Source organism: Marinitoga sp. 1155, from assembly GCF_001021175.1.
Classification (GTDB): Bacteria; Thermotogota; Thermotogae; order Petrotogales; family Petrotogaceae; genus Marinitoga.
In genome coordinates, this window is sequence record NZ_AZAX01000007.1 from 1 (window position 1) to 52,097 (window position 52,097).

A 52,097-nucleotide genomic window follows, 5' to 3' on the forward strand; every position below is an offset into this window, starting at 1 on the left:
AAACGAAGTATGGTGCATTTGGATTATACAGTGCAGGATCTACCAAATATACCTTTCAACCGTCTGGAAATGGAACAAATAAATATTATGGATATACATATTATCCTGATGTTAATATTAATGGGAAAACAATACCTAATGAAGAGAATTATATAGGATATTATAATGGTGAAAACAATATAGCGTTTATGGCGACATATGAAAATAAAATTCAAAATATGAATATAAATGGAAGTTTTGAATATGTCATTTCTGGAAGTAAATCACCGGCAAATCCATGGGGAGAATATGCAACATGGACAGAAGGAGGTCAGGGAACAAAATTTTTAGATGATAAAATATTAGAGCATAAATATGATTTTAATTTAAAAGTTGATTATCCTTTTTATGGATTAAAAATATTTAATGGTATGAATTTGAGATATACAAAAAACAAGTTAGAACTTGTGGATACTAATGACAATTATGATATGAAAATGTTTAAACCATCAAATAAGGATGAATTTTATTATAACTTTAATATTGGGGCGGAATATAGATTTTAAGTATATAGGTGAAAATAATGAAAGACATTAGATGGATTCAAAGATTTAAAAATTTTAAAAAAGTTTTTAATCAATTAAGTAATGCAGTTAAGCTTTCAAAAGAAAGAGAGCTTTCTATATTGGAAAAGCAAGGATTAATTCAAAGTTTTGAATATACACATGAATTAGCCTGGAAAACATTGAAAGATTTTTTTGAGAATAAAGGAAACTTTAATATATATGGTTCAAGAGATGCGATAAGAGAAGCTTTTAAAAATGGGATTATAATTAATGGAGATATATGGATGAAAATGATATTAAGTAGAAATTTGACGAGCCATACTTATGACGAAAGTACAGCAGATGAAATAGTTGATTTAATTATTAATCTTTATTATGATGAATTTAAAAAATTAATTCAAAAATTAGAAAGTTTAAAAAGGAATGAGGATTAATGAAATTTGGAATAAAAGAAAAGCTCTGGAAAGATCTTATTAAAATATTTTCTAACAACAAAAAAATAAAAAAGGTTGTTTTATTTGGCTCAAGAGCAAAGGAAAATTTTAAAAATGGTTCGGATATAGATATAGCACTATATGGAGAAGATCTAAACATAAATGATATTATCTCAATTCAGGTTGAAATTGATAAACTTGAAATCCCATATGTAATAGATTTAATAATTTATAATAAAATTGATAGCAAAGAACTAAAAGAGCATATAGATAGAGTTGGTAAAATTTTATACAAAAGAGATTGATTAAATTTTCATAAGTAAAATATGGCCATGAACCACGGCCATATTTTATAATTATTCTTTATTTAATTTCGCAAAATACAGAAGTTCTGCTTCTATAAATCCATCTAGTTCTCCATCTAATACAGCATCAGCGTTTGATGTTTCGTAATTTGTTCTATGATCCTTAACCATTTTATAAGGATACAACACATAAGATCTTATTTGATTTCCCCATGATATATCCTTCATATCACCCATTAACTTTAATTTTTCTTCCATTTTCTTTTTCATTTCAAGTTCAAAAAGTCTGGCTTTTAAAATTTGCAAGGCTGTTGCTTTATTCTGATGTTGAGATCGCTCATTTTGACAGGCAACCACAATACCTGTAGGTAAATGAGTTATTCTAACAGCAGAGTCTGTTTTATTAACATGTTGTCCTCCTGCACCTCCAGCTCTATAGGTATCTATTTTTAAATCATCTGGTCTTATTTCTATATCAATATCTTCATCTAATTCTGGAGTTACTGAAACGGATGCAAAGGAAGTGTGTCTCCTATTTGCAGCATCAAAAGGAGAAACTCTAACTAATCTATGAACTCCTGATTCGTATTTTAATTTTCCATAAACAAAGGATCCATTTATCTTTATTGTAACACTTTTTATTCCGGCTTCATCACCAGGCAAATAATCTATTATCTCTATTTTATATGAATTCTTTTCTGCCCATCTTGTATACATTCTAAGTAACATATCTGCCCAATCATGTGATTCTGTCCCTCCTGCTCCTGGATGAATCGTTAAAAATACATTATTTGAGTCATATTTTCCAGATAATAACATTGCCAGTTCAAAACTTTTTACCTTTGTTTCTATTTCTTTAAGTATTTCAAGAGCCTGTTCATCCATTGAAGGGTCTTCCTCACTAAATTCTATAGCAACCTGAAGATCTTCAAATAAAGATTGGAGATTTTCAAATTCTTCTCTTTCATTCTTTAAGTGTTGTAATTCTCTCGATATTTTTTCTGCACGTCTTTGATCATTCCAGAAATCCGGATCTGTCATATTTTTTTCCAACTCATTTATTCTCGAATTTGTTTTATTTATATCAAAAAGATTCTGAAGATTTTTAAATTTCTCATGTAATTCATCAATTTTTACCTTAACTTCATAATCAAGCATTTTTTCACCTCTTTATTCTAATTCTCTTATGAGTTTTCTTTTTCTCTTTTCTTTTTTCTGCTCTATTTATTACACTTGTATCATTATGAACAAAATTCAATTGATGTATCTTCTTTTTTGTTTCCTCCTCTTCTTTTGATGTATCCACTTTTATTATTCTTAACAAGTAAGAAACAGTGTCATCATATATATTACTTATTAATTCTTCAAATAGAATATATGATTCCTTTTTAAATTCCATTGCCGGATCTTTTTGCCCATAGGCTCTTAAACTAACGGCCTCTTTTAAATGCTCTGTTGCTTCAAGATGTTTCCTCCATCTTTCATCAATTATTCTGAGCATTATAAATTTAGCTATTCTCTGGAACTCATCTCCAAAATCATTCTTTTTTGAACGATATTTATCCCATAATATTTTAAATACCTTATCCTTACATTCTTCAATACTGTCATATTCTACCTTTTCAACTACACCAAACATCTGCAATTTTTTCATTAATTCTTCTTTATCCACAAATTCCTCTTCATTTATGGAAGATTCAACAAGTCTATCGACAACATCCTCAAATATTTCCTTTAAATGTTCATCATAATCTTCCTGTCCTAATATCCAATCCCTATGAGAATATATTGATGATCTTTGATAATCCATAATAGAATCGAGTTCAAAAAGTCTTTTTCTTATAGAAAAATGTATTCCTTCTACTCTTTTCTGCGCATCTCTTATTATTTTACTCAGCAACGAATGTTCAATAGGTTGTCCATCTTCAATTTTTAAAGTATTCATTATATTTTTTAATTTATCGCCACCAAATAATCTTAATAAATCATCCTCAAAAGAAAGGAAAAATCTTGATTCGCCTGGATCTCCCTGCCTTCCAGAACGACCTATCAACTGATTGTCAATTCTCCTACTTTCATGTCTTTCAGTCCCTAATACATATAATCCACCTAATTCTACAACACCTTCACCTAATTTAATATCAGTTCCTCTACCTGCCATATTTGTGGCTATTGTTATCATACCTTTTTGTCCTGCTTGAGCAATAATTTCAGCTTCTTTTTCATGATATTTTGCATTTAATACATTATGAGGAATTCCTTCTTTTTTTAACATATGACTCAACAATTCACTTGTTTCTATAGAAGTTGTACCAACCAGCATTGGTTGCCCTTTTTTATGCCTATCCCTTATTTCTTTTACTACAGCATTCCACTTTTCCTTTTGTGTTTTATATATTAAATCATTTTTATCTTTTCTTATTACCGGCTTATTTGTTGGTATTACAACAACCTCACAATTGTAAATTTGTTTGAATTCATCTTCTTCAGTTTTTGCAGTACCTGTCATACCAGCTAATTTCTCATACATTCTAAAATAATTTTGAAATGTTATCGTTGCATATGTTAATGATTCTTCTTTGACTTTAACTCCTTCTTTGGCTTCAATTGCCTGATGCAATCCTTCAGAATATCTTCTTCCCTGCATCAATCTTCCAGTAAATTCATCAACTATTATAATCTCGCCATTTTGAATAATATAATCTTTATCTCTTTTAAAATAGTGTAAGGCTTTTAATGCATTTAATGTATGAAATAAGAAATGTATATTTTTAGGATCATATAAATTTTCTATTCCAAGCATCTTTTCCAATCTTGCTATACCATCATCAGTTAAAATTACAGCCTTACTTTTTTCATCCAGCGTAAAATCTTCATCTTTTCTTAATTTTCTTGCTATTGATGCAAATTTAGTATAAAGATGTGATGGAGTATCTGATGGTCCGGATATTATCAATGGTGTTCTTGCTTCGTCTATTAATATACTATCTGCTTCATCAACTATTACATAATGATGACCTCTTTGAACCTTATCTTTTAAATCATATACAAGGTTATCTCTTAAATAATCAAATCCAAATTCATTTGCTGTTCCATAAGTAACATCGCATTGATATGCTTTTTTTCTATCTTCGTTTTCCATTCCAGCTTGAATAAACCCGACACTTAAACCTAAAAATTTATATACTGGTCCCATCCATTGTGCATCCCTTTTTGCCAGATAATCATTATGTGTTGCAAGATGTACACCTTTTCCACTCAACGCATTTAAATATACCGGTAATGTCGCAACCAATGTTTTACCTTCACCTGTTTTCATTTCTGCTATATTACCTTCGTGTAATGCAATACCTCCCATTAATTGAACATCAAAATGCCTCATTTTTAAAACTCTTTTAGATGTTTCTCTTACTACAGCAAAGGCTTCTACCAATAAATCATCAACAGTTTCTCCATTTTTCAATCTTTCTTTAAATTCATCTGTTTTATTTTTTAATTCTTCATCCGTTAGTTTTTCCAGGGTATCTTCCAATAAATTGATTTTTTCTACAATCTTTTTATATTTATTCAAAACCCTTTTGTTTTTATCGAAAATCTTTGCTAATATACTCATATAAACACCTACCTTAATATTATTTTTTCTATAAATCTATTATTATCTGATGCATTAATTATTATAAATTCCCCCGGCACAGAATTTCCTATAAATTCTTCAAAAAACGCATTTATATTTGAATACCATATATACAAAATATTGTCCGGAATATCATTTGAATCGAAAATTCTTAAATTTGAAAACTTTTTTGAACTAACTATTAAATATTTCATCAAAGACGGAGCTATTGAAGATATTATCATACTATTTTTGTTTACATATAAATATACAGCAGAACCAATATTTTTATAATAAATAGAATAATAAAAATAGTTCCCAAGAGTTTTTCTTTCTATTCCCCATTTTTTCATTTTATCTTCTATTTTGTCAAGAAACACTTCTCCAGGAATAATTACAGAAATACCATCACCTTTTCTGGAAAAATATTCACTCAAATATATATTCCCCTCATATTTGATCGATTTTAAAATATACATTAATGAGTTACGAGAATATTCGTCTATAGGCGAAAATATCTTTGAAGTAATATTATAAACCTCCGATATCGCATTTAAATTCAGGTAAATTAATGAATCTCCAAAAATTTTATAATTTTTATCAAATCTTGATACGCTTATTATTTTTAATGAACTCTCTACATCAAAAATAATTTCTTTATTATAATAATTTATTTTTACATTTCCAGAAATATTATCAGAATATTTTGACATATATAATTTCTGGAATGGTTCAACTAAATAATTAAACTTCTGATTTTTAAATGATATATAAATATTATCTTTTATGTTCGATTTTATTAAATTAAAATCATCCAACAACTCAAATATCTTCTCTAAAGATATATAATCATTATAAAATATAGTATGTCCCCCTATAAAATAGACTTTTAAATTGAGCTCTTTTATTAAATATTCACCTGTCTGTTTAATATATTCTACCTCATAACTAAAAAGATTTTTTATCAAATTAATTAACTTTTCCCGATTATTGTAATCAGTTATTATATAACCATTAAACTTTTTAAGAAATTTTATTATATCCTGAACAGGATTTATCCAGAAAAAATCTTCAATATTGTATGATTTCTTTGAAATTATGAGAAAATTAGAAGAAATCAATTGATTTATATCTCCCTTTTCATCATTACCCAGATTTTTTGATAAATAATCATACAGTGATTCCTGACCAGCTCCTTCTTTTGAATATAAATATCTAAAAAATGATATATTGTTGAATAATTTATAATAAAATGCTTTAGGATTATTAAAATATATGTATAAATCAAAATTATCCAGTATCTTATAAGAATAAATTAATATCTGAATCAACAGGAAAAATATTAACAATATTTTTTTCATTAAATCACCTCATTTTCTGATATAATAAATTATATCAGAAAAAGTTTTTTAAAATATTTTTTTATTAAAAATATTTTTACAATTAAGGTGATAATATGGATAATACAACTATGGAAAAATTAAAAAAATATAAAAAGCATATTATGAATTCAAAATTTGACATAGGTTTTTTCTTTTTAATAGAAAATTTAAGCAAATTTATAGATTTAATAGATATTGATATATATATATCGGAAAACCCAGCATTTGTACCAGAAAACATATATAAAATAATCAATTTATCAGGAAAATTTAAAATGCTAAATTTAAGAAACATATTCATAACACACAGCCCTAAAAATCAAAAGGTTTGTTTCAGCTACAAAGACAAAAATATAATTTTTAATAATGATTTATTAATCAAAACAGAGAGCGATATCCTTCACTATATTATCCTAAATGCTTCGCAGTTCATATCACTTGAAATTATACATATTTTATTAAAAAGCAGTGCATTATCTTATATAATGTTAAACTCAAAAGAATTCTTAGAAGAAGCTACCAAAAAAGACACCGATATCAATAAATTAATTTATATATATTTAACTGTTATCACAATGAATTTTGGTGGTAATTTTAATAGAGCTATTTTATTTCAAAAAAAAGACGATACTTATGTGGTTTTAAGAGCACTTGGAAGCGCTGATGAAAAAGAAGCTCACCTAATTTGGGAACAACTGGAGAAAAACAATTATAGCTTTAAAGATATAATAAAAAATTTTAAACAAAAAGCATATTTTTCTTCATTGGAAAAAAGAATTAAAAATTTTAAATTAAGTAAATATACTATATTTAAATATAAATTATTTAAAGAATTTTTAGATTATGATACTGCAACAACTATACCTGCATCGGCGCTTCCAAAAAAATTAGTAAAAGAATTAGATATAATAGGAGAATGCGCCATTTGTTCTTTAAAGAGTGAAAATAAAGATTTTGGTTTTATATTGGTTGATAACAGATTTAATCACAAACCAATTTCAAATGAACAATTATATATTTTGGATTATTTTTCCAAACAAACTACTATATTATGGGAAAATAAATTATTTATTGACACTTTAAAATTTGAAGCACAACAAGATTTTTTAACCGGATTTTATAACAGGAGGAGTTTGGACAAATTTATAGAATCTTTAACTCTATCAGGAAAATCTAAGATTGGTATTGTAATTATAGATATAGATTTTTTTAAAGAAATAAATGATACACATGGACATGATAAAGGTGATGAAATCATTAAAACATTATCAGAAATAATTTTTAAAAATATAAGAAGCAAAGACAAAGCTTTCAGATTTGGAGGGGATGAATTTCTATTAATTTTAGATGATATTGATGAAATAAATCTTTTTAGAATTATCAGAAGAATAAATATCGAATTTAGAGAAAAAACAGGAGCTTCTTTTTCCAGTGGAGGAATTGTATGTAAAAATAGTCAAAAAATTTATAAATGCATTAAAATTGCTGACAAATTATTATATAATGTAAAAAGAACTTCAAAAGGTCAAATTAAAATCAAGTAGCTCAAAAGAGCTACTTGATTTTATTTTTTATAAGTATCTCTATAAGCTCTTCGAAAGACATTCCATATGAATATGCTGATTGAGGCAAATCACTTAATTTTGTAAGACCAGGTATAGTATTTACTTCAAGAATATAATAATTTTCACCTTTCACTATTGCATCAATCCTTGCAAAATCCTTTAATTTCATTAACCTGAATATTTTTTGAAAATCTTTTTTTATTTTTTTTTCCAATTCAAATGGTATTTTTGCAGGAATTTCAAATTCGGTCATACCTTCTGTATATTTAGCCTCATAATCGTAAAATTCTTTTTTTGGCTTTATTTCAAGTATTGGTAATACTATAACTTCTTTATTTTTTTCTATTATACTAACAGATATTTCTTTTCCTTTTATAAATTCCTGAATCAACATTTCTTTATATTCCTGTAATTCATGTTCAAGAAATTTTTTATATTCTTTATAATTGTGACAAACATGTATGCCCAAGCTGGATCCGCTTCTTCTTGGTTTTATAATCAAAGGAAAATCAAAAGGCGGTTTAATAAATTTCTTCGTTGATATATAAGCCGGAACAGAAAAATCCTTCTCAATAAATCGCATAAAAGATAATTTATCAAATGTATTTTCAGAAACTTTTGAATTGGAACCTATAAATTTAACCTTTAATTCCTCTAATATCTTTTGCAATGTTCCATCTTCGCCTTCATAACCATGAACCACATTAAATACAAGATCTATGTATTTATATTCTCTTAAAAATTTATCAAAATCATATTTTAAATCATATTTTGATACCATATATCCCAGATTTTTTAACGCTTTTTCAACATTTTTAGCGCTTAATATTGAAATTTCTCTTTCATTTGAATTACCGCCATATATTAATCCTATATTATAATTCATTCAACTCACTCTCTTTAAAAAATTTCTTTTCATCAGGACAATATAACATTTCCTCTTTGTTTTTTTTCTTATAAAACAAATGGCCATTACATGAAGGACATCTATAATCTGAAGGTTCGTCCCAGAACATTTCACCACATTCAGAACATTTGAAATATATTTTCCCCTTTTTACTCTTTAATTTATGAACTTTACTACCACATTTTGGACATTTGCCCCTGGCGGGCAATGGAGCTGTATATTTACAATCTGGATAATTTGAGCAGGCTATAAATTTACCAAAACGTCCACTTTTTATTATCAGGTCTCCACCACATTCAGGACATTTATCACCCGTTTTTTCTTCTTTTCCTTTTTCAGGAAGAATATTATCCTCGGATAAATATACATTATTATCAATAGTTACGCCCAATACACCTTTAGGAAGGCCTTTATTTTCACCACATTCTGGACATTTTAAAAATAAACCATATCTTCCAAATTGAAGTTCCATTTCCACATTACACTTAGAACATTTTATATTGGATTTATAATAAAAATCTAGAGATTTTTCTTTCATTTTCTGTTCTGTTGTATTTAAAAATTTTTCAAAATCCTTATAAAATTCGCTTAAAATACTTTTCCAGTTTGTTTCTCCAATTTCAATTTTATCTAATTTTTCTTCCATATGTGCTGTGAATTTAACATCAACAATATCAGGAAAATTTTTTTCAAGCAAATCTGAAACTATAAACCCAACAAGCGTGGGTATCAAATTACTTTTTTCCTTTACTACATATTTTCTATTTAACAGTGTCGTTATTATAGTAGCATAAGTTGAAGGTCTTCCTATTCCTTTTGATTCCATTTCTTTCACTAAAGATGCCTCTGTATACCTTGATGGGGGTTTTGTTTCATCTTTTTCTGTTTTCAATTCTATATTTTTTAATTCTCCGCTTTTAGGTAATTCGTATTCTTTTTCACCTGTAGAAGAAGACCAGAATTTTTCAAATCCATCGAATTTTCTTTTCCTTCCTATAACTTCAAAAGTATATTTTTTCGATGCATCCATAATAGTATATATCTTTTCTGTATATACCGATTGAGCTGATTGCGAAGCTATAAACCTATTCCATATTAGTGTATATAATTTTAAATTATCACCGGAAATTAACTTTTTCGCTTTTGCAGGATCTATATAAACATCTGTTGGTCTTATCGCTTCATGTGCATCTTGAATCTTTTTCTTTGATTTTTTCACCTTAAAATGCCCCGTATATTCTTTGCCATAATTCTCGTTTAAATAATTAAAAGCTTTTTTTTGTGCTTCTTCCGATATTCTAGTTGAATCTGTACGCATGTATGTAATAAATGCAAGTGGTCCATCAGCAGTTTCTATACCTTCATATAACTTCTGAGCTATTTGCATGGTTTTTTTCGAAGACCATCCAAATTTTGATATAGCACTTTGTTGTAACGTACTGGTTATAAATGGTTGCGGAGGATTTCTTTTTGCTTCTTTTTCTTCAACCTTTTCTATATAAAAGTTTGTTTCTTTTAGGTCTTTTAATATTTCATATTTTTTCTTCTCATTAATACTTTCTTTTTTATATTTTTTCCCATTTATCTTCACTAATGGTATATCCTGATCCATATATTTCAAAAAAATTTTATAAAACTCTTTTGGTTTAAATTTAAATATTGCCCTTTCTCTATCAACCAGAATTTTTAGTGCAGCAGATTGAACCCTTCCAGCACTTGTGTTATAATCTTTCAAAATCCTCCATAATATAGGACTTATTTTATACCCAACTATTCTATCAAGTATCCTTCTGGCCAATTGTGCACCGACCTTTTTATCATCTATCTTTTTTGGAGATTTTATTGCTTCCAATATAGTATCTTTTGTAATCTCAGAAAAAACTATTCTATTTTCTTCATCTTCATCTAATCCCAATAAATAACTTAAATGCCAGGCTATAGCTTCACCTTCTCTATCCATATCCGGTGCAAGATACACTTTTTTCCCTTTTGTTACTTTTTTCAACTCTGCTACAACCTTTTCCTTACCTGGCATCAATTCAAATTCTGGTTCGAAATCTTTTTCTATATCAACTCCAAATTTCTTTTGTGGAAGATCTCTTATATGTCCTTTTGAAGCTACAACCTTATAATCGGATCCAAGATATTTTTCTATGGTTTTTGCTTTCGCAGGAGATTCAACTATAACAACATTTTTTATCTTTTTTGGCATTATTTTTCCTCCATATTCGTAATTTTAATTTTTCTTCCCAGGTTTTTATGATATTCAGTCCAATGTTCATTATTAGACTCCTCAATATGACTTCTAACCTGCTCAATTTTTGAACTTAAATTATCTGCAAAATGCAAAATAAATGCTTCCAGTGTTTTTGGAACAATTGGACTACCCCATTCCAATTCTCCATGATGAGATGCTATCATATGAAGAATCTCATCAAGCATTTTCTTTGGAAATTTATTTATTTTCTTTGCATATTCAGAAACCATATTAATCCCTATTGCTATATGTCCTATTAATTCACCTTCATCTGTTTTTTCAATTCCTGTTGGGGTAATCTTATATTCTCTTGTTTTTCCTATATCATGCAATAGTGCTCCTGCTATAAGTATGTCTTTATTTACAATATTTTTGTAATTTTCTGCTATTGAATTACAGAGTTTAGCAACATCTATAGTATGTTCTAATAATCCATGCTTATATGCATGATGAACATTAACTGCTGCAGGCGCGTATGAAAAATCCTTTTCAAAATTCTTATCTTTAATAAAGATATAAGATAATAATTCTTTTATATGAATATTTTTTATATTATTTATAAAATTAATCAATTCATCCTTTAAATGTTGCACATTTTGAGTAGAAGTTTTTATGAATTTCTCCGAATTTATTTCAGAATCTTTTAAAATATATATACTATAATTTTTCTCCAGATTTAGCTGAAGCCTATTTTCAAAAACTACTATTTTACCTTTTATTCTTATAATATTACCTATATTAATTTTTTCCGAATTTTCTCTTGCATTAAACCAATCAATAGCTCTTAGTCTCCCGGTTTTATCAGTTATTGTAAAAAGCAGAAATTCTTTTCCATCTTTAGTTGTTTGTAGTCTTTTGCTTAAAACTTTACCTTCTATCTCATAAGTTTCATTTGGTTTTAAATCCGATATATATATATCATTTATTAAATCATCAGATAATTGGCCTTTTTCTCTTAATAAATCTCCAAGATTCATACCACCATTTTTCATATTATTCCTCCTCTATATAAATGCGTGGAACCCTTTTAGTTATTTTTGACGTTATATCATAATTTATTGTTCCAGCTAATCTTGCTAGATCTTCTGCATATAGAAAACTTTTTTCTTGCTCTCCTATTAATACAACCTCTTCACCCAATTTTACTTTTTCAATCTGTGTAGTTTCAACTACAAACTGATCCATACAAACTCTTCCTATTATATTACATTTTTTTCCTTGAATCAATACATAACCTTTATTCGATAATTGTCTAAAATATCCATCGGCATACCCAACAGGTATAGTTGCTATAGGAATATTCTGTTTTGAAAAATATGTTCTGCCATAACTTACACTTTCATTCTTCTTTAAAATCCCCACTCTTGCAACAACACTTTTCCATTGCAAAACAGGCTTTAATTTTTTTTCTTTTTTTATATCTGATGGTTGAAGACCATATGTTGCTATTCCAGGTCTTACATAATCCAGTGCGTATTCTGGGAAAAATAATGCTCCTGCTGAATTACAAATATGCTTTATAGGGATATCGATATTTGAATTTTCAATATGACTAACAATATTTACAAATTTATCATATTGTTCTTTAACAAAATCGTCCAGATTATCCGCTGTCGCAAAGTGTGAATATATTCCATGAATATTTATATTATATTCCTTTATTAATGTGATTATATCTTCCATTTCTTCTTCGCTTATCCCCATTCTATTCATTCCTGTATTTATATTTATATGAAATTTTATATTTTTTATTTCTTTCCCAAAATAATCTATAAGTTCTTTTAATTGCTTCAAAGAACCTATTGTATAAATATACCCTTCTATATTTTCTTTTATATATTCAGGTGAAACATAATTAAAAACAAGTGTTTCTATATCTATACCGCTTTTTTTTATTTTAATTCCTTCTCCTAAAAAAGCTACCGCAATTAATTTAATTCCCATATCATAAACAACTTTTGATAATTTCACAGCGCCATGTCCATAAGCATCTGCCTTTAAAACAGGAATAACAGATGTCTTTACTTTTTCTTTAATCAGCTCTATATTATGAATATAGTTTTTAATATTTATTTCCACAAAAGTTTTTCTATCAAACATGTTTGCACCTCCGGTGTTATACACTTACAGCAATTATTCACGCTGCCGCGGGTTTTTGGATTGAAAATAAATATTAATAAAAATTAATCTGAATAATTGCAAAGCAATTATTCACGCTGCTGCGAGCTTTTGGATTAAAAAATTAATTTTTTAATTATCCCACAATTTATATAAAGCTATATAATAATAATGTATAAATATTAAAAAAAAGTTACAAGGAAAATGCCTACATATTTAATATCTAACAAGTGTTATAATTATCCTGGAATATATTTAATTTCATTTTTGAGGAGGTTGATTATGAGAAAAGATTTATATAACTGGAAATATCAAAAAGTAGGTGAAAAGGTTATAGAGAATCTAAAACGCAAAAAACACGATGCTTATCTCGTTGAAAAAAAAGAGGATGTAGTTCCATTATTAAATACCATAATGAAAGAAAATTCTAAAGTTGCTGTTGGAGGAAGTTTAACTTTAAACGAGTGTAATGTTCTTAAATTTCTAAGAAGTGGAAAATTCAATTTTCTGGACAGATATAATGCGTCAAAAGATGAATTAGAAAATATCTATTTTGAAATGTTTAAAGCAGATTACTTTTTATGCAGCGCTAATGCGATTACAGAAGATGGAAAAATTGTACAATTAGATGGGAATGGAACAAGAGTGGCTCCAATGATTTTTGGCCCAAAATATGTAATAATTATAGCAGGAATGAATAAAATAGTTCCAGATTTAGACAGTGCCAATAAGAGAATAGAATACATTTCTCCGATGAATTCAAAAAGATTGAACTTCGATACCCCATGTACATATACGGGAAAATGCGATGATTGTATGTCTCCACAAAGAATTTGTGTTCATAGGGTTATAGTTGAAAGTGGAGTAAGACATCCCGGGAGATTTAAAATCATTCTGGTAAAAGAAGATTTAGGATTATAATTAATATTATAGAAAAGACATTTTAATATATTAAGACTATAATTATTTCGCATACGAAATATTCGTATGCGAAATAATTTTTGATGAGGTGATATTTTGAGTAAATCATATGAAATTATAGTTTTAATCAAAGAATTAAAAGAAGATTTAAAAAAATACGTATCTGAACAATTTAAAGATATTGGTTTAACGTCTTCACAATGGATGTTAATGGGAGTTTTAATGAAAAATGGAAATATGAAAATTACTGATTTGAGTAGAAGACTCGGATTATCAAACAGCACGGTATCCGGAATAATTGACCGTCTAGAAAAACAGGGATATGTGACAAGAAAAAGAGATGAAAAAGATAAAAGAAAAGTTTTTATTGAAATTACAGATAAGTTTAAAAAAACAACCCAAAAAAGTCATATTGACATTCAAAAGAAAGTAGAAGAAAAGCTGAGTAAGATTTCTGACAAAGAAATAAATAAAATTATAGAGGGGCTCAAATTACTAAAAAAGATTTTTCAGGGAGAGTGAGATCATGTTGAAAATAATGAAATATTTAAAACCATATGCACTATTTTTGATAATAGCAATTGTATTGCTATACGTTCAGGCGATTACAAACTTAGCTTTACCTGATTATATGTCTAAAATAGTTAATATAGGTATTCAACAAAGTGGTGTAGAAGACACCATTCCGAAAGTTATTAGGAGCAGTGAAATGAAAAAATTATTTTTATTTATGACAACAGAAGAAAAAAACAAAATATTGGATAGTTATACATATATAAAAAAAGGAGATAGTAAATACACATATCCTGTTTTAAAAAAGGAAAGCGTATACATTTTAGTAAAAAATCCACAAAAGGATCTGGAAAATATATTTAAAAAAGCTTTTTTAGCTGTAAATGCTATTGAAAAGGGTGAAACAGAAGGTTTAAAAATAAATACTAAAAGCAAATTGGATATATTCAAACTATTATTTTTTGTTCCACAACAGCAAAGATTAGATTTTTCAAATAATATATACAAAAAATTCGAACTAATGGGCGACGAAATGATAAAGCAGTCATTAATCATGGCAATAAAAAATGAGTATGAAAAAGTCGGAATTGATCTTTATACATATCAAAAAAATTATATATTTAAAGCAGGAGTTATTATGCTTTTAATAACATTAATAGGGGCATTATCAGCTATAGCCGTTGGTTTTTTTGCATCAAAGACTGCAGGAGGATTGGCACGGGATTTAAGAGAGAAATTATTTACAAAGGTTGAATACTTTGCAGGTGAAGAATTTGATAAATTCTCAACAGCTTCTTTAATCACAAGAACAACTAATGATATAACCCAGATACAAAATGTCATGGTAATACTAATAAGAATTATGTTTTATGCTCCAATTTTGAGCATAGGAGCAATATTCAAAGCTATAGACAAAAGTCCTTCTTTATCCTGGACAATAGCTTTAGCAGTTATTATATTACTTGGAATTATAGGAAGCATCTTTACACTTGCAGTACCAAAATTTAAATTGATTCAAAAATTGGTGGATAAATTAAATCTTGTATCGAGGGAAAATCTGACAGGTATGATGGTTATCAGGGCATTTAATACAGATAATAGAGAAAAGGAAAGATTCGATGAAATTAACATTGATCTGACAAAAACACAATTATTTGTTGGAAGATTAATGGCATTTTTAATGCCGTCAATGATTTTTGTGATGAATGGGGTCGTGTTATTGATAATGTGGTTTGGAGCTCACCAGATTAATCAATTTAATTTACAGGTTGGAGATATGATGGCATTTATGCAATATGCAATACAGGTTATATTTTCATTTTTAATGATGTCAATGATTTTTATATTTTTGCCAAGAGCTTCGGTTTCAGCAAATCGTGTGGCAGAAGTATTGAATACAAAACCAACTATAACAGATCCAAAAAATCCAAAAACATTAACGGAAAATATTAAAGGTATCGTAGAATTTAAAAATGTATATTTTAAATATCCCGGTGGAGATTATGCTTTAAAAAATATTAATTTTAAAGCACTTCCAGGAAGAACTACCGCAATTATTGGCTCAACTGGTTCCGGAAAATCCACATTGGTAAATTTAATACCTAGATTTTATGATGTTGATAAAGGGCTGATTTTAATAGATGGAATAGATGTAAGAGAATTAACACAGAATGAATTAAGAAAATATATAGGCTATGTACCTCAAAATACAACGCTATTTAGTGGAACTATTGAATCAAACATAAAATATGGAAATGAAAATTTGACAGATGAAGAAATGGAAAAAGTTGCAGATGTATCAGAGTCTCTAGAGTTTATTAATAAGCTACCAAAACGATTTAAAGAAGAAGTTTCTCAAGAAGGTAAGAATTTTTCTGGTGGTCAAAAACAACGATTATCAATAGCACGTGCTTTAGCTAAAAAACCGTATATATATATTTTTGATGATAGTTTTTCAGCACTTGATTTCAAAACAGATTTATCTATTAGAAAAAAACTAAAATCATATACCAAAAATAGCACAGTAATAATAGTAGCCCAAAGAATTTCAACCATTATCAATGCAGATCAAATTATAGTTCTCGATGAAGGTGAAATCGTTGGTATAGGAACACATAAAGAACTTATGAAAACCTGTGATGTATATAGAGAAATAGCATATTCTCAGTTATCCGAGGAGGAATTGGCATGAGTAAAGATACTTTAAAAAGACCTGGACCAGGTAGAGGTGGTCCTATGATGAGAGGCCCTGTTGAAAAAGCCAAAGATTTTAAAGGCACAATGAAGAGATTAATAAAATACCTTTCACCATATAAAATACCTTTAATAACATCCATTTTTTTTGCAATGATCAGTGCAATTTTTTCAATAGTGGGCCCAAAAATCATGGGAAAGGTTACAACAAAAATTTTCGAAGGTATAGTTGGAAAGATAATGGGAAATTCCCAGGGAATAGATTTTTCATATATTGGAAAAGTATTGGGAATATTATTGGGAATTTATCTTTTTAGTGCATTATTTGGTTATATACAGGGATGGTTAATGACCGGAATTTCAATGAAAGTTACATATAAATTAAGAAAACAAATAATGGATAAAATACATAAAATGCCATTAAAATATTTTGATGGAACCAATCATGGAGAAATTCTTTCGAGAATTACAAATGATGTTGATACTGTAAGTAATACATTAAATCAAAGTCTATCTCAAATAATAATGTCTTTAACAACCGTTCTTGGAGTTTTAGTAATGATGCTATCAATTAGCTGGCAAATGACACTCGTAACCATTATTATATTACCAATTTCAGGCTTTTTAATGATGTTCATTATCAAACATTCTCAAAAATATTTTAAAAAAAGGCAGGAGTTTTTAGGACATGTGAATGGACATGTTGAAGAGATGTATGGCGGTCATGTTATTGTTAAAGCATTTAATGGTGAGAAAAAAAGTATTGAAAAGTTTATCCATTTAAATAATCAACTATATAAGACTGAATGGAAATCACAATTTTTGTCAAGCATTATGATGCCGCTTATGAACTTTGTTGGAAATCTTGGATATGTTGTCGTAGCAGTTATGGGTGGCTGGTTTGCAGCAAAGAGAATTATTGAAGTTGGTGATATCCAAGCATTTATACAATATGTAAGGTCATTCACACAGCCAATTGCACAGATTGCAAATATTTCAAATGTATTTCAACAAACAGCTGCTGCCGCAGAAAGAGTTTTTGAATTTTTAGATGAAGAAGAAGAAATTGAAGATAAGGATACGCCAATGATCAATATTAAGGGTAAAGTTGAATTTAAAAATGTAAAATTTGGATACACTCCAAATAAAATAGTTATAAAGAATTTCTCTGAAATAATATATCCCGGACAAACTGTTGCAATTGTCGGTCCAACAGGTGCAGGAAAAACTACATTGGTAAAGTTATTAATGAGATTTTATGATGTTAATGATGGAGAGATTTTAATAGATGATCATAATATAAAAAATTTCAAAAGAAGAGATTTAAGAAAAATCTTTGGAATGGTTTTGCAGGATACATGGCTCTTTAACGGAACCATAATGGAAAACATAAGATACGGTAGACTTGATGCATCTGATGAAGAAGTCATTGAAGCAGCTAAAATGGCTCATGTTGATAGTTTTGTTCATGCATTACCAGACGGATACAACATGGTTATAAATGAGGAAATGAATAATCTATCCCAGGGGGAAAAACAATTAATTACGATAGCCCGCGCATTTTTAGCAAACCCAAAAATATTAATTTTAGATGAAGCTACAAGTTCTGTAGATACAAGAACAGAATTAAAAGTACAGCAGGCTATGGAACGATTGATGGAAAATAGAACAAGTTTTGTTATTGCACACAGATTATCAACAATAAAAAAAGCAGATCTAATTATTGTAATGAATGAAGGGGATATAATTGAACAGGGAACACATGAAGAATTACTAAAGAAAAATGGATTTTATGCAAATATGTATAATTCACAATTTGAAGTTGTAGAGAATTTTTAAATGAAAAAATAAGCTGTTTTACTTTTTGGACATGGTAATTTTATAATTATATAAGTTAATATATTTAAACTTTTGTTTTTTTGAGCATATATGATATAATTTTTTAAAAAAAGATATGAGGTGTATTATGAGAAAATATGATGATTATCATAAAAGTGTAATGGTAGAAGAAGTATTAAAGTTTTTAATAACAAAGGACGATGGTATATATGTAGATTGTACAGCCGGTGAAGGCGGTCATATTAAAGCTATCTATGAAAAAACAAATGGGAAGGCAAAAGTAATAGCAGTGGATGTGGATTATGAGGTTCTTGAAATAGCTGAAGACAGAATAAAAGAAATAACAAATAAAATAGAATTTTTCAAAGCTTCGTATAAAGACATAGATATTGTTTTACATGGACTCGGCATAAAGAAAGTAGATGGTTTTTTAATGGATTTAGGTGTTTCAACATTTCAATTAAAGGGGGAGAATCGCGGATTCACATTTATGAAGAATGAACCACTCGATATGAGAATGGATCCCGATTCAGATTTTACCGCATGGACAGTTATAAATGAATATCCCGAAGAAGAATTATCAAAAATTATTTTTGAATATGGCGAGGAGTTTAAATTTGCAAGAAGAATAGCAAGATATATAGTTAATTCGAGGCCAATTAACACTACTTTTGAACTTGTTGAGGTTATAAAAAAAGCGTTGCCTCCAAAGGAAAGATACCGTCGAAAAAGGCATTTTGCAACTAAAACTTTTCAGGCCATCAGAATAGAAGTTAATAGGGAATTCGATAATATTAGAACTGCTCTTGAAAAATTCCCTGAATTTTTAAATACTGGAGGAAGAATTTGTATCATTTCTTTTCATTCACTGGAAGATAAAATAGTTAAAAATTTTTTTAGAAGCAATGAAAAACTTAAACTTTTGACTAAAAAACCTATTTTACCAACAGACGAAGAAATAAAGTCTAACCCCAGAGCAAGGAGTGCTCGCATTAGGGTGGCCGAACGGATTTGAAAGGGGGCTAAACTATGGAAAAACGCCTGAAGTTTTTTCCAGCAATTAATCAACGAACAGTAAAGCAGATAAAAAGCATTTCTGTTTCATTTGTTGTTATTTCATTTTTAGTAATATTAATGATAGGGTTTATCATTGCCACATTAAATTTTGGTAATAGGATACAAACCTTAAAAAATAATGTATCCAGCATGAATTCGAGAATTTTGGATTATCATACGAAAATTCAAACTGTAAACACCGAATTAGAATTTTATAAACAAGCCCTTATCATAATGGAGGAAGAATAATTTTGTGCTACGTAGCCGTTTAACTTTACTCATTATAGTATTTCTATATATCTTTTTAATTTCCTATGTTTTATTTTTAAAACCTTATAATTTAAATGAAAATTACAAAATAAATGAAAGTAGCAAAAAATTAGCGACCTTACTAGATAAGGAAGGTCGTATTATTGCTGTTGACAGAACTATTTATGAGGTATGGCTGGACTTAAAAACTATAAAAAAAAGAAATAAATTAGAAAAATTAAAACCTCAACTGAAACGTTTTTTAAATGAAAATGACTTTAACAAATCTTTTATATTACTTGGAAAATTTGAAGATATATTAGAACTAAAGACATATATCCCGGGCAACATTTTAAAATATTCAAGAATATATAAAACCTATGAAAGAAATTACAATTCTTCATATGATTTGAGAAAAAATATTGGTGAAATTGGGAAAACTGAATATGGCATAGAACCGTATCTATATAAAAAAGGGCTGTTAAGCACACAAAATATTCAATTATCTCTGGATCTGAAAATGCAAAAAATTGCTTATGAAGAACTTTCAAAAATGATTACAGAGCAAAATGCCGAAGGTGGAACTGTAATAATAATGGAAACTCAAACTGGAAAAATCAGAGCAGTGGTTTCACATTATCCGTGGAATATGGCGTTTATGGGATATATTGAACCAGGATCCACCATGAAACCAATAATTTATTCCATTGCCCTTGAAGAAGGATTGATCTCTCCATATCAAAAATTCACATTATCTCCATCCATTTCACCTGTAGATGGAGTTAATTTTACAATAAGCGAAGTCGAAGGACATTCTTTTAATAGTATTGATGTAAAGGATGCAATTGCTTATTCATCTAATGTTGCAGCTGTTAAAGTTATGAAAACCATAAGGGAAAATTTTTCCAATGAATGGTTATATAATAAACTTGATCAAATGGGTTTTGGGAAAAAAACAGGTATAGAATTTAGCAAAGAAATTAATGGGGTTTTTACCAAACCTGATAATTGGTATAAAATTACACCTTATCAAATTGCAATTGGTCAGGGTATTGGAGTTACACCTATACAATTAGTCTCAATATTTAACATTTTTGCAAATAATGGAAAATATGTAAAACCAACATTTTTAGAAAAAAATAAATCAAAAAGTTTTCAGGTTTTTTCTCCTGAAATTGCGAATTTAATGAAAGATTGGTTAAGATATACTATGCTTAAAGGTACTGCCAGAAAAGCTTATAAACCTGGTGTTTTGATTGCCGGTAAAACAGGAACTGCGCAAAAAGCTATATCTGGAAAAGGTTATTCAGATAAATATTATTCACTATTTGTTGGATTCTTCCCTGCATCAAAACCCAAATATACTATTGTTTCTATTATTGATGATCCTAAAAAGGAATATTACGGTGGTGAAGTTGCTGCCCCTGTAGCAACAAATATTTTTTATAGATTAGAAGATTTTAAATATTCAAACAAATTCCAAATAGTTGAAAATTATCTTCCAAATCTAAAAAACATGACACTAACAGAAGCTTTGTTTATTTTAAAAACTCTTGGTATTAATGAAAAAAAAGTGATATTATATGGAAATGGCAATTATGTTGTAAGACAAATTCCTGATATTTCTTATAATATAAAAGACATTGATTTTGTAATATTATACTTAGGAGATGAAAAAAATGAAAAAAATACTGATATTCGGTGATTCTAAGATAAAAAAAGATATGGCATTAAAAAAATTCTATAATATTGAGATTTCAAATATAAGCATTACTCCTGATTCACCTTCTCCTATTGATGAAATAAAAAATAACGTTTTATCTAATTCTTTGTTTGGAGATAAAAAAAATGTTATTATAAAAGATTTTAATAAGTTTAATAAAAAAAATCAAAAAGAAATTTTAGATATTATAAACAACATATATTCTGAAAGTATAGAAAATCTTATTATATTAAATAATACAAAAATAAAAGCAGATTTTGAGGAATTTATAGAATGTTCATTACCAAAACCCTGGGAAGATGAAAAATGGCGAAAATATATAAAAGATATTGTTAGTTTTTTTGGAAAAAAAATTGAGGAAAATGCTATTTCGTACATTTTAGAAACCTATGGCAATGATGACAATTATTTATTCGAAGAATTAAAGAAAGCTGCCATATATTCTGATGAAGTTATAACATTAAATGATATAAAAGAAATCGGCACTACACATATAAATATTAATTTTGAAGAATTTTCATATTTGTTATCTTCCAAAAGAAAAGAAGAAGTATTAAAAATGGCGAAAGATTTTTTATCTTCTCCAGATTTTAATATTATTTCTTTATTAGGTTATTTGTTTAAATACTTTTTTGACCTATATCGTGTTATAATTAATGTAGAACTAAAGAAAAAGTTTAATTGGCCAGAAGTGCAAAAAGTTTCTCAATTAACAAACGTTTCAAAAATGCGCGTGAAAAAATTTTTGGGTGTAAAATTCAAAAATGAAAAGATATTTTATGCCAATCATACTCTTTTTTACAAAAAAAAAGATATTATGAATATTATTATAAAACTTGAAGAATATGATCGTATGGCTAAAACTGGTGAAAAGGGCGATTTAATATTGTTGGATTTAATATATTATATTTGTGGGTGATAATATGAGTCTGGGTAAAAGTATATATGAATTAACAAATTTATTTACTATTTATCGCTGGAATAATAGACCAGCATTGCTGCGATTTACAGAAGCGGATAATGTTTTTCACAGTTTAATTTTAAACTTAATATCCCTTGAGTATTTAAATAAAAAGGGATATAATTTGTCTATTTCTTCTAATATTAAAGCAAAAATATTTAAAGAACTCCCAAAAATTATTCTATCTGATGTTTCATTAGATACCAAAAAAAGGATATTAGAAAAAGATGAAAATATGTGGAAAATGGTTCTGAAAAAAAGTTATGATGAATTGAAAGAAAACAAAATTGTTCAATTTTTCGAATCTGATTATGACATAAAATTCAAAAAATATACTCAATTCATTGATTTAATGGTTTCATTAAAAGAAATGGAAATTAACAGTAGAATATTTCCAGAATATTTTGAAGGTCCAAAGCAGGAAACTGAAAAGAATTTGAGGAAATTGAGATTAAATTTGGAACATATAAATGAATTGGAAAGTATATTAAATTATGTATTGAAAACCTCAACACGATTAACTACCATGTATAGATGGAATAAAAACCACAGAAATGTAAAAAGCTCTGTTTCATCTCATACTTTCATGGTGGTATCTACCGCAATTATATTTTATTATTTGAATAATAGGAATAATGATAAATTATTAGATGAAATAATTATTGCAAGTATTTTGCACGATTTTCCAGAAGCATTTACTGGCGATGTCATAACTCCAACTAAAAAAAAGGTAAAAGGTCTTGAAAATATTATATCAACAATAGAAGAAGAGATGATAGAAGAATGGTTAAAAAAAGATGAGGATACTATAGCAATATTTGAACAATTTAAAAAGTACATGATAAATCCTTTTGATAATGAATATGGACGATATGTTAGAGCTTCTGATCTTTTTAATGCCATGCTTGAATGTGCCATTGAAATAAAATCCGGAAATTCGCAAATATTATTTCGGGAAGCCTTTTTTAATATGAAAAAGGAATTAAAGCAATTTAATTTTGATTTTATATATGAATTAATTGATGAAATTGAAAAATTGACTTTTTTTAACTAAAGCCCCTATAAAATTTTTTAATATAAATTATACGCATTTCATCAAAAAAGGGGGGGTATTATGTTATATTACATAATCATCATACCGTTAATCGCTTTAGGCTTTGCTATGTTTAATTATTATTCGGTTTTAAAACTGGATGAAGGTACAGATAAAATGAAAGAGGTCGCTTTGGCTATCAGAGAGGGTGCAAAAACATTTGTAAATCATGAATATAAAACTATTGGTATATATGTAGTGTTTATCTCTATTCTTCTTATGATTGTAACAGACATAAATGTTGGCATTGCTTTTATTCTTGGTGCATTAATGAGCGGAAGTGCTGGATATATCGGTATGAAAATGGCTACATATGCCAATGTAAGGGTTTCAAACACTGCAAGAACTACTAAAAATATAGGAAAAACACTAAAAGTTGCTTTTCAGGGTGGTAGCGTAATGGGATTGTCTGTTGCTGGATTTGCATTATTGGGGTTAATATTGGTTTATATAATATTTGGTATCTGGCGTGGACAATTAAATAAGGAAAATATAGTTGTAATAAGAAATTGGTTAGGAATAAGTTATATCCCATTCGCTATGACTGTTTCAGGATATGCTCTTGGCTGTTCCATCATTGCAATGTTTGATAGAGTCGGTGGTGGGATTTATACCAAAGCTGCTGACATGGGAGCTGATTTAGTAGGAAAAACAGAATTAAATTTACCAGAAGATGATCCAAGAAATCCCGCAACAATAGCTGATAATGTGGGAGATAACGTGGGAGATATCGCAGGATTAGGAGCTGATTTACTGGAAAGCTATATTGGAGCAATTATCTCTTCTGTTGTTTTAGTATTGTACGCTAGTTTTTTAATATCAAAAGATATTAAAGAAATTTCATATATTACAACGTATAAATTATCAACTTATCCTGTTTTTTTCACAATATTAGGATTGATTGGGGCGATGATAGGAATATTATATGTAATATTTAAAAAGAGTTCTGATAATCCGCATAAGGAACTTAATATTTCGCTATTTTCCTCTGCGGCAATTACTATAATTTTAACCTTTTTTTTAAGCGTCTATTATTTAAAAGATTTACCTCAAGACGAATTAAAATTAATGAATTTCAGATTTGGTGTTTATTCTCCATGGTTATCTGCAATAGTTGGCATTTTTTCCGGTATTATAATAGGTTTATTAGCTGAGTATTATACGAGTGATAAATATAAGCCTACAAAAGAATTAGCAAAATTTGCCAAAGGCGGACCTGCTATTGTAATATCAAAAGGTATGGCGTTGGGAATGAAAAGTGTTTTATATCCTGTTTTTATGTTAATGTTTGGAATCTTAATTGCAGATTATTTTTCCGGTTTATACGGTGTAGCTATGGCAGCAATGGGAATGCTTTCGTTTGTTGCTGCAACGGTTTCTGTTGATTCGTATGGACCGGTTGCAGATAATGCTGGTGGTATAAGTGAAATGGCAAAATTGGATCCTGAAGTAAGAAAAATTACTGACATGCTTGATTCTGTTGGAAATACAACTGCTGCAATTGGTAAAGGTTTTGCCATTGGCTCAGCAGCATTCGCAGCTTTATCATTATTTGCATCCTTTGTTTATTCACAAATAAATCCTTCCATGCAGATTGATTTAAAAAGTTTTTTAAATATAAATCTTTTAAGTCCAAAAACAATAGCTGGAGCATTGTTCGGTGCAGCTTTACCATATTTTTTCAGTGCATATTTAATTGATGCTGTGGTAACTGCCGCAGAAAAAATGGTTGAAGAAATCCGAAGACAATTTAGGGAAATTCCAGGATTAATGGAGGGAAAAAATAAACCAGATTATAATAGATGTATTAAAATAAGTAGTGATGGTGCATTAAAAGAAATGAAAGTTCCAGCTTTAATTGCAGTTTTAACACCTTTAATATCTGGATTCATTTTTGGAACAGATTTTGTAGGTGGATTATTGGCAGGAACAACTTTTAGTGGTGTTATGCTTGCAATTTTCACTGCAAATTCAGGTGGAGCCTGGGATAATGCAAAAAAATATATTGAAAATGGAAATTTAGAAGGTGAAGGGAAAGGTACGGATGCTCATAACGCTTCAATTGTAGGAGATACTGTAGGAGATCCTTTAAAAGATACCGTAGGACCTTCTCTTGATATTTTGATAAAAATAATGGCCGTTACTTCATTAATCACAGTTTCCATATTTAAAATATATCATTTATTCTAAAGGTTAAATAATTACAAAGTAATTATTTAAAAGTTTTTGATTTTTTATAATAAAAAATATTTAAACCTATACCCGCGGCAGCGTGTAACCCTGCAGGTTAAATAATTACAAAGTAATTATTTAAAAGTTTTTGATTTTTGTTAAAATAAATTCTTTGCATATAGCCCACCGCAGGTGTGCTATCTATTGGGAGCGATTATATTGGAAAATTTTAATGTTTTCTTGAGAGAAACATTATTTGGAAAGGATTATTTGAAAATAATAAATAACAAAACTTTCCGTGTAAGAATCACGGAAAGGCTTCTATTTAATTATGATTCATATTTAAATGTATCAAAAGCTTTAGAATCTTTAAATGAATTCGGCTTGATTTTACCGGAAAAAATTGAGTATAATAATGAAAAATACTATATTTATACAGAATATTGGAATGAAGTTCCTATTACTGAAATAAAAATAAGTGAGGAAATTTATTATAATGTTTTATACAGAATTTATGATATCGTCGATAGACTGACACATTCAATGAACTTTATCATTCCATATATTTATATTGAGGATATTTATATCGATGAAACAGATAATATTACTTTAATACCTTCTATTTTTATCCCTAAAGAAAGTCCAAAGATTATCATCAATGAAAAGAACGATGAAAATGGTGTTATAGATGTATTAAAAATTTTAGCAAAAAAATTGTATAATTTAATGAATGTTAAAAATACAAAAATTGAAAAATTTTTAGATGTAATAGAAAAAGAACCCTTTGAATGTGTTCATGATTTATATACATTATTATTGAATTTCTTTAAACATAAAAAACAATTTGAAAGAATAAAAATACCCCATTTTATAGATAGAGAACTTGAGAGAAGAAAAATTTTGAGAGCTCTGGGAAAAAAACATATATTTATTTACGGAAATCAACGAATTGGAAAAACTCGTTTAATTAAATTTATGAATTTCAAATTTAAGGAATTAAATTACACTGTTATCAATGCTCGAAATATAAAAGATATATTTCCTGGATTAAAAATACCTGAAAATATGAATATTTTTTACTTTTTAAATCTTATAGAAAACTTTAAGCAGAAAGAAAAAAACTTCAAATTAATAATAATAGTGGATGACTACCAGGATATTGACATTAAATTTAAAAATTTTATCGAAGAATTAATAAATAAAAGTTTTGATTTTCCATTTTCTTTTATATTGTTATCACATATTCCACCAAAAGTAAAATTTGAAAATACTGAATATATCGAATTAAAGCCTTTTGATAGAAAAAAAACCAGAATATTATTAAAAATAATCCTGTCAACAGATTTTTTAAATAAATATCCAGAAATAATTGATATTATATATAAACTTTCTGATGGATATCCAGGAAATATTTTTCAGATAGTTAAAGATTTATATACCCTTAAAATAATTGAATTTAAAAATGGTGAATACATATTTTATCCAGAAAAAATTAAAAATAAAGAAATAATAGATCTGGCAATAGAAAAAGTTTCCAAAATACCAAAAAATATAAAAAAAGATTTAAAAATTTTATCAACTTTAGGATTTAGATTCAATCAAAAAGATATTGAACATCTGGAAAATTTTTTCCACATGTCTTTTGATAAATCAATATTATATGCTCTTGAAAAAGATATATTATTAAAAGAAAATGATGAATATAGATTTTTTAATTTAATATATCAAAATTTATTTCATGAAACTTTAGAACAAAATGAAAAAGAAAAAATACATATATACTTATCTAAAAAAAACACATTGCTCAAAAAAAAGATATTTCATTTAAAAAACGCAAATAAAGTAAAAAGTGCTATTGCTTTAATTATAAAAGAAATGAAAAAATCTTTATTTAAATGGCAAAATTTAAGTTTTATAGATTATGGATTTAATGAAATAAAAAACATGACAGAAAATATTCCTTTTTCTGCAATTGCTATATATCTTTCTAAAAAATATTTTTTTAATGAATATAGCGAAGACATGAAACAATATATTGAAAAAATCAGCAAAAGTAAAATTTATAATTATATTGCCTATTTATTTTTAAAATTCTCTGATGAAAAAAAATTAAGCGAACTTCTTCTTCAATGGATAAACGATAAAAAAACATCTGATTACAAAAAATCTCTTTTCATATATTTTTATTTAAATTTAAATTTTTCATCTCTTGAAAAAGAAGATTTTTATAATTATTACCTTAAATTTGAAGAAATTTTTTCACAATATACACATTTACCAGGATTTAAAACAATTAAAGGTATGATTTTAAATATGCTCGGAATAAAGACTGAAACTGATTTGCCTGAATTATCTTTAAAATATTATAATGAAGCTTTGACAATATCTTTAGAAACAAATTATAAACGATTAACACAAATAGTATATGTAAATATAGCTATATTGTATGAAGGTCTAAATTCAAATTTATCAGAATATTATAATAAAAAGGTTCTGGAAATATCCAAGGAAATAGGGGATTATCATACATACAATAGAATCCTTATTAATATTGCAAATAATAAATTGTATAAAGGAGATATAAAAGAATTTTTTGAATTGATAAACCGCGCAGAAAATTATTCAAAAATAAATAAAGATTATAACAGTTATATTTTAGCTAATGATATAAAAAATTATTATTTTCTATATGCTAAAGATTATTCAAACCTGAATAGCAATATGAGAAAAATAGAAAACTATATAAAAAATAAAAAATTCTTATCAACAAGCTTAAAACATATAAAAAATAATATTTTTGTTTTAAAAGCCTTTTTTGATAAAAATAAGACATTGTTAAGCAATAAAAAATATAAAGACATAATTTCTAAAAATGAATTTTTTCAAAATTTATACAACCTTATGTTCGAAAAAAATGAAAATCTCATTTATAATTCATGGCTATTTTTCAAAAATAATCCTTTAATATATTTAAAAGAAGAAATGGTTAGTATAACTGCTAAAAAATTAGCCCGTTATTCATTTAACAGCGAATTTGAAAAATGGGTATTAGACTTAATCACAGAATTCAAGGATAAAAAACTGTCTCTAGCCATGTTATATGAAGGGTTAGGATTATTTTACAACGTAAAAAATGAAAAATTCAAATCATTAAAATATTTAAGAAAAGCTCAAAAAATTTATGATGATTTAATGATGAAAAACAAATTTGAAGAGATTAATTCCTATTTAATCAACCATTTTAAAATTCCAACATTTACTTATGAAGAAATCTATTCTTTGAACTCTAAAATAGAAAGGTATCATTATAATAATTTAATTTCAAAGATTCATTCATATGAAAAAATAAACAATTTGATTATAGATTTATTAAAGTCGGATTCTCCAAAATATCTGGTCGATAAAATAGGAGAATATTTAAGAGACAAATATCCTATAAATGAAATATTAATACGTATAATAACCAATGATTATGAAGTGGAATATAACTTTAATTTTAAAAGTGAAAACGAATTAAAAAAAGATCAATTTAACACAAAACCTTTAAGATTATCATATATTTCAGATTATAAAGATTACAAATATCATATTTATCTATCAAATACAAATATTGAACTTTCTCAGAAAGAAGCTGCTGATATACTGGATAATATAATCATCATTGAAGATGTTCTATATTCAATTCTAGATAAGATTACTCATTACGAACACAGCATCGTTGATCCTTTAACTTCTGCATATACAAGAAGATATATGGAAAATAAATTAAAAGAATTATATGGACTATATGAGAGATATAAATTTGATTTTTCGGTTATTTTAATTGATATAGATGATTTTAAAAAAATCAATGACAAATATGGACATCAAAAAGGTGATGAGGTATTAACCGAATTGGTAAATTCTTTAAAGAAAAATTTAAGAGAATTTGATATGGTTTGCCGATACGGTGGAGAAGAATTTTTAATTATTTTACCAAATACCAATATTAATGATGCTGAATTGATTGCAAAAAGACTTATAAAAGATATAAATACTGATTTATTAGAAAAAACCAAACTAAACATCACATGTAGTATAGGGGTTTCATCAATTACCACTACTATTAAAGAACCTAAATTAAAAAATATAATAAAAAATGCTGATGACGCTTTATATAAAGCAAAAAATAGCGGCAAAAATAGAGTAGAGGTTATGAGAGGAGTCTAATTATGCTAATTGATTTACATTGTCATAGCACATTTTCAGATGGAACACTATCTCCAAAACAGCTTATAAAAAAAGCAAGTAATCTTGGAATAAAAATATTTTCCATTACAGATCATGATACAATTGAAGGACAAAAAGAAGCTATTTATTTTGCAAAAAAAACTAATTTAAAATATATACCTGGCGTTGAAATAAATGCTGAATTCCCAACATTAATGGATATACTCGGATATAATATAGATATAAATGACGATTATTTAAACTCAATACTTAAAACAATTTATAATAAAAGAATTGAAAGAAACAGATTAATGATAGAATTATTAAAAAAAGAAGGTTTTAGAATTGATATCGAAGATCTTGAAGGTGTATCGCTATATACAATTGGGAGACCTCATATTGCTAGAATTCTTTTAAAAAAGGGATATGGAACCTCTGTGAGTCAAATTATAGAAACATATTTAACCAGAGGAAAGAAATGTTATATTGAAAGATTTAAATTTTCACCCAAAAAGACCATTAAAGCCATTAAAAAAGCTGGTGGTTTTGCTGTGCTTGCACATCCAAAAAAATTAAGATTATCAAACATTCAATTAGAATCTCTAATCATTGAATTAAAAGATTATGGACTCGACGGAATTGAATGTTTTCATTACTCAAGTGATCCTCATTATACAAACTTTTTAATTGAATTGGCCAGAAAAAATGGTTTATTAGTTACGGCAGGAAGTGATTTTCATGGCTCAAATAAACCCTTTGTTTCATTAGGGCTTTATATTGAAAATTTTGTTATACAGGATACTATTAATTATTTTGTTACAAATTATTATAAAAAAAGCTAAACTTTTCTTTCATTATATCCGATAATATAATTAGGAAATTTATAATCAGGAAAGGATTCCTATGGGGGTGTAATTATGGGAGAAATGAATAGAATAAACAGTGATTTTTCCAGTTTTATAGATTCGCTTACAAAAGATATTGAATTTCCGAAAAAGGATAATAACCAAGATGAAAGAAGAAATACTTTAAATGTTCAAAAAAATGTTCGTGATTTATCCAATATAAATATTAAAAAACTTTCAAAAACTATTGAAGAAAAACTGAACAAATTAAAAGAAATATTTAAAGGTGAGGTAAAATTCGAAGTAAATGATGATGTAAACATGATTATAGTTAAGATTGTAGATAAAGATTCAAAAAAAGTAATAAGACAAATTCCTCCGGAAACAGCAGTAAAGATGGCAGAAATGCTTGATAAATTAGAAGGAATTTTCTTAGATGAACGTGCGTAACGGAGGTGATTAATAATGAGTGAGAATAGTTATCTGGGTTCTTTCCAATTTGGTGGGATAGCAAGTGGTCTGGATACATCATCTATAATAGATCAATTGATGTCTGTTGAGAGAAAACCATTGGAAAGATTACAAAATGATTTTGAAAAATTACAACTACAACAAAAAGCATGGAAAGAGGTTGATTCTAAACTTAGTGATTTTTGGGACTTTCTTGCCACATTTAAATTAAAAAGTAACCTTATTCCAAAAAGTGTTCAGGTAAGTGATGAAAATGTTTTATCAGCTACTGCATCAACATCAGCAAGCAATACAAATTTTAAAGTTAAAATTAATTCTTTGTCTTCATCTACATCATTTACACCTACAAATACATTAGGAAACATACCTGACTTAACAACACAATACTACCAGTTAAACGGAAGAACAACTCCAGTTGCTGGTTCATTTACATTAAAGGCTCTTGATTCCTCTGGAAATATAATGGAAAGTGTCACAATAAACTTTTCTGGTACAGATACTATAGGAGACATAATAAATCAAATAGACGCAAATTCAACTTATTTTACCGCTTCACTTAACAATGGAAAATTAAGAATTGAAGAAAAAGCCGGCCAGGAAGGGTCTGTTTCAAGCATATTGTTAGGTGATTCATCTGATACAAGTAATTTTACAGAAGTTTTTAATCTCGAAGGTTCTGATTTTGTACCTGGAGGAGCAACAGCAGGATATATAGAAAGCACCGTTCATGCTGGAGCAGTAAATACCTCAAAAATATTATCCGACATAAGTTCAGATGTTACTTCGGGGATCATAAGAATTAACGGAACAGAAATAACAGTAAGCTCTACAGATACATTAGGCGATTTAATTGCAAGGATAAACGCATCAAATGCTGATGTTATAGCATGGTATGATGAAAATGAAGATAAATTGATGATACGAAATAAAGAAGGGGGTCCTCAATCAATAACAATTGAAGATGGCGATTCAACAGGTGCAAATAAGACAAATGTATTAGACGATTTATCCTGGATTGATACCAGCGGAAATTATATGGGTACTATTATTCCTGGTACCGCTGCAAATGTTGAAATAGACCTGGATGGTGATGGCACTGCTGATTTAACCAAAACCACATGGGGAAATACTGTAGAATACAATAATGTCACATTGAATTTGAAATCAATTTCCTCAAATTGGATAGATGTTCAGGTTACTCAAGATGCCGATGCTACTTATGATAAAATTAAAGAATTTGTAGACAAATATAATGAAGTTATAGGTTATATTTATGAAAAACTAAATGAAGAGTCGGTAAAGCCAGAGAAAGGTGAAACATTGTCTGAAGATGATAAATTAAAAGGTGTTTTAAAAGGTGATGACAATTTACAGAATATATTTGATTCATTAAGAAATATGGCTTATGGGGTTATTTCATGGTCTTCTAACGTAAATGCCAAATATAGTTCATTATACGAAATTGGAATAAATTCAGGAGATGCTGGAGGAACATATGAAAACACCATGAAAGGAATACTCCAAATTAATGAAGATAAACTTAAATCAGCTATTCAAAATAACGCTGAAGAAGTGTGGAAATTATTCGCATATGAAGATGATAATAATAAAGGTATCGCTATTAAATTCAAAGATTACATATGGGATACTACAAAATTTGGAGGTACAATAGATCAAATATCCGGTACTACCGGGACAATAGGGCTTGAAATGAGAGATATTGCAAAAAGAATGACTTCATTAATCGATCAGCTTCAAAGAAAAGAAGCTTATTACTGGCAAAAATTCTCCGCAATGGAACAATCTGTATCTCAAATGCAAGCACAGGGGTCATGGATTACAAGTGCATTTATGAAATAAATAAATAATTAAATAAATAAATAAATAATTAATAAATTAAGGTAGGCAATTGCCTACCTTAATTTATTAATTATTCTTCTTGCATTATCTTCATCTTTTATCATCTGATTTATAAGCTCCTGTTTGCTATTAAATTTTCTTTCTTCCCTAAGAAAATGCAATACTTCAACCTCTATAATTTTATTATAGAGATCACCAAAATAATCCAAAAAATAAATTTCAACCTTAGGCTTTTTTATGTTTTCATTAAATGTTGGTCTTAATCCAACACTCATAAGTCCATAAAATTTACGATTTGTGTTTTTCACTCCACCTTTTACCAGATACACACCATATTTTGGATATATAACTTCCTCTTTATAACGTATATCTATATTCGCTGTAGGAAACCCTAAACTAAATCCAATATGTCTGTCTTCATATACTGGTCCTTCAACACTCCAATTTCTTCCCAATAAATTATTAGTTTCTTCAATCTTCCCATTAATCAATGTTCGTCGAATAAACGTTGAACTTATCCTTGTTTCTGAGGTTTTAATATCTTTTAAAACTTCTACCAAAAAATTCTTTTTATGTTGTTCAGATAACAAATAAGAAACATTTCCCTTTTTATCTTTCCCAAATGTAAAATCTTCACCACAAACAATAGCCTTCATTCCATTATGTAACAAAAAATCCAGATATTCACCATGCGTAATATGAATAACATCTAACAGATCAAAAACTTCTGTTTCAAACCCCATCTTCTCAAGCAACTCCTGACGCTTATATGAAGGCAAAATTACACCACTAAATTCTCCAAAATACCTAATTGCCGGATATTTCATAATATAAGCTTTTGGTATTAAATTATTCCTTTGTGCAATTTCCAACGTTTTTTTTATAATAACCTGATGACCTTTGTGAACGCCATCAAATGTACCTATAGCTACTGCATAATTCATTATTAAAACTCACCTCTATATAATTTTTATTAATCAAAAAATAATTGTGCCAATTTATAATATTCAAAAGGTACTAATTTTTTTGTCGCTACCCCATATTCAAGAGGGATAGATACTATTTGATTTCCTTTTAAAGCAACCATCCTTCCAAAGTCTCTATTTTTTATGAGATTCATAGCTTCAACTCCATATCTTGTCCCTAAAATTCTATCAAAAGCCGTAGGTGTTCCACCTCTTAAAAGATGACCTAATACCACAGATCTCGTTTCATAACCTGTTCTTTGTTCAACTATTTCTGCTAAATAATGGGCTATTCCCCCTAGTCTAATATGCCCAAATGCATCAATTGTAGATTTATCTGCAACAACCTGTTCCAATTCAGTTGGTTTAAATCCTTCTGCAATAGCTATAATCATATATTTCTTTTTCTCCATTCTCTTATTTATGTAATTAATAATCTCATCTATGGTCATTGGAAACTCTGGTATCAAAATCAAATGAGCCCCAGCCGCCATTCCAGCTTCAATAGTTATCCATCCTGCTTCTCTACCCATCAACTCAACAATCATAACTCTCTGATGTGATTTTGCAGTAGAATGCAATCTATCAATAGCATCAGCCCCGACATTAACAGCAGTATGAAAACCAAATGTATAATCTGTATTTGAAACATCATTATCTATTGTTTTTGGAACTCCTACAACAGGATATCCTAAACTTGACAACTTTGCAGCTACTGATAAAGTATCATCTCCGCCAATAGATATTAAAGCATCTAAGTGCATTTCTTTAAAATTCTTTTCAAGCAATTCTCTGCTTTCTTCTTCTTTAAAAGGATTTACTCTTGCTGTTCCTAAAATCGTTCCTCCTAATATATGAATTCCTTCAACATCATCATTATCCAATTTAATCATTTCTCCTGTTAACATACCTTTCCATCCATTTAATATACCATACGTTTCAAACCCTTCACCAGCTGCATGAACAATTCCTCTTATAACAGCATTCAATCCTGGACAATCCCCACCACCAGTTAATATACCAACTCTCATTTTGCTCCCTCCCCAAAATAAATAATATGACTATAGTTAATTACAAGCATATATTATTATACCAGAAATTTCCCAATTGCGAAAATTATTATAATGTTGTAATTTAGTTAAAATTATAGTATAATATTTTATGAAATAATTAAAGGAGGACTTAGTATGAATGCTAAAGTAATAAACTCGATTCTTGAAGCTTTTTCAAGAACATTTAAAATGGCAACAAATAATATGGATATAGTAATTCAAAAACCTGTTGTCGACAAAGGGGATAATAGGTCATACGAAGTTGTTGTTACTATAGGATTCATTGGAGATTTAGACGGCAACATTCACATGGGATTATCAATAGAATCAGCTAAAGTTATTGTTTCTCAAATGATGATGGGAATGCCCGTTGAAAAATTAGATGAAATGAGTTTAAGCGCACTTGGCGAATTGGGAAATATGATTTCAGGTGCAATTGCAGTAAATTTAGAAAAATTGGGATATAAAATAAATATCACTCCACCTTCAATAATGCATGGAAATAATATCATTTTTATAAAAGATGGTATATCATTAAAATTTCCTATGAATATTGATAATAAATTCTCAGAAGAATTTTTTGTAGTATTAAAAAGCTCGATATGAAACAAAAATTTGATATCAAAGTGTTTGCAAATTTAAATCTAATACTCTTCTTTGCTTTAGCTGTACTTGCCAATATATTTATAGGATTCATAATCGGTTCAATCTTATCATCATTTACACAAAATGATTTGTGGAAAGTGCTTTTTTTGTTTTTAGGAGTGATTTCGGGATTATATAATGGCATTATTGAATTGCTAAAGGAGGCAAAAAAACAGAATAATGAATTCAGAACTAAAAGCAAAAGCAAAAGAGATAATAATAAAAATAATAATTCTTTCGATAATTGAGTTTTTGATATTAATATATTTTTTTAAATTAAATACTTTCTTAATTTTTATCGGCAGTTTTGGAGCAATAGCTGGAATTTTAATGATAACCGAGGAAATTAATACATTATTAACCAAACCAAAACACAAAATTACAAAAGGTTATATGATTAGATACGCTTTTTTTGGTATAATCTTGCTTGTTGCAGGATTAATTTCAAAAGACGGGTTGTTTTTAGCATTTTTAGGTCTTATGAATATGAAATTTGCAGCATTTATTTCACCAAAATAATGGGGAGGAATAATGATGACTCAAAAACAGAAAAAAACTTTAAAGATTTTATTTTTTATTTATATTATAGCTGGACTTATCAATTTTATATTTTTTCCTTCAGCTAATTTAGAGGGTGTTGGCTTGAGATGGACATATTCTTTTGGTGAAAATCCATCATTTTTAAACACCATTAACCCCATGACAGTCATTATGTCAGTAGTAATTATACTTATATTAATATTGTTTGCATCTAGAGTGAAATTCGAACTAATCCCTGGTAAAAAGCAGGCATTGGTAGAAGCTTTATTGGAATATTTCTGGGAATTAGTTGAAGATGCTGTTCCTAATAAAAAGTATAGAAAACCAATATATGTTATTTCAACAACATTATTTCTATTCATATTAATTGCTAATTTAATTTCAGGAATGCCTGGAATAAATGTTACGCCCATTGAAAACACATTAAAAATTGGATTATTTACTGATACCTGGTATACACCGACTTCAGATTTAAATACAAACGCTACCTTTGCTGTTATGGTTCTTGTTATAAGTCATATATTTGCCATATCATCAAAAGGATTTACCAAATGGTTAAAAATGTTTATTGATCCAACACCTTTGTTATTACCTTTAAATATAATTGGAGAACTGGCTAAACCTGTCTCGCATTCTTTGAGGCTTTTCGGAAATATTTTCGGTGGAGGAATATTGGTTTTAATTATAAGTTATATGTTGAAATATTTTGTACTGCCTATATTTTTATGGGGATTTTTTGGCATATTTGTAGGATTAATACAGGCGTTTGTTTTTTCTCTTCTGGCTATAGCATATATGGGTTCATTACTTGAAGAATAAATCTTAAAAAATAATCTGGTTTATTTATTAAAATTTAAAATTTTTAAGGAGGTTGATTAGAATGGCTATTGAACAGGTTGCACAGGAAATAGTAAATTCTGGTAATGAAGCTGCATTAGGTACTGGTTTATATTATCTCGGTAAATTTATTGGTGCCGGTTTGGCTATGGGTATAGGCGCTATTGGTCCTGGTATTGGTGAAGGTACTGTTGGTGGTCATGCTATGGACGCTATGGCAAGACAACCAGAAATGGCTGGTTCATTGACGACTCGTATGTTACTTGCTATGGCTGTTACTGAATCTACAGGTTTATATTCTCTTGTTATTGCATTATTGATGTTAATAGTATTACCATAATTTCGGGGTAAAAATCCCCATAAAAGGGGGTGTAATATATGTTAGATTTTAATTTTACATCAATAGTGAATTTAATAGGCTTCACAGTATTGGCATATTTTTTATGGGTTATGCTTTATAAACCTTTCTTTGAAATAGCTGAAAAAAGAAGACAACTGGTGGAAAGTGAATTAAACCAATCAGAAAAATTACGTAAAGAGGCTGAAGAGAAATTAAATCAGGCTAATTTAGAATTAGAAAAAGTAAGAAACAAAAAAGAGAGTATAATAAAAGAAGCTGAAGATTTAGCCAAAAGTATAATTTCTACTGCAAAAGAAGATGCTTTAGCCGAAAAAAATAGAATAATTTCTGCTGCTGAAAAGGAAGCTCAGGAAATAAAGGAAGAAGCTTATAAAGATATACAAAATAAAGTAGTATCATTATCAATAGCTATAGCTTCAATGATTTTAAAGAAAAACATCGATGAAAAAGCAAATGAAGAAATAGTAAAAAGAGCATTTGAAGCTTTAAGTAAGGGTGAAAAATTATGAAATTTTCTATTTCACTCGCAACTCGATATGTTGAGGCATTTATAGAGTTCCTTTCAAAAGAAAATAAACTGAATAAACTCGACAAATACGTTAAAGCATTAAAAAATGTTGTAGATAAAATTAATAATGATTCTCTTTTCTATGATTTAATAGGAAATCCTTTATTACCAAAGGATTATATTGTTATGCAAATAGTAAAAGTTGCAGATATTGATGATAAGAATTTTAATAGATATATCAAAGTTCTTGTATATAAAAATAGGCAATTAATGATACCCATAATATATACATTATTAGAACAAAAAAATAATGAATTAAAGAAATTGGTAAAAGTTGATATAACTATACCTTATAATATCAACGCAGATATGATAAGCGAATTAAAAAATATAATACATCAAAAAACAGGAAGAAATGTTATTTTAAATACAAAATTAAACGAAGATTTAATTGGTGGTATTCAACTACAGTTAGAAGATAAAATATTTGATTATTCAATAAAAGGTATTCTGGAAAAAATCGGACGCGAGTACGCTTCCAAGCGGGGGTGATTTGTTTTGAGAATAAATCCTGATGAACTTGAAAAAGTCATAGAGGAACGCATCAAAGCTTATGAATCAGGTGAAATAAAAGAAGTTGGATGGATAATGCAGGTTGGTGACGGCATTGCCAGGGCATATGGTTTAAAGGATGTTATGGCAAGTGAATTGGTTGAAGTTCACACCGATACCGGAGAAATAGTAAGTGGGATGGCATTAAATCTTGAAGAAGATAATGTTGGTATAATCATTTTAGGTGATTATAAACTTATCAAAGAAGGAAATAAAGTAGTTAGAACAGGCAAAATTGCTCAGGTCCCTGCAGGCGAAGAACTATTGGGAAGAGTTGTTAACCCGTTAGGCGAGCCTTTAGATGGAAAAGGTCCAATAAACACTAAACATACAAGACCTATAGAATATAAAGCTCCTGGTGTAGTTTTAAGAAAACCTGTTGATACACCTTTACAAACCGGTCTAAAGGCTATTGATACAATGATTCCAATTGGCCGAGGACAAAGGGAATTGATCATTGGAGATAGACAAACAGGTAAAACAGCAATTGCTATAGACACAATAATTAACCAAAAGGGTAAAGGGGTTAATTGTATATATGTTGCGATAGGTCAAAAAGCTTCTTCTATTGCAAGAACTGTAGCTAAATTAGAAGAATATGGTGCTATGGAATATACAATAATTGTTGCTGCTAGCGCAAGCGATCCAGCATCATTGTTATACTTAGCGCCTTACGCTGGTGCGGCAATGGGTGAATATTTCATGTTCAACGGAAAAGATGCACTGGTTGTATATGATGATCTTTCAAAACATGCTGCAGCTTATAGGGAATTATCGCTATTATTAAGAAGGCCACCAGGACGTGAAGCATATCCTGGAGATGTGTTTTATTTACATTCAAGATTATTAGAAAGGGCTGCCAGATTAAACGAAAGTTATGGTGGTGGCTCATTAACCGCATTACCTATAATAGAAACACAGGCAAATGATGTTTCAGCTTATATTCCAACAAATGTTATTTCTATAACAGATGGTCAGATTTATTTAGAACCATCATTATTTTACGCCGGACAAAGACCTGCTGTTAATGTAGGTTTATCTGTTTCAAGGGTTGGTGGTGCTGCTCAAATAAAAGCTATGAAACAGGTTGCAGGTAGTTTAAGGTTAGACTTAGCTCAATACAGAGAATTGGAAGCTTTTGCACAATTTGCAACAGAATTGGATGAATCAACCAGAAAACAATTAATCAGAGGAGAAAAACTATCTGAATTATTAAAACAGGGACAATATGTTCCTATGGAAGTTGAAGAACAGGTTGCTGTTGTATTTGCTGGTGTTAATGGATATCTTGATGATATCCCAACATTAAGCATAAATAAATTTGAAAAAGAATTCTTACAATATTTAAAATCAAATAAACCTTCAATATTAGAGTCTATAAAAACCAAAAAAGTTATAGATGAAGAACTGGATAAAGAGCTTAGAAAAGCTATAGATGATTTCAAATCAGCTTTTCAGGCTTAGGGTGGTGACAACTCATGAGTCGAGGAAAACTTAGGATATTAAAACAGCGTAGAGCCTCAACACAATCCACAATGAAAATAACCAAAGCCATGGAAATGGTTGCTGCTGCGAAAGCTAATAAAGTTGTCAAAGAAATTTCTTCATTGAAAGATTATGCGCATTATTCTGAAAAAATAATGAAAAAAATTGCTCCAGTAGAAGATAGCATATACACTTCAAAAAAAGAAGGAACTTTGATTGTAGTTATTACACCAGATATGGGATTATGTGGAGCTTTTCCAATGGAACTTACAAAAGTTGCAAATGATTTAGCTAATAAAACAGATGATTTTATAGGTTTTTATAATATTGGTTCAAAAGGTGAAATAGAGCTAAAACAAACAGGAAATTTATTGCTTTCAAGAACTAAATTATATGATGTACCAAAGCAGGAAGATGCTGAATATATACTGGACGATATTATCGATATTATAGAAGATAAAAATATAGGTAAAGTAAAGGTCGTTTATGGTGCATTTAAAAATGCTTTAATTCAAAAACCGGAAGTTGTTGAGTTATTACCTATAAATTTTGAAGGTTCAATGGATCCAAGATTCGAATATGAACCTGATTCAAAAGAATTATTTGAAGAAGCTGCTTATTTATACTTATTGTCCAAAATGTATTTAATTATATATGAAAACAAAATAAGTGAATTATATGCTAGAAAAAATGCAATGCGTAATGCTACTGATAATGCAAAAAATTTAATTGAAAAGCTCACCCTTGCATATAACAAAGCAAGGCAAGCTTCTATAACCCAGGAATTAATAGAAATAGTAAATGGTGCTCAGGCATTGCAGGAAGAATAATATTGGGGGTGTAATAAGTGGAAAAAAATGTTGGAAAATTAGTAAGTATAATAGGCCCCGTTGTGGATGTTAAATTTGAAACAGGCAAATTACCGGAAGTCTATAATGCTCTTGAAGTAATTAATCCATATACAGATAAAAAATTGGTATTGGAAGTTGAGCAGTTAATCGGTGATAATACAGTAAGATGTGTTGCTCTTGATTCAACCGATGGATTAAAAAGAGGACTTGATGTTGTAGATACTGGAGCTCCTATTAAGGTCCCTGTTGGTGATGTAACCCTTGGAAGAATGTTTAACCTTTTGGGTGACCCCATTGACGAAAGAGGTGATGTTGAAGCTAAAGAGTACTGGTCAATACATAGAGAGCCTCCAACAATTAAGGAGCAATCTACAGATATCGAAATACTGGAAACGGGTATAAAAGTTATAGATTTATTAGCCCCATTCCCAAAAGGAGGTAAAATAGGATTCTTTGGTGGTGCTGGTGTTGGTAAAACCGTTCTTGTTATGGAACTTATAAGAAATATTGCAATTGAGCATAAAGGGCTATCATTATTTGCCGGTGTTGGTGAAAGGACAAGAGAAGGAAATGACCTATGGTTGGAAATGCAGGAATCAGGTGTTTTACCAAATACAGCTCTTGTATTTGGACAGATGAATGAACCGCCGGGAGCAAGATTCAGAATAGCATTAACAGCATTAACAATGGCAGAATATTTCAGAGATGTTCAGAAAAAAGACGTATTATTATTTATAGATAATATATTCAGATTTGTTCAGGCTGGTTCAGAAGTTTCAGCTCTTTTAGGGCGTATGCCATCTGCTGTTGGATATCAGCCAACATTAGCAACAGATGTTGGTCAATTACAGGAAAGAATAACTTCAACAAAAGATGGTTCTATTACATCAGTTCAAGCAGTTTATGTTCCAGCTGATGATATTACAGACCCGGCTCCGGCAACAACATTTTCACACCTTGAAGCAACTATTGTTCTTTCAAGGCAAATCGCTGAACTCGGGTTATATCCAGCTGTTGATCCATTAGATTCAACATCAAAAGTACTGGATCCTTCTGTTCTAGGGGAAGAACATTACAAAGTTGCCAGGGGAGTTCAACAGGTATTACAGAGATATAAAGACTTACAGGATATAATTGCAATTCTTGGTATAGAAGAATTATCAGAAGAGGATAAATTAACAGTTCAAAGAGCAAGAAAAATTCAGAGATTCCTTACACAACCATTTTTTGTTGCGGAAAAATTCTCTGGAATTAGCGGTCAATACGTAAAAGTCGAAAATACAGTAAAAGGGTTCAAAGAAATATTAGAAGGAAAATACGACCATATTCCTGAACAGGCATTTTATATGGTTGGTACAATAGAACAGGCAATAGAAAAGGCAAAGAAAATGGGAATAAAAGTCTAAGGAGGGGGTAAAAAATGTTTAATCTAAAAATAGTAACCCCCAGAGGAATAAAAGCTGAAATAAAAGCAAAATATGCCGAATTCACAACAGTTGAAGGTGGAATAGGAGTTTTAACAAACCGACTTCCCATAGTTGCAAAACTCAAAGTTTCACCGTTAAAAATAAAAACAGAAGATGATAAAGAAGAATTATTTGCAATTCATGGTGGAATAATCGAAATGGATGGAAAAGAAATGATAATACTTACAACCGCTGCAGAAAGACCTGAAGAAATAGACGTAGAAACTACCATGAAAGCTATTGAATCTGCAAAAGCTAAATTATCTCAAATAGAAAATACAGCTGAAAAGGCTAAAGTTCAGGCAGAAATTGAAAAAAATATGGTAAGAATATCGATAGTAAAAAAATAAGGCGCTTTGCGCCTTATTTTTTTACAGTCTATTAATATTATAAATGAATTGGAATAAACATATAATTAAATAATCCATAATCATTTTCTGTTTTTTTAAAATTAATATGTTATAATTAAATAAAATACTTTCATTGGAGGTGTAGTTATGCTTAAAAAACTATTTACTGCATTATTATTGCTATTATCTTTAAGTATTTTTTCAATTAACAATTATTTTTTCAATTTAAATACAATCAGTATAAATAATACGAATGTATATATTTCTAAAAATTTATGGAATATATCAGAAGAATCTAAAATTGGCTTGTGGATATCCATGAATAATTTTAATGTATTCCCAAAATTAGGAATCAATTATAATGACGAAATAACATTTTACAAAACTCAACAGATTTTTTTTAAGAAAGTGAAACTAAAAACTGGCGAAAGAGTTTTTGACCTGGATATTGGATATGATTTAAACAATAACTCCTTTATTTTATCGACAACAATAAAAAAATATAAAAATGATTTGATTTCTAAAAATTTTTCATATTCATATACTTCTGTATTTAAAAGTGGGAGTGAAAAAAGAGGTATAGCTTTAAATAAAATATTAATACCTACAATAATAAAAAGTTCCATCTTTTCAACGGATTATAATGAGTATTATATATCAAATTATTCATTTCAATTACAGAGATATTTTACATTACCCTTTATAATAGGTATATCTGAATTAGGATACTCTTTTTCAATTCCTATTGGTATTTTTGAAAATAGATATTTATCAGGATATTATTCATATGGTATTTTATATAAAGATGAAATTTCACCTTTTTTAAATTTTCAAACACCTATAAAAATAAATAAAAGCGATTATTATTTTGGCATGCAATTAAAAATGAAAGAAAAATCGAATTTTATCGTATTTTTTTCAAGACTGGATATGAATAACACATTTAGTTTAATATTTACAAAAGACGGAGGGAGTTTTTTCTTTGAATTCTGAAATCGGGATATACATACATATACCATTTTGTAAAAGTAAATGTCTATATTGCGATTACCCTTCAACGACAAATATTAATATACAGCAAAAATACTTTAATTATTTAATGAAAGATATAGAATTGAATAAATATGATGGAAAAATAAAAACAGTTTTTTTAGGTGGCGGAACCCCATCTTATGTTGATATTAAATATATAGAAAATATTTTTAAAAAATTAAATATTACCGATGCTTTCGAAATAACGATAGAATCAAATCCTGAAACATTAACAGAAAAAAAATTATATAATTACAAAATGCTTGGAATAAACAGATTAAGTATGGGTATCCAAACATTTGATAATAATATTTTAAGAGCTATGAATAGACAATATAACAATGAAATAATAGAAAAAAAATTTAATCTAGCCAGAAAATTTTTTTTTAATATCAATTTTGATTTTATTCTTGGATTACCTGGTGATAATATGAATATTTTAAAAAAAAATTTAGAATTAATAGAAAAACTACAACCTCAACATGTTTCTTATTATATATTTGATGATAATCATCCTACGCCATTAAAAAGCTTATTGGACAAAGGTAAAATGAAATTACCAGAATATGAATTTATTGAAGATGGTTTTGACTTAATAATAGAAGAATTAGACAGAATGGGATATAAAAGATATGAAATATCTAATTGGTCAAAAAAAGGATTCGAATGTAATCACAATTTAATATATTGGAATAATGAAAATTACTATGGTTATGGAATTTCCGCAGGAGGACATGTGAATAATATAAGATATACCAAAACATCAGAATTAAAAAAGTATTTTAAATATCTTAATGAAAATAAGATACCATATGAATATTATAATGAAAACACCTTATTAGAAGAATTAACGGAAGAATTATTCATGGGTTTAAGATTAATAGATGGAATTAAAGTGAAAAAATTAAAAACAAAATATGGGAAATTATATGAAAAATTTTTCAAAAAACTTATTCAAATGGTTTCAGACTTAATTAAAGTGGATAACAGAATTAGATTGTCAAAAAAAGGCCAGGATTTATCTAAAATGGTATTTGAAAAAATTCTTGAAGTGAGGGAAAATATAGAATGGATATGAAAGAAAAAGTGGAGGAATATATAGCAGATTTATTGAACAAAAGATTTGACAAAAAATCTAATTCCGAAGATTGGGATGAATATTTTATGAAAATAGCCTTTCTTGTTAGTGAAAGGTCTTCATGTGCACATCGGAAAGTTGGTGCAGTAATAGTAAAAAATAAAAGAATACTGGCGACTGGATATAATCAACCTCCATCAGGGTTTCCTCATTGTAATGAAATAAATTGTATAAGAGATGATTTAAAAATAAAAAGTGGAGAGTATCAAGAGATTTGCTACGGACTTCATGCAGAACAAAATGCATTAATGCAGGCTGCAAAATTCGGAATTTCTACTGATGGAGCTTATATATATGTAACACACCAACCATGTTCTATTTGTGCAAGATTAATAATTAATGCTGGGATAAAAAAAGTGATATATGGTGGTAATTATCCTGATGCATTAACTAAGTTATTCTTTAAACAAACTGGTGTAGAATTTAAGATGATGAAAAAATAGCCTTGGAGGTGCATTATGCCTAATGAAAAGTATTTCCCTTATTTAAGAAAGGATAGACTGCCAAATGTATGGTGCCCTGGTTGCGGAAATGGAATTGTTATGAAATCTTTCATTGAAGCAGCCGGAAATTTGAATTTAGATAAAAATAAAGTTGCTGTCGTATCTGGTATTGGATGTTCATCGAGGGTTACAGGATACCTTGATTTTAATACATTACATACATTGCATGGAAGAGCAATACCATTTGCAACAGGGGTTAAATTAGCCAGGCCTGATTTAGAAGTTGTAGTTATGGGTGGAGATGGAGATATGCTGGCTATTGGTGGAAACCACTTTATCCATGCCTGTAGAAGAAATATGGATTTAACAGTAATACTTTTTAATAATACAATTTATGGAATGACTGGCGGACAATATTCACCTACCACACCTTATGATTCTATGGCTTCCACGGCCCCATATGGTAATATTGAAAGTACATTTGATCCTGTTCAAATGGCAATATCTTCAGGTGCAACTTATGTAGCAAGAAGTACAGTATATCATTATACCCAGAGTGTAAAATATATAGAAAATGCCATAAAACATAAAGGTATGTCTGTTGTAGAAATAGTTTCAAATTGTCATACATATTATGGAAGATATAACGGAATGAGTAAACCTTCTCAATTTATGGACTATTTTAAGAAAAATACTATAATGTTAAATAAAGCAAAAAATATGAGCAGTGAAGAACTTGAAAGTAAAATTGTTATAGGTGAATTTTATAATAACAAAGACAAAAAAACCTATCTTGATTTATATGAAGAACTATCTGAAAAATTAGGTGGTGTTGTGAAATGAACATAAAAGAACCAAGAAGTATCAGAATTAGCGGAATGGGCGGTCAGGGAAATATACTTATGGGTCTTATTTTAGCAGAATCTCTTGTTAATGAAGGATATTGGGTAGTTCAATCCCAACATTATGGAGCTCAGGTTAGAGGAGGCTTATCTTTTTGTGATGTGTTATACTCAGATGAAGTTATTGATTATCCAAAAGCAGAAACATTTGATATATTATATATCATGAATGATATAGCATTTCCACATTTAACTATGATAAAAAACAATGGAATAATTTTTTATGATAGTTCATATATAAAATCACTCCCTCAAACTGTATCAAGAATTACAAAGAAAATAGTTGCCATTCCCGCATCAAAACTTGCATACGAAGAACTTGGGAATACAAATGTAGCAAATATGATAGGACTTGGTGCAATTGCTAAAAATTGTGAAATTGTTAAATTAGAAACATTAATTAAAATTATGAAAAAACGGGTAAATCCAAAATTTTATGAATTAGATGAAAAAGCTCTAAAGATTGGTTATGAATATAGCAACAAAAAATATGAAATAAAAATAAATGATAAAAATGGAAGAGGATTTTAATGAGAAAATTTTCAAAAAGTATTTCTTTTGCAATTAAAGGATTATTTGAGGTTTTTAAAACTCAAAGAAATTTTAAAATTCAAACTTTTTTTGCTTTAATAGCCTTTACGTTATCTTTTATACTCAACCTAAATGAAAGTCAGATTTTATGGATATCATTGGCTATATTTTTCGTTTTAATTTTAGAAACAATAAACACATTAATAGAAAAAATGATGGATTTGATACATCCTCATTACAATCCTATCGTAGGACTAATAAAGGATTTAGGTGCTGCTGCTGTACTAATCGCAGCATCTTTTTCTATTGTAATTGCAGTTGTAATATTCGGTGGTAAAATTTTTAATTGGCCCCCAAAATATGGTATAATAATAGGCATAGCATTTATTGTATTTATAATAACTGGGAGTTTGTTTAAAGGGAGGGAAAAAAATGACCGATAATGTAATAAAAGTTTTAATTGTGGATGATTCTGGATTTATGAGAATGGTATTAAAAGACATAATTGAAAAACAAAAAGACATGAAAGTTGTTGGAATAGCAAAAACCGGACTCGAAGGAGTAGAAAAAGCGATAACGCTGAAACCAGATGTAATAACAATGGATGTTGAAATGCCTGAATTAAATGGGCTTGAAGCGGTAAAATTAATAATGAAAAAAAATCCAACCCCTATTATTATGGTTAGCAGTTTAACCTCAAAAGATTCTGAAATAACAATAGAAGCTCTGGGAAATGGTGCAGTAGATTTTATACAAAAACCAGCTGGAAGCGTTTCATGGACATTTAGAGCAGTAGCGGATGATCTATTGATAAAAATAAGAAATGCTGCAAAGATAGACCCAACAAAATTAATGAAAAGATCTACATTCAAAGCAAAAAAACCCAGAATAACCTCCCTTCTAAGAGGACAAAAAATTGTATTAATTGCATCATCAACAGGTGGGCCAAGATCATTGGATACTATAATTCCAAATCTCCCAAAAGGAATAAATGTGCCTGTGGTGGTTGTACAACATATGCCTGCCGGATTTACAAAATCTCTTGCAAATAGACTAGATAAAGTTTCAGAGTTGAAAGTAAAAGAGGCTGAAGATAATGAAGAATTAAAACCTGATACGGTATATATTGCACCTGGAAGCTATCACTTGGGATTGAAATCAAAAGGCTCTAAAATATATACATATCTGGATTCATCGGATAAAATAAATAATGTAAGACCTGCTGCTGATTTTACTTTTGATAAAGCTGCCGAAATATATAAATCAAATATAGTAGCAGCAGTCTTAACAGGTATGGGTAAAGATGGAGCAAAGGGTGCATTTAAAATAAAGCATTATGGGGGGAAAATAATTGCAGAATCTCCAAAAACGTGTGTTGTATACGGTATGCCTAAAGCAGTTGTAGAAGAAAATTATGCTGATTTTGTTTTGCCAAATTATGAAATAGCAGAAAAAATAGTTGAGTTATTAGGAGGAAAATGATGAAAAATCGGTTTATTTTAATCTTATTGATTTTATTACCTCTTGTATTATTTTCAGTAAAAACATTTATTTATACTATAAAAAGTGGTGACTCTTTGGAAAAAATAGCAAATAAATTTAATATTCCTTTATCTCTTATTATTGATTATAATCCAGATTATGCATATAAGAAATATATATATCCTGGCGAAAACTTATTAATACCAGAAAAAGCTATAATGATATATCGTGTTAAATCAGGAGACAATTTAAGTTATATAGCAAAAATATTTTTTTCTGATGCAAGTTTAATAGCTGAATATAACAATATAAAAGATCCAGATCTTCTTTATATAGGCCAAAAATTAAAAATTCCATATGAATACATTGGTTTAAGCTTTAATAAGCAGGTTGATGTATCATGGCCTGTATGGGGCGAGATCACATCGTTATATGGCTGGAGAATACACCCTATATATAACGAAAAAAGGTTTCATTCTGGTATAGATATAGCTTTAAGCGAAAGTGCGCCAATATTATCTGCAGTTAGTGGAAAGGTTGTTGAAGTAAAAAAAGATAATGGGTATGGAATATACGTAAAAATAAAAGCAGGGAAACATTATTATATATTTGCACATATGTCAAAAGCACTTGCTACAGTGGGTGAAATCGTTAAAAAAGGTGAATTAATCGGAAGAGTAGGTTCAACAGGAATATCCACTGGCCCTCATGTCCATTTTGAAGTTAGAACATTAGCGGATAAATCCGTAGATCCATTGGGTTTATTACCAGGATTTAAATATGCTCATGTATCAATAGAGAAACATTATATGGGTGGTAATTAGACATGAGAAAATTATTAATATCAATATTTTTACTTATTACATTATCCTTTTTTTCAAAAGAATTATATCTTCAATGGAAAAAAGTGGATAATAATAATTATATTGAGAAAAACAATAATGTTTTTCTCAATATTTCTTATTTAGAAAAGCTTGGATATACAATAATGGGAACATCAGAAAATATGTTTATATTAAAATTAGATGATACGTGGTCTGCTGTTGTTTTTCCAAAAGCCGAAGTTGCTATTATAAATTCTTCTGAAAGTATTTCACTTAATTCTGAAGATTTTATGTATATTAATAAAAAATATTTTGTAAAATTGGACATTCTTGCCAAAATAGCTAATCTTGAATATTTTAAGAATTCTAAAGGATATTACTTAAATTATAAACTTGCAAAATTGAAAAGTATAGACGGTTTTTTAATGCAGGATAGATTAAGGATTATAATGGAATTTTCAGCTAAACCAGAAAGATTTGAGATATATCCATTAACAGCTGTTCCAGGCTATTTAATAAAAGTTTTTGGAGTTGAAATCCCCGAAGTTTCCTTTTCAAAAGAATTCAATAATAAATTTTTAAGCAGAATTAAAGCTATGCAGCATTCGCAAAAAGAAATATGGGTGACTATAATACTTGGAGCAGAAGCAAAAAAATACACAAAACTGGAAGAAAATGGTCGAATTATGCTGGATATAGAAATGACAGAAGATTTTACAAAACCTGTAGTTGTCATAGATCCAGGGCATGGAGCGTTTGATCCGGGAGCACTTGGATATCTTGGAACAAAAGAAAAAGATATGGCATTAAAAGTTGCATTAAAAACAAAAGAAATACTTAAAAACAAAAATATAAGAGTATATCTTACCCGTGATACTGATAAATTTATAGAATTATATAATAGAGCAAAAATAGCAAATGATTTACATGCAGATCTTTTTATAAGTATTCATTTGAATTCATATCTTGAAAATAGAAGTGTCAGGGGATCGGAAGTTTATTATTTTTCTTTTTCTGATGACAAATATGCAAGAAAAATTGCAAGAAAAGAAAATCTTGATATGAATGATAATAAAGATATAATACAATCAAGAGTTATAGAAAAGAAAAACTCTATACCTGAAAGTAAAAAAATGGCAGGGATTTTAAAGAAATATATAGAAAAAAATAAAATACCATTTAGATCTACAAATGCCGCTGAATTTGCTGTTTTAGCATATACAAAATGTCCAGCTGTGTTATTTGAATTAGAATTTTTATCAAATCCAATTGTAGAAGTTAACTTTATTTCAGGGAAATATGTGGATTTATTTGCAAAAATAATAGCCGAATCAATTATGGAATATTTTAATGTAAAGTAAATTTTAACAAATTAGTTGCGAAAAATTTTCTTGATTTATATCATATCTTATGTTATAATATACCTCGGAAGTTGTTCCGGCGTAGCTCAACGGTAGAGCGGGTGGCTGTTAACCACTAGGCTGGGGGTTCGAATCCCTCCGCCGGAGCCATAAACAAAATCCCCTTAGGGGTTAACAAAACGTCCAGTATAATAACTGGACGTTTTTGTTTTATTGTTTGTATTTAAATATATTATTACCCATCCTTCTTTTAACCTTTTTTGATTTGACCACATGAGTATAATATGCACTTTTCAAAGAAAAGCTGGTATATCATAAAAATGCCATTTTTAGTTAAACTTAGGCTGTCCACTGCTTTGGGGTAAGATCAATCTTCCTCTATTCCACCGCCTATTTCAACGAAATTTAAAACCCCATAACTCATTGAAAATTTTGCTTTATCAACAAATTCGAATTTTAAATTTCCTTCTTCAATAAAAAGTAATGGGTTTATGGAAGTTATAGAAAAAATGTTAATAGAAATAACTAAAATAAATAATATAAGTAACTTTTTCATTTATTTTCCTCCTTACTCATGTTGATCAATTTCCTGATTTTTAATTAGTATTTTTTCAGTGTTCAAATTCATTACGGTTATGGTTAGTGGAGATGGAAAATAATTTTACAATAAAATCATTTTATCTTTGACTATATATATTTCCCTTGGAAATCCAACTAAAAAATATATATAATCATTCAATAAAGTATATTTTCCATCTCTATAAGCAACGGTATCCACAAAAGCATCTATTCCTGGTAAAGGAATTGTCTTTGCAATTTCTAATTTATCCACATCGTATAATATCATATATGCCCCTTTAAAATGTATAATTTTTATATTAAGTTACATTCAACTAAAAATTATTATTTTCACTTATTCAATTCACAATAATTTTAGCAAAAAAATAGTCAACAATATAAAGTAAATTTTAGGTAAATTTATAATCAACTTTTGTTTTCTTAAATTTAATAAATTTACATAATTATTTTATCATCTGATATATTTTTATAGTTAATTTTTTATTTAATGTATTGATGCAATTTTATATTCTTGCTATTATTTGATGTTAATGATTAATTGGTTTTATGCTATTTGATTAATTCCAATAACCTTTCTTCATTTTCTTTTGTTGTTTTTTTGAGTATTTCTTCTGTTTTTTTGTCTGCCACTATTTTTCCTTTTTTTAACACTATTATCTTGTCTGTCTTTTCTATTTCACTTACGTCATGACTGGCTAAGATTATCGTTTCCCCTTTTTGCGATAATTCTTCCATTATTTCGTATATTTTTATCTTTGTTTCTATATCTACACCATTTGTTGGTTCATCCAGTAAATATATTTCCGCTTCTTTTATTAATGCCCTTGCTAAATTCAATCGCCTCTTCATTCCTGTTGATGCTTCCATGTATTTGATTTTTCTGTTTTCGTATAGCCCCATCT

At 28.5% G+C, this 52,097-nt stretch carries 49 protein-coding genes, 1 tRNA gene and 1 pseudogene; 39 read left to right on the forward strand and 12 right to left on the reverse strand.

The window, feature by feature from the left end:
* The 3 genes and pseudogenes from X274_RS12140 to X274_RS03390 form a co-directional block, all read left to right on the forward strand.
* A pseudogene (locus X274_RS12140) lies at positions 1–545 on the forward strand (hypothetical protein); the annotation flags it as partial.
* 17 nt (positions 546–562) lie between these two features.
* Entirely contained in the window at positions 563–979 is a 417-nt protein-coding gene (locus X274_RS03385) for a nucleotidyltransferase substrate binding protein (protein ID WP_047265405.1), read from the forward strand.
* Entirely contained in the window at positions 979–1,284 is a 306-nt protein-coding gene (locus X274_RS03390; RefSeq protein WP_047265406.1) for a nucleotidyltransferase domain-containing protein, read from the forward strand. The genes X274_RS03385 and X274_RS03390 overlap by 1 nt, the downstream gene beginning before the upstream one ends.
* Positions 1,285–1,335: 51 nt before the next feature.
* Here the strand turns inward: X274_RS03390 and prfB are convergent, their stop codons facing one another.
* Genes prfB through X274_RS03405 form a run of 3 tightly spaced genes read right to left on the reverse strand, consistent with a single transcriptional unit; the run spans position 1,336 to position 6,258 of the window.
* Complete coding sequence (gene prfB, locus X274_RS03395; protein WP_047265407.1) at positions 1,336–2,442, reverse strand: peptide chain release factor 2; 1,107 nt, start codon at positions 2,440–2,442, stop codon at positions 1,336–1,338.
* A 4-nt stretch (positions 2,443–2,446) separates the two neighbouring features.
* On the reverse strand, positions 2,447–4,897 hold the full coding sequence (gene secA, locus X274_RS03400; RefSeq protein ID WP_047265408.1) for a preprotein translocase subunit SecA: 2,451 nt from the start codon (positions 4,895–4,897) through the stop codon (positions 2,447–2,449).
* 8 nt (positions 4,898–4,905) lie between these two features.
* The gene (locus X274_RS03405) at positions 4,906–6,258 is read right to left on the reverse strand and encodes a hypothetical protein (protein WP_047265409.1); all 1,353 of its coding nucleotides are present in this window, start codon (positions 6,256–6,258) and stop codon (positions 4,906–4,908) included.
* 95 nt (positions 6,259–6,353) lie between these two features.
* On the opposite strand from X274_RS03405, the gene X274_RS11480 reads away from it, so the two are divergent.
* Entirely contained in the window at positions 6,354–7,823 is a 1,470-nt protein-coding gene (locus X274_RS11480) for a GGDEF domain-containing protein (RefSeq protein ID WP_052913152.1), read from the forward strand.
* A gap of 10 nt (positions 7,824–7,833) precedes the next feature.
* Here X274_RS11480 and X274_RS03415 read toward each other — a convergent pair whose 3' ends face one another.
* From X274_RS03415 to alr, 4 genes are read right to left on the reverse strand one after another with little or no spacing between them, the layout of a single operon-like run.
* Complete coding sequence (locus X274_RS03415) at positions 7,834–8,730, reverse strand: D-alanine--D-alanine ligase (protein WP_047265410.1); 897 nt, start codon at positions 8,728–8,730, stop codon at positions 7,834–7,836.
* Positions 8,720–10,963 carry a type I DNA topoisomerase gene (gene topA / locus X274_RS03420; RefSeq protein WP_047265411.1) on the reverse strand — a complete coding sequence of 748 codons (2,244 nt, stop codon included), beginning with the start codon at positions 10,961–10,963 and terminating at the stop codon, positions 8,720–8,722. Before topA ends, X274_RS03415 begins: the two co-directional genes overlap by 11 nt.
* Positions 10,963–12,000: a 3'-5' exoribonuclease YhaM family protein gene (locus tag X274_RS03425; RefSeq protein WP_052913153.1), complete on the reverse strand. Its 1,038-nt coding sequence runs from the start codon at positions 11,998–12,000 to the stop codon at positions 10,963–10,965. Before X274_RS03425 ends, topA begins: the two co-directional genes overlap by 1 nt.
* A gap of 1 nt (position 12,001) precedes the next feature.
* Positions 12,002–13,108, reverse strand: a complete 1,107-nt coding sequence (gene alr / locus X274_RS03430; RefSeq protein ID WP_047265412.1) for an alanine racemase — start codon at positions 13,106–13,108, stop codon at positions 12,002–12,004.
* A 300-nt stretch (positions 13,109–13,408) separates the two neighbouring features.
* Here alr and X274_RS03435 point away from each other — a divergent pair, with 300 nt between their 5' ends.
* The 14 genes from X274_RS03435 to fliD all read left to right on the forward strand — a co-directional run bounded on the left by X274_RS03435 (position 13,409) and on the right by fliD (position 33,231).
* Positions 13,409–14,047 (forward strand): lactate utilization protein, encoded by a 639-nt coding sequence (locus tag X274_RS03435; RefSeq protein ID WP_156166122.1) that lies wholly within the window; start codon positions 13,409–13,411, stop codon positions 14,045–14,047.
* Positions 14,048–14,143: 96 nt separating this feature from the next.
* Entirely contained in the window at positions 14,144–14,569 is a 426-nt protein-coding gene (locus tag X274_RS03440; protein WP_047265414.1) for a MarR family winged helix-turn-helix transcriptional regulator, read from the forward strand.
* A 4-nt stretch (positions 14,570–14,573) separates the two neighbouring features.
* On the forward strand, positions 14,574–16,751 hold the full coding sequence (locus tag X274_RS03445; protein ID WP_047265415.1) for an ABC transporter ATP-binding protein: 2,178 nt from the start codon (positions 14,574–14,576) through the stop codon (positions 16,749–16,751).
* The gene (locus X274_RS03450) at positions 16,748–18,592 is read left to right on the forward strand and encodes an ABC transporter ATP-binding protein (protein ID WP_047265416.1); all 1,845 of its coding nucleotides are present in this window, start codon (positions 16,748–16,750) and stop codon (positions 18,590–18,592) included. Before X274_RS03445 ends, X274_RS03450 begins: the two co-directional genes overlap by 4 nt.
* A gap of 127 nt (positions 18,593–18,719) precedes the next feature.
* The gene (gene rsmH, locus X274_RS03455; RefSeq protein ID WP_047265417.1) at positions 18,720–19,607 is read left to right on the forward strand and encodes a 16S rRNA (cytosine(1402)-N(4))-methyltransferase RsmH; all 888 of its coding nucleotides are present in this window, start codon (positions 18,720–18,722) and stop codon (positions 19,605–19,607) included.
* 14 nt (positions 19,608–19,621) lie between these two features.
* Positions 19,622–19,897 carry a hypothetical protein gene (locus X274_RS03460; protein WP_047265418.1) on the forward strand — a complete coding sequence of 92 codons (276 nt, stop codon included), beginning with the start codon at positions 19,622–19,624 and terminating at the stop codon, positions 19,895–19,897.
* A 4-nt stretch (positions 19,898–19,901) separates the two neighbouring features.
* Positions 19,902–21,602 (forward strand): penicillin-binding transpeptidase domain-containing protein, encoded by a 1,701-nt coding sequence (locus X274_RS03465; protein ID WP_047265419.1) that lies wholly within the window; start codon positions 19,902–19,904, stop codon positions 21,600–21,602.
* On the forward strand, positions 21,577–22,539 hold the full coding sequence (locus X274_RS03470; protein WP_047265420.1) for a DNA polymerase III subunit delta: 963 nt from the start codon (positions 21,577–21,579) through the stop codon (positions 22,537–22,539). The genes X274_RS03465 and X274_RS03470 overlap by 26 nt, the downstream gene beginning before the upstream one ends.
* 4 nt (positions 22,540–22,543) lie before the next feature.
* Positions 22,544–23,635, forward strand: a complete 1,092-nt coding sequence (locus X274_RS03475; protein ID WP_047265421.1) for an HD domain-containing protein — start codon at positions 22,544–22,546, stop codon at positions 23,633–23,635.
* Between the two features lie 60 nt (positions 23,636–23,695).
* Complete coding sequence (locus tag X274_RS03480; protein ID WP_047265422.1) at positions 23,696–25,864, forward strand: sodium-translocating pyrophosphatase; 2,169 nt, start codon at positions 23,696–23,698, stop codon at positions 25,862–25,864.
* Between the two features lie 201 nt (positions 25,865–26,065).
* Positions 26,066–30,055, forward strand: a complete 3,990-nt coding sequence (locus tag X274_RS03485; RefSeq protein ID WP_047265423.1) for a diguanylate cyclase — start codon at positions 26,066–26,068, stop codon at positions 30,053–30,055.
* Between the two features lie 2 nt (positions 30,056–30,057).
* Positions 30,058–30,897, forward strand: a complete 840-nt coding sequence (locus X274_RS03490) for a PHP domain-containing protein (RefSeq protein WP_047265424.1) — start codon at positions 30,058–30,060, stop codon at positions 30,895–30,897.
* 75 nt (positions 30,898–30,972) lie between these two features.
* Complete coding sequence (locus tag X274_RS03495; RefSeq protein ID WP_052913155.1) at positions 30,973–31,350, forward strand: flagellar protein FlaG; 378 nt, start codon at positions 30,973–30,975, stop codon at positions 31,348–31,350.
* A gap of 15 nt (positions 31,351–31,365) precedes the next feature.
* Positions 31,366–33,231, forward strand: a complete 1,866-nt coding sequence (gene fliD, locus X274_RS03500) for a flagellar filament capping protein FliD (RefSeq protein ID WP_047265425.1) — start codon at positions 31,366–31,368, stop codon at positions 33,229–33,231.
* Positions 33,232–33,284: 53 nt separating this feature from the next.
* Here fliD and ribF read toward each other — a convergent pair whose 3' ends face one another.
* Entirely contained in the window at positions 33,285–34,175 is an 891-nt protein-coding gene (ribF, locus tag X274_RS03505; protein WP_047265426.1) for a riboflavin biosynthesis protein RibF, read from the reverse strand.
* 29 nt (positions 34,176–34,204) lie between these two features.
* Positions 34,205–35,227, reverse strand: coding sequence for a 6-phosphofructokinase (locus X274_RS03510; RefSeq protein WP_047265427.1), 1,023 nt, complete (start codon positions 35,225–35,227; stop codon positions 34,205–34,207).
* A gap of 156 nt (positions 35,228–35,383) precedes the next feature.
* Here X274_RS03510 and X274_RS03515 point away from each other — a divergent pair, with 156 nt between their 5' ends.
* The 21 genes from X274_RS03515 to X274_RS03615 all read left to right on the forward strand — a co-directional run bounded on the left by X274_RS03515 (position 35,384) and on the right by X274_RS03615 (position 50,766).
* On the forward strand, positions 35,384–35,854 hold the full coding sequence (locus X274_RS03515; protein ID WP_047265428.1) for a chemotaxis protein CheX: 471 nt from the start codon (positions 35,384–35,386) through the stop codon (positions 35,852–35,854).
* Positions 35,851–36,141 (forward strand): hypothetical protein, encoded by a 291-nt coding sequence (locus X274_RS03520; RefSeq protein ID WP_052913156.1) that lies wholly within the window; start codon positions 35,851–35,853, stop codon positions 36,139–36,141. Before X274_RS03515 ends, X274_RS03520 begins: the two co-directional genes overlap by 4 nt.
* Positions 36,074–36,412 (forward strand): hypothetical protein, encoded by a 339-nt coding sequence (locus X274_RS03525; protein ID WP_047265429.1) that lies wholly within the window; start codon positions 36,074–36,076, stop codon positions 36,410–36,412. The genes X274_RS03520 and X274_RS03525 overlap by 68 nt, the downstream gene beginning before the upstream one ends.
* Before the next feature lie 15 nt (positions 36,413–36,427).
* Positions 36,428–37,252, forward strand: a complete 825-nt coding sequence (atpB, locus tag X274_RS03530; protein ID WP_047265430.1) for a F0F1 ATP synthase subunit A — start codon at positions 36,428–36,430, stop codon at positions 37,250–37,252.
* A gap of 61 nt (positions 37,253–37,313) precedes the next feature.
* Positions 37,314–37,610, forward strand: a complete 297-nt coding sequence (locus X274_RS03535; RefSeq protein ID WP_047265431.1) for a F0F1 ATP synthase subunit C — start codon at positions 37,314–37,316, stop codon at positions 37,608–37,610.
* 38 nt (positions 37,611–37,648) lie between these two features.
* Positions 37,649–38,140 (forward strand): F0F1 ATP synthase subunit B, encoded by a 492-nt coding sequence (gene atpF / locus X274_RS03540; RefSeq protein WP_052913158.1) that lies wholly within the window; start codon positions 37,649–37,651, stop codon positions 38,138–38,140.
* Positions 38,137–38,691: an ATP synthase F1 subunit delta gene (atpH, locus tag X274_RS03545; protein WP_047265432.1), complete on the forward strand. Its 555-nt coding sequence runs from the start codon at positions 38,137–38,139 to the stop codon at positions 38,689–38,691. The genes atpF and atpH overlap by 4 nt, the downstream gene beginning before the upstream one ends.
* A gap of 6 nt (positions 38,692–38,697) precedes the next feature.
* Entirely contained in the window at positions 38,698–40,215 is a 1,518-nt protein-coding gene (gene atpA, locus X274_RS03550; protein WP_047265433.1) for a F0F1 ATP synthase subunit alpha, read from the forward strand.
* 14 nt (positions 40,216–40,229) lie between these two features.
* Positions 40,230–41,066, forward strand: coding sequence for an ATP synthase F1 subunit gamma (gene atpG, locus X274_RS03555; RefSeq protein WP_047265434.1), 837 nt, complete (start codon positions 40,230–40,232; stop codon positions 41,064–41,066).
* Between the two features lie 17 nt (positions 41,067–41,083).
* A complete protein-coding gene (gene atpD, locus X274_RS03560; RefSeq protein WP_047265435.1) occupies positions 41,084–42,493 on the forward strand; it encodes a F0F1 ATP synthase subunit beta in 1,410 nt (469 codons plus the stop codon).
* A gap of 14 nt (positions 42,494–42,507) precedes the next feature.
* Positions 42,508–42,903 (forward strand): ATP synthase F1 subunit epsilon, encoded by a 396-nt coding sequence (gene atpC / locus X274_RS03565; RefSeq protein ID WP_047265436.1) that lies wholly within the window; start codon positions 42,508–42,510, stop codon positions 42,901–42,903.
* Positions 42,904–43,050: 147 nt separating this feature from the next.
* Positions 43,051–43,896, forward strand: coding sequence for a hypothetical protein (locus X274_RS03570; protein WP_047265437.1), 846 nt, complete (start codon positions 43,051–43,053; stop codon positions 43,894–43,896).
* Positions 43,886–45,013 carry a radical SAM family heme chaperone HemW gene (gene hemW / locus X274_RS03575; protein ID WP_047265438.1) on the forward strand — a complete coding sequence of 376 codons (1,128 nt, stop codon included), beginning with the start codon at positions 43,886–43,888 and terminating at the stop codon, positions 45,011–45,013. Before X274_RS03570 ends, hemW begins: the two co-directional genes overlap by 11 nt.
* Positions 45,010–45,516, forward strand: coding sequence for a deoxycytidylate deaminase (locus tag X274_RS03580; RefSeq protein ID WP_047265452.1), 507 nt, complete (start codon positions 45,010–45,012; stop codon positions 45,514–45,516). Before hemW ends, X274_RS03580 begins: the two co-directional genes overlap by 4 nt.
* A 15-nt stretch (positions 45,517–45,531) precedes the next feature.
* Positions 45,532–46,359, forward strand: a complete 828-nt coding sequence (locus X274_RS03585) for a 2-oxoacid:ferredoxin oxidoreductase subunit beta (RefSeq protein ID WP_047265439.1) — start codon at positions 45,532–45,534, stop codon at positions 46,357–46,359.
* Entirely contained in the window at positions 46,356–46,949 is a 594-nt protein-coding gene (locus tag X274_RS03590; protein WP_047265440.1) for a 2-oxoacid:acceptor oxidoreductase family protein, read from the forward strand. The genes X274_RS03585 and X274_RS03590 overlap by 4 nt, the downstream gene beginning before the upstream one ends.
* A complete protein-coding gene (locus tag X274_RS03595; RefSeq protein WP_047265441.1) occupies positions 46,949–47,392 on the forward strand; it encodes a diacylglycerol kinase family protein in 444 nt (147 codons plus the stop codon). The genes X274_RS03590 and X274_RS03595 overlap by 1 nt, the downstream gene beginning before the upstream one ends.
* Positions 47,382–48,431 (forward strand): protein-glutamate methylesterase/protein-glutamine glutaminase, encoded by a 1,050-nt coding sequence (locus tag X274_RS03600; protein WP_047265442.1) that lies wholly within the window; start codon positions 47,382–47,384, stop codon positions 48,429–48,431. Before X274_RS03595 ends, X274_RS03600 begins: the two co-directional genes overlap by 11 nt.
* Positions 48,431–49,255, forward strand: coding sequence for a M23 family metallopeptidase (locus X274_RS03605; protein WP_047265443.1), 825 nt, complete (start codon positions 48,431–48,433; stop codon positions 49,253–49,255). Before X274_RS03600 ends, X274_RS03605 begins: the two co-directional genes overlap by 1 nt.
* A 2-nt stretch (positions 49,256–49,257) precedes the next feature.
* Positions 49,258–50,616 (forward strand): N-acetylmuramoyl-L-alanine amidase family protein, encoded by a 1,359-nt coding sequence (locus X274_RS11485; protein ID WP_052913159.1) that lies wholly within the window; start codon positions 49,258–49,260, stop codon positions 50,614–50,616.
* A gap of 75 nt (positions 50,617–50,691) precedes the next feature.
* Positions 50,692–50,766 (forward strand) — tRNA-Asn (locus X274_RS03615).
* 217 nt (positions 50,767–50,983) lie between these two features.
* Here the strand turns inward: X274_RS03615 and X274_RS03620 are convergent.
* The 3 genes from X274_RS03620 to X274_RS03630 all read right to left on the reverse strand — a co-directional run.
* Positions 50,984–51,172 (reverse strand): hypothetical protein, encoded by a 189-nt coding sequence (locus X274_RS03620; RefSeq protein WP_047265444.1) that lies wholly within the window; start codon positions 51,170–51,172, stop codon positions 50,984–50,986.
* Between the two features lie 105 nt (positions 51,173–51,277).
* Entirely contained in the window at positions 51,278–51,463 is a 186-nt protein-coding gene (locus tag X274_RS03625; protein ID WP_047265445.1) for a hypothetical protein, read from the reverse strand.
* A gap of 281 nt (positions 51,464–51,744) precedes the next feature.
* On the reverse strand, positions 51,745–52,097 hold a 353-nt coding region (locus X274_RS03630; protein ID WP_047265446.1), incomplete at its 5' end, for an AAA family ATPase.

Bases quoted from the DNA above. Each gene is read 5' to 3' on its own strand.
- X274_RS03595 (WP_047265441.1), top strand. From the start codon at position 46,949: ATGAGAAAATTTTCAAAAAGTATTTCTTTTGCAATTAAAGGATTATTT.
- X274_RS03425 (WP_052913153.1), bottom strand. From the start codon at position 12,000: ATGAAAAATGGTGGTATGAATCTTGGAGATTTATTAAGAGAAAAAGGC.
- X274_RS03510 (WP_047265427.1), bottom strand. From the start codon at position 35,227: ATGAGAGTTGGTATATTAACTGGTGGTGGGGATTGTCCAGGATTGAAT.
- X274_RS03570 (WP_047265437.1), top strand. From the start codon at position 43,051: ATGCTTAAAAAACTATTTACTGCATTATTATTGCTATTATCTTTAAGT.
- atpB (WP_047265430.1), top strand. From the start codon at position 36,428: ATGACTCAAAAACAGAAAAAAACTTTAAAGATTTTATTTTTTATTTAT.
- X274_RS03535 (WP_047265431.1), top strand. From the start codon at position 37,314: ATGGCTATTGAACAGGTTGCACAGGAAATAGTAAATTCTGGTAATGAA.
- X274_RS03480 (WP_047265422.1), top strand. From the start codon at position 23,696: ATGTTATATTACATAATCATCATACCGTTAATCGCTTTAGGCTTTGCT.
- X274_RS03605 (WP_047265443.1), top strand. From the start codon at position 48,431: ATGAAAAATCGGTTTATTTTAATCTTATTGATTTTATTACCTCTTGTA.
- X274_RS03620 (WP_047265444.1), bottom strand. From the start codon at position 51,172: ATGAAAAAGTTACTTATATTATTTATTTTAGTTATTTCTATTAACATT.
- X274_RS03415 (WP_047265410.1), bottom strand. From the start codon at position 8,730: ATGAATTATAATATAGGATTAATATATGGCGGTAATTCAAATGAAAGA.
- X274_RS03385 (WP_047265405.1), top strand. From the start codon at position 563: ATGAAAGACATTAGATGGATTCAAAGATTTAAAAATTTTAAAAAAGTT.
- secA (WP_047265408.1), bottom strand. From the start codon at position 4,897: ATGAGTATATTAGCAAAGATTTTCGATAAAAACAAAAGGGTTTTGAAT.
- fliD (WP_047265425.1), top strand. From the start codon at position 31,366: ATGAGTGAGAATAGTTATCTGGGTTCTTTCCAATTTGGTGGGATAGCA.
- X274_RS03515 (WP_047265428.1), top strand. From the start codon at position 35,384: ATGAATGCTAAAGTAATAAACTCGATTCTTGAAGCTTTTTCAAGAACA.
- X274_RS11480 (WP_052913152.1), top strand. From the start codon at position 6,354: ATGGATAATACAACTATGGAAAAATTAAAAAAATATAAAAAGCATATT.
- X274_RS03580 (WP_047265452.1), top strand. From the start codon at position 45,010: ATGAAAGAAAAAGTGGAGGAATATATAGCAGATTTATTGAACAAAAGA.
- atpF (WP_052913158.1), top strand. From the start codon at position 37,649: ATGTTAGATTTTAATTTTACATCAATAGTGAATTTAATAGGCTTCACA.
- X274_RS03460 (WP_047265418.1), top strand. From the start codon at position 19,622: ATGGAAAAACGCCTGAAGTTTTTTCCAGCAATTAATCAACGAACAGTA.
- X274_RS03600 (WP_047265442.1), top strand. From the start codon at position 47,382: ATGACCGATAATGTAATAAAAGTTTTAATTGTGGATGATTCTGGATTT.
- topA (WP_047265411.1), bottom strand. From the start codon at position 10,963: ATGCCAAAAAAGATAAAAAATGTTGTTATAGTTGAATCTCCTGCGAAA.
- X274_RS03405 (WP_047265409.1), bottom strand. From the start codon at position 6,258: ATGAAAAAAATATTGTTAATATTTTTCCTGTTGATTCAGATATTAATT.
- atpC (WP_047265436.1), top strand. From the start codon at position 42,508: ATGTTTAATCTAAAAATAGTAACCCCCAGAGGAATAAAAGCTGAAATA.
- X274_RS03470 (WP_047265420.1), top strand. From the start codon at position 21,577: ATGAAAAAAATACTGATATTCGGTGATTCTAAGATAAAAAAAGATATG.
- X274_RS03450 (WP_047265416.1), top strand. From the start codon at position 16,748: ATGAGTAAAGATACTTTAAAAAGACCTGGACCAGGTAGAGGTGGTCCT.
- X274_RS03625 (WP_047265445.1), bottom strand. From the start codon at position 51,463: ATGATATTATACGATGTGGATAAATTAGAAATTGCAAAGACAATTCCT.
- X274_RS03495 (WP_052913155.1), top strand. From the start codon at position 30,973: ATGGGAGAAATGAATAGAATAAACAGTGATTTTTCCAGTTTTATAGAT.
- prfB (WP_047265407.1), bottom strand. From the start codon at position 2,442: ATGCTTGATTATGAAGTTAAGGTAAAAATTGATGAATTACATGAGAAA.
- X274_RS03475 (WP_047265421.1), top strand. From the start codon at position 22,544: ATGAGTCTGGGTAAAAGTATATATGAATTAACAAATTTATTTACTATT.
- alr (WP_047265412.1), bottom strand. From the start codon at position 13,108: ATGTTTGATAGAAAAACTTTTGTGGAAATAAATATTAAAAACTATATT.
- X274_RS03445 (WP_047265415.1), top strand. From the start codon at position 14,574: ATGTTGAAAATAATGAAATATTTAAAACCATATGCACTATTTTTGATA.
- X274_RS03490 (WP_047265424.1), top strand. From the start codon at position 30,058: ATGCTAATTGATTTACATTGTCATAGCACATTTTCAGATGGAACACTA.
- X274_RS03390 (WP_047265406.1), top strand. From the start codon at position 979: ATGAAATTTGGAATAAAAGAAAAGCTCTGGAAAGATCTTATTAAAATA.
- X274_RS03590 (WP_047265440.1), top strand. From the start codon at position 46,356: ATGAACATAAAAGAACCAAGAAGTATCAGAATTAGCGGAATGGGCGGT.
- X274_RS03435 (WP_156166122.1), top strand. From the start codon at position 13,409: ATGAGAAAAGATTTATATAACTGGAAATATCAAAAAGTAGGTGAAAAG.
- X274_RS03585 (WP_047265439.1), top strand. From the start codon at position 45,532: ATGCCTAATGAAAAGTATTTCCCTTATTTAAGAAAGGATAGACTGCCA.
- ribF (WP_047265426.1), bottom strand. From the start codon at position 34,175: ATGAATTATGCAGTAGCTATAGGTACATTTGATGGCGTTCACAAAGGT.
- X274_RS03525 (WP_047265429.1), top strand. From the start codon at position 36,074: ATGAATTCAGAACTAAAAGCAAAAGCAAAAGAGATAATAATAAAAATA.
- atpG (WP_047265434.1), top strand. From the start codon at position 40,230: ATGAGTCGAGGAAAACTTAGGATATTAAAACAGCGTAGAGCCTCAACA.
- atpH (WP_047265432.1), top strand. From the start codon at position 38,137: ATGAAATTTTCTATTTCACTCGCAACTCGATATGTTGAGGCATTTATA.
- rsmH (WP_047265417.1), top strand. From the start codon at position 18,720: ATGAGAAAATATGATGATTATCATAAAAGTGTAATGGTAGAAGAAGTA.
- X274_RS03520 (WP_052913156.1), top strand. From the start codon at position 35,851: ATGAAACAAAAATTTGATATCAAAGTGTTTGCAAATTTAAATCTAATA.
- X274_RS11485 (WP_052913159.1), top strand. From the start codon at position 49,258: ATGAGAAAATTATTAATATCAATATTTTTACTTATTACATTATCCTTT.